We start from the raw sequence: 56541 nt of genomic DNA, 5'->3' as shown, positions 1-56541 counted from the left end.
GACACGCGCACCCGCATCAGCGCATCGTAGTAACTCGCCCGATTGCGCTCGAAGAAGTCTGACAAATAGAGCGAAGGCTTCGCCAGCACGCCATGGCTGACCAAATACAAGGGGATCAGCAGCCGCCCGATGCGACCGTTGCCGTCGAGAAAAGGATGGACAGTCTCGAACTGATAGTGGCTGATGGCCACCCGGATCAGGTGCGGCACCACGATAGCCTCGTTGTGCCAAAACGCCTCCAGGTCACTCATCAAATCCGGCACGCCGTCCGGATGGGGCGGGATGAACACGGCATCCGTCAGGCTGGAGCCACCGATCCAATTCTGGCTGGTGCGGAATTCCCCGGGCTGCTTATGCTCGCCGCGCACCCCGCGCATCAGGATTTCATGGGCCTGTTTCAGCAACCGGTTCGACAGCGGCAGCGTCTTCAACTCGGCAATCGCCGTGTTCACCGCGTCGATGTAGTTGCGCACCTCGCGCCAGTCATCGCGCTTTTCTGGCTGAATCTGCTCTTCCGACATCAGTGCTTCGTCGAAGCCGGTCTGGGTACCCTCGATGCGGCTGGAAGTCTGCGCCTCCTTGACCACGTGCATTTCAATGAACAGGTCGATGTCCGGCACGATCAGGGAAAAGGCATTCAGCTCGCCCAGCGCCCGGTTGGCCGCCTCCAGCAAGGCGTTGATGGTGGCGTCTTCCCACACCCACTCATGGTTTACCGGAACCGGCTCGAAGCTCTTGTACTGGTAGCGCTGCCGCAACACGCCCGCCTGGAAGGTTTCAAATTTCATGAACGGATCCTCCATGCAACTTGTTGAAGATCAGCCCGAGCAGGCCTTTCTGCTTGCCCAGTTCCTCCAGCGTGTGGCGGTAGTGGTCGAACAGCTCGTCGCCGTCCTTCTTCACCAGGCTGGGCCAGTCATAGCCGGCGAGCACAGGGCTGGCCTGGTTGTAGGGCGGCCGGCTGCGCTCGTCGGCCATCTTCAGGAACAGCAAATACGTCAATTGCTCGACGTAGTCGCCATATGACATGCCGTCGTCGCGCAGGACGTTGCAGTAGTTCCAGAGTTTTTGGACGATGGTGGCGGAGTTCATAATTTACAGACCGATTGAGTGCTTCTTGGTCACCAACTGATTGAAAAGGGCGACACCTTGGCTGACGATCTTGATGGTCAAGATTGGCACCAGCGAAATTCACGATAGAGAAGACCAAGCATGGCAATAGCGGATTCAGCATCATCTTCGATGAGCAACCGCCCTTCCCGCGTTAACTGTTCATTAGGTTTGCAACGGGCATGTAGCCGTGCGATCGCTTTGCCCACCGAAACAACGATTACTGGTAAATCTTCGGCCATCCGTTTTTCCAGTGCCTTAATCTGAGGGCCAAGGTCGATGCGACGAAGGCCATCATCACTGAATTTGTCAGCCATCCAGACACCCAAAGACGCCTGCGCTGCGTCGCGGCAGCGGTCGATGACTGACTCCGGGCCGGCGCGGTAAGCAGCTTCAACCACCTTCTCGATAGTCTGCATCACCTTCTCTCGGCCCTCGGTAGGAACCAAATCCATTTGGATTTCTGGCAGAACGCCCATTGCTGAACGGGCGCGCAAGGTGACCAAATCTTCACCCGTTACGATCCGCTCGATGCCGATGACTTTCCAAAGCGTAAATGCATCCGCTGTACCCAGGGCAACAAGGGGCGAAGTCTTCTCAGGATGTAATTCGGTGAACGCGGGCCAGCGCTGGAAGCCATAGAGTCGCTTGATGAGGTTTCCTTGGTGATCCCTATTCCCGACTTCCTCCTTGAAGGCTGGGTGGGTCTGGACGTGCCACTCCTGGGGTTGGAAGCCTAGATTGAAATAGAAGCGACCACGGCGAACGCGGGTCACCGGATCAAAAGTGTCTTCCCGGAAAATCAGTTTGGCGTGTCCGAGATCAGATGAGGACGTCGGCATGGCAGAAAGGTCCATTTCTAGTGGCAAAACGGTAGCTATGGAAACAAAGGGCGAAGGCCATATGCCGTGCCCATAGTTACTTGAACCTTCGTAAAAAAGACGACGGTCGGTATCGATCGCAATCATGCCGACAGCCCCATCACATACTCGGTTTGTCGTGCCGAGAAGGCTTTACCAAGAATTGCTTGGCGCATATGCTCGGCACGTTGAAGGTTGGCGTCCACCTGAACCTCTGTTTTGCTGATGATTGAAAGATGGCGGTCGACTTCGGAGACGATGCGGTGTTGTTCAGCGATTGGCGGTAACGGGAACGCGATTGAACCAAACCGACCAAGGCTGACCTTCAACTGAGCAACACCCTTTGTGATACCGAGTATCTGTTTGTGCACTAAGTCAGATTCGATTGCATACGCGAAAAACTGCGTCAGCGCAAAGTCGCCGAGCCGCAGCTTGATGCAATCCGCTGTAACAACTGCAGGTGGCCTATGCGCGGGATAGATACAAACATCACCTGGTGGATCACCCATTTTTGTGACAAGTAGATCGCCCGTTGCGACCCAATGCGCTCGTAACTCCCCGGCCTTCACCTCGCTAACGTAAACCGTGTCAGGTCCACCGAACATAGCTGCGCGGATGTTCCTCACAAACACCAATGGCACCCCGGAAGTGGCGTAGTCGCTCACCTTAAGACTGCTACCAAATGGCCCAATTGCTAGTGAATACGGCTCACCAGCTGACAATTGCGCAGGCGATGCCCACACCCACCCCTCCGGCAATTCGAGCAGGTCAGTGATGTCGGGTGCGGCGGGTTCTTTGTATTTGCCCTTGCCTTGCCACTGGCTGCGACGGGTTTCGAGGATGCGTTGCAGGAGTTGGGCGCCGGTTACGTAGCTGCGGCCTTCGCGGCGGGCGAGTTCGGCTTCGGTTTCGACGAGGCGGCCTTCGACGGCGGCTTTGAGGACGGCGGCTTTGTAGCGCTTGAAGTTGGCCTTGACGCGCTTGAGGTTGGCGACGGCTTCGTCGAGGCGGGAGAATTGTTTTTCGATTTCCGCGACGATGCGTTTTTGTTGGTCGAGGGGTGCAACTTGAATTGGCGTCTGCCCAAGCGTCTTAAGATAAACCCCCTTCTGTGCGGTACCTCGGGCCTTGGCCTCAAAGTAACGCTGAATCACAGGCGACTGAAGTTGGTAAACAAGATACTTCGGCAGAAGTTCTGGCCCCGGTGTAAGGACAGCCACACTTCTTTGCAAGGCAAAGGGCCCCGCAGCTTCTGGAACGACAGCAGCTCGGCCAATAGTGCCTACGATGGTCAATAGAACATCGCCAGCAGCAATTCGTGTCCTTGCATTTTCAGTTTTAAAAGCGCCCTCAGAGATCAGGCGAAACACATCAAAAACGATTTCGTTGTTTTCAATATTGCGTGCGCTAAGCATCGGCAGCCCAGTGTCTTGTTTAGGCGGCGGATTGTGCGAGCCATCGACGAGCTTGGTTACCAGTTCACGAAGCGGCTTTTCGCACCATCCATCAGATGCTGTTTGTACGAAGTAGGCCGCAGACTGCTCTTGGACCTTCATGCCGCCAAGCTTTCGTTCAATTGCTCAATCAGCGTGTTCAGCTCATCGCCGAAGAGCTGATACACCCTACCCAACCCACCCTCCTGGGCGAAGGGCGCGTATTCGAAGTCGTCCGGCTCGATGCCGCGATTCACCCGTACACCTCGTCATGGCTGCCGATGTCGAGCAGCAGGATTTCGTGCTCTGTGATTTGCAGGGTGAGTGTGATGCGGTAGCTGTAGGTGAGGCTGACGGCCTGCATGCCCTGGAGTTTGCCGGTCAGGGGATGCAAGCGCAGGCTGGACTGGAAAGGGTCGGCACTCAGTTGCTCCATCGTCTCGATGAAACGGGGCCGGAGGTCGGGGTGCTTGGCCAGGAACTTGCGCACACGACGGTCGAAGAAGGCCGTGGTGGCCAGGGTCCAGCTCATGTGGCCGGTTCGCTGTCCAAGTGCTGCATCAGGGCTTCGACGCTGTCGTGCCGGGTAACGCGGCCAGCCTTGGCATCCTCCAGCGAGGCCTTGATGCGGGCCAGTGCGGCTTCTTCCTGGGACTCGATCAGTTCGCTGTAGCGCTCTTCAGTCAGCACGACATATTGGGGGCGATTGTTCTTGATGATGTGCACCGGGCCTTGCGCCAGGGCTTCATCCACGGCGGCGATGCCACGACGCTTGATTTCCTGTGCTGGGACGATGTTCATGTTTAACTCCAATACTCAAAGCAGTACTTATTAAAGCACTATATAAGGTATCCGTAAAGCCAAAGATTATCCCGCGGGACGCGCGGCAGAACTTGTAAGCGGTGCTTACAGGCTGGCAAGCTCACGTTGCGTTATGCCGCCAGGCTTTCGTTCAGTTGTTCGATGAGGGTGCTCAGCTCATCGCCGAAGAGTTGATGCACCCTGCCTAATCCGCCCGCCTGGGCGAAAGGTGCGTATTCGAAATCATCCGGCTCGATGCCGAGGTTGGCGGCGATGTGGTCGCGGATCATTTCCAGCCATTTCATTTGTTCAGTAGTGAAGCCCGTAGAAGCGGCATCTTGCCGCTTTGTTTCAGCCAAGCGGCGGGACGCCGCTTCCACCCACGCCTTGAAGTTGGCGTTGACCCGCTCGGGGAACGGGATCAGTTCGTTGTCCTGATGGATGGCGAAGCGCACCAGCGAAACCAGGTCGGTGAGGATGCGGCGGCCACTGGCGCCTTTGACCTTGCTGGCTTCCAACGCGGCGTAGGCCTGCCAGAGCTGGGATTCGTTCCACAGGTAGGGCGGTTTTTCGATGGCGTCGGCGAGTTCTTTTACGGCCTCGAAGGTGAGGCGCTGTTTGTAGGGCTTGCTATAGAGGATTTGCAGGGCGGTGATTTCGTCTTTGTGGTCGGCGATGAATTGCTCGAAGGATTGCACCAGGCCTTTGGCGCGGTCGCGGGCGGCCTGGCTGAAGGCGGCTTCGAGAACCTGGTCCTGGCTGACGTGGTCGATGGTGAGTTCGTTTTTGGCTTTGATGTCGAGGATAAGCTGGCGTAGCGCGGGGTCGCAGAGGGGTTTGGCGGCGAGTGTCCGCGCCTGCTGCATCGCCGTGGAAGCGGCGTCTCGCCGCTTGTCCGCCGCGCTCAATTCGTATTCGGAATGCCGCTGTATATATTGCTCAATGCGAAACAGTTCTTCGGGCGAGCGTACGATACGGTCGTAGGACTCTTTTTGCCAGACTGAGATCGTGCCTTCCGACAAGCGGCTGGACGCCGCTTCTAACTGCAATATCTGTTTGGCCGTGTAGCTTTTCCAGCTATGCAGGATTTCAGAGAGTTCGTGCCCCGGCAGTGGCGTGACGATCACGTGGACATGGTTGGCGGCCACCACATATTTTCCGAGCCGGTAGCGTTCTCCGTCGAAATACCTCAATGCCGTCTCCATCAGCTCGCGTGCTTGAGGGTTTGCCAGAGCGCAGCTTCCCACACCGGCGTCCAGCCAGGACTCGATGCGGGCGGAAAAGCGCTCTGTATAGTCGGTTTCCTGTGCGGCTGACCAGGGGCGGGGGTTGCGCGTCAGCCAGCCGGCACGCGCTTCCCGCCAGGCGATGAGACGTTGTTTGGGTAGCGAATCCGCCAGACGGAAGGTGACGAAATAGCTGGCCTCATCCTGCCGCCAGTGTGGAAGGTTGGCGCGCTGCATCTCGATAGGAGCATTGGGGTCGAGGAAGCCGTATCCCGCGTAATCGTCAGCGGTTTCCATTGGTAAGTGTGGCAAGCGGCGGGACGCCGCTTCTACGGGATCGGGCGAAAGTGCAGCTACCAACTGGTGGGCGAGGTCTTTAAGGCCGAGGCCGCCGCTTGCGGTGCGAATCTTCGCATCGTCTTCGGCGCTGATGCGGTGTTCCATTCTTGACAGGCGGCCGGCGATGCTGGTGATGACGTCGTCTTCGGTGTTGCCGAAGGCGACGGCTTGCAGCAGGCGCTCGAAGCTGACGCTGGGCTTTTTCTCCATGGGGCGAGCGTCGGTTTTGTCCTGCTCGCACACGCCGACGGCGTCGATGATGACGAAGTGGTCCTTGGCCGTGGCGTCGGGGGTGACGGCCTTGAGGTCGTCGGGATTGATGACGCGCACACCGCGACCTTTCATCTGCTCGAAGAAGCCGCGCGATTTGACGGCGCGCATGAAGAAGACGATTTCGACCGGTTTGATGTCGGTGCCGGTGGCGATCATATCGACGGTGACGGCGACGCGCGGCATGGGACTGTTGCGGAAAGCCTTGATGAGCTCCTTGGGCGTGGCGCCGGTGGTTCTATAGGTGATCTTCTGGGCGAAGTCGTTGCCCTTGCCGAATTCCTCGCGCAGGATTTCGACGATGTTTTCGGCGTGGTTGTCGTCCTTGGCGAAGATGAGGGTCTTAGGCACCCAATCGCCGCTGCGGCCGGGGAAGATTTCGCTGAACAGCTTGTCGCGGAAGGTGCGCACGATGGTGCGGATCTGGTCGGGGGTGACGACGTCGCGGTCGAGCTGGTTGGGGTCGTAGGCGAAGTCGTCGTCGAGCTCTTCCCAGCGGGTTTTGCGGGTGTCGCGTTCCTGCTTTTCGACGTAGTAGCCGGCTTCGACCTTGGAGCCGGCCTCGGTGATGGCAGTCTTGATGCGGTAGACGTCGTAGTTGACGTTGACGCCGTCTGCCACGGCCATTTCGTGGTTGTATTCCATCACCAGGTTCTGGTGGAAGAAGCCGAAGGTCTGCTTGCCGGGCGTGGCGGTGAGGCCGACGAGGTAGGCGTCGAAGTATTCCAGCACCTGCGCCCACAGGTTGTAGATGGAGCGGTGGGCCTCGTCGGTGACGATGATGTCGAAGGTCTCGATGGGAATATTCGGGTTGTACTCGATGGGCTCGGGTTCCTTGAACAACTTGCCCAATTGGTCCACGGATTCTTCTTCCAGGTCGGCTGGCAAGTCGCGGCCCTTGAGCATGGAATACATGCGCTGGATGGTGCAGATGCAGACTCGGGCGGTGGTGTCGATCTGGTTGCCCTGCAGGCGCTGGACGATGTATTCCTCGCTGAACTTGAAGTTGTTGTAGGGCGAGACGTATTGCTGGAATTCCTTGAGGGTCTGGTCGGCGAGGTTGCCGCGGTCGACCAGGAACAGGATGCGCCGCGCCCCTGCGAACTTGATCAGGCGGTAGATGAAGGAAATCGAGGTGAAGGTCTTGCCCGAGCCGGTAGCCATCTGGATCAAGGCGCGCGGGCGGTTTTCCTTCAGAGATTTTTCCAGGTTGTGGATCGCCGTGATCTGGGCGGGCCACAGGCCTTCTTCTTTCAGCGGCGGCATGGCTTGCAGGCGGGCGAGGAAGGTGGCGGCGGTTTCGCCTGCGCTGCCCTCCCCCGGCTGCGCGGTGGGCGCATAGCCCAGCCACTCAGCAAACAGTTCAGGTTTGTGGAACGCGAAAACCGGGCGCGAGCGCGGCGTGGGGTCGAGGCCGTTGGTGAAGCGGGTTTCGATTCCGGTGGACTGGTAGGAAAACGGCAGCGGGTTGCGCCAGCGCGGCAATCCGGCAGGCAAACCCTTGGTGTATTTGTCGGACTGGGTTTCGACGCCGGTGAGGGTGACACCTTCCTTCTTGGCCTCGATCACCCCCGCGGCCTTGCCGTCCACATACAACAGATAGTCGGCAAAGCCGTAACCGGGCAGCGGGAATTCGCGGATGGCAACGCCGCGCGCTGCATGGATGTTGGCAGCGGCAGCATCGCAGACGTGCCAGCCTGCCGCATGCAGCAACTGATCTATTTTTTCCCTGGCTTGTTGTTCGGGCTGCGGCATTGGTAGGGTTGGTGTTGTTATTGCGCAATCATCGCACAATCGGTTAATCGGGGCATTAGGTTGTCACCCCCTGCGCCTGTTGATCTGCATGATAGCTGCTGCGCACCATCGGCCCGCAGGCGGCGTGTTTGAAGCCCATTTCGGCGGCGGCGGCCTCGAACACGGCGAACTGTTCCGGGGTGACATAACGTGTGAGCGGGATGTGGTGACTGGAGGGTTGCAGGTACTGGCCGATGGTGAGCATGTCGACGTCGTGGGCGCGCAGGTCGCGCATGACTTCGAGCACTTCGGCGTCGGTTTCGCCGAGGCCAACCATGATGCCGGATTTGGTGGGGATGTCGGGGTGCTGCGCCTTGAAGTCCTTGAGCAGTTGCAGGGAATGGGCGTAGTCGGAACCGGGGCGGGCGGCCTTGTACAGGCGCGGCACGGTTTCCAGGTTGTGGTTCATCACGTCGGGCGGGGCGCTGCCTAAAATATCCAGCGCAATATCCAGCCGCCCACGAAAATCCGGGGTGAGGATTTCGATGCGGGTGTTCGGCGCGGCGCTGCGCACGGCGCGGATACATTCGGCAAAATGCCCGGCGCCGCCGTCGCGCAAGTCATCGCGGTCGACGCTGGTGATGACGACGTATTTGAGCTTCATCGCGGCGATGGTGTGGGCGAGGTGCGCGGGTTCGTCAACATCGGGCGCCAGCGGTTTGCCGTGGCCGACGTCGCAGAACGGGCAGCGCCGGGTGCACAGGTCGCCCAGGATCATGAAGGTGGCGGTGCCGTGGCGGAAGCATTCGCCGATGTTGGGGCAGGAGGCTTCCTCGCATACGGTATGCAGCTTTTGTTCGCGCAGGATGGCTTTGAGCTCGGCCACTTCGGGCGAGTTGGGCGATTTGGCGCGAATCCAGGACGGCATTTTGAGGCGCTCCTGCGGCACGATCTTGATCGGGATGCGCGCGGTTTTGGCTTCGCCTTTGTGGAGTTTGATGTCGGCCATGTTCAGGTTCCTTTGCTGTGCTTCACAGCGTGATATGTCGGGTCAGGTGCGCGGCCAGCGTTTCGGCCAGTTCGGCCGGGGTCGCGGCGATGCCGGTATCGCGGGTTTGCGTCACCGCCATGGCCGGGTAGCCGCACGGGTTGATGTGGCTGAATGGGGTTAAATCCATGTCCGCATTCAGCGCCAGACCATGGTAGCTGCAGCCGTGTTTGATGCGCAGCCCGAGCGCGGCGATCTTGGCGCCCGCCACATACACACCCGGAGCATCGGCGCGGCGTTCGGCGCGGACGTCGTGCTCGGCCAGCAGATCGATGACGGCCTGTTCCATGCGGCTGACCAGTTCGCGCACGCCGAACCCGCGCCGCTTCAAATCCACCAGCAAATAGGCCACCACCTGGCCGGGGCCGTGGTAGGTAATCTGGCCGCCGCGGTCGATTCTGACCAGCGGGATGTCAATATCATCCAGCAGATGTTCGGGCTTGCCGGCCTGCCCCAGGGTATACACAGGCGGGTGTTGCAGCAGCCAGATTTCATCCGTCGTCGCGGCATCGCGCCGGGCAGTGAAATCCTGCATGGCCTGCCAGGTGGGCAGGTAGTCCACCTGGCCGAGATGGCGAATCAGCACGTCTGCCAATGCTTACAGCACCATCTTGACCATGGCATGGCTGGTCAGCGCCCGATACAGGTTATCCAGTTGTTCACGCGAGGTGGCGCGCACGGTGCAGGTCACGCTGAGGTAATTGCCAGCACTGCTGGGGCGCATTTCCATCGTGGCGGCGTCAAAATCCGGCGCGTGCTGCAGCACCACTTCGAGGATGGTCTGGGCAAACTCGGGGTGTGCCGCGCCCATGATCTTGATGGGAAAATCGCTCGGGTATTCAATCAGGCTGTCTTCACTCATCCGACCTCCACCTCACTTGAAAATAAGGCGCAGACTATCCCAGGCGCGTCCGAACATATTGGCAACGCCGACGCTTTCCAGCGCCAGCAATGGATATTGCGCCAGCGGTTTGTTATTCAGCGTCAGGGTGACGGTGCCCACCTGCTGCCCCGCCACCAGCGGCGCCAGCAATGGCTGACGCGTGGTCATGGTGGCTTTGATGTCTTTGGCCTGACCGCGCGGCAGGCTGAGGTAGATATCGCGCCTGAAACCGGTTTTGATGGTGTTGGATGTACCTTTCCAGACTTTCAGGTTGGCCACGGTCTGGTTTTTGGCGTACAGCCTCACGCTGTCGAAAAACTGGAAGCCGTAATTGAGCAGGCGCTGGCTTTCCATCGCACGGGATGAATCGGAACCGGCGCCGAGCACGACCGACAGCAGGCGGCGCGTGCCGCGATGCGATGAGGCAATCAGGCAGTAACCGGCGCTCTGCGTGTGGCCGGTTTTCATGCCGTCCACTGTGGGGTCGGTCCATAGCAGGCGGTTGCGATTGGCCTGGGTGATGCCGTTGTAGGTGTATTCCTTGATCGAGTAGAGCGGATAGTAATCGGGAAAATCGCGCACGATGGCGGCCGCCAAGCGCGCCAGATCACGCGCCGTGGTGTAGTGCTGCGGATCCGGCAGGCCGGTGGCATTGACGAAGTGCGTGTTGCTCATGCCCAGACGCTGGGCTTCTTTGTTCATCATTGAGACAAATCCGGTCTCGCTGCCGCCGACGGCCTCGGCCAGGGCAATCGTGGCATCGTTACCGGATTGCACGATCATGCCGCGCAACAGGTCGGCCACGATGACCGGCTTGTTGGGCTCGATGAACATGCGCGAGCCTTCCGCCTTCCAGGCTTTTTCCGATACCGGCACGGTATCGGTCAGCTTGATGCGGCCCTGACGCAGAGCGGAGAAGGTCAGGTAAGCGCTCATCAGTTTGGTCAGCGATGCCGGTTCAATGCGCTGGTCGGCATTGTGTTCAACCAATGACTGCCCGCTTTGCATATCCAGCAACAACCAGGCTTTGGCAGCCAGTTGGGGCGGCGGCGCCATGGGCAGGTCGGACGGTGCGGCCATGGCGGTGAAGGAAATAGCCAGCAGGAAGAGGGTAAAAAGTTTTTTCATCAGGTAATCAATGAGCATTCAGGAGGAATTTAGTTCAGCGGACGACGCGAACCGGCTTCAGATTCATGCGCTGCTGCACTTCGCGTGCAGCCTGGTTGGCGCTGTCAGGGTCGGTATAAGGTCCGAGCGCGACCCGATAGCGTTCGTCGTGGTTGAGAATGACCAGCTCGTTGCTGCGGATGTCGAGCTGGGTGGCGGCGCGCGCCAGCAGTTTTTCGGCATGGGCGCGGCTGGTGAAACTGCCCAACTGCAAATAAGTGCCGGTATCGCTGCCCGCTTCATGGTCCTGCGCGATGTCGCCCGGGGTGATGCTCTCCACCTCTACGCGGCCGCTGCCGCCCTGCACGATGCCGAGTTTATGGGCCGCCGTATAGGACAGATCAATAATCCGCCCCTTGTGAAACGGGCCGCGGTCATTGATGCGTACCACGACGGATTTTCCCGTCGCCAGCGAGGTCACGCGCGCGTAACTAGGCAGCGGCAAAGTGGGGTGTGCGGCGGTCATCGCATACATATTGTAGGTTTCGCCGGAAGCGGTACGTTTGCCATTAAACCGGCGCCCATACCAGGATGCCAATCCTTCCTCCTTATAGTCCTTGCCGGTGGCCAGCGGCGTATATTCACGGCCCAGCGCCATATACGGTTTATTGGCGGTTTTGCGCAGCGGCTCTGCCTTGGGCACGGCATCGGGTATCGCATCCAGGTCGGGCGGCGGATTGTCACCCGGCCCATCGTCCAGATAATAGCCGCCCGGCTTGACGGATTTGGCTGCATTTTCGCTGGCCATTGGCTGGCCGGGCTTAGTGGCTGCCCCGGTTGGCCTCGCGGGAGTTTCCGGTACGCTGCGCAGCGGCTGGCCAGCACAGCCTGCCAGCACCAGGACGATTATGTAGAGTGCAAATTGTGGTTTCATGATTTGAGTAACTTTCTATGGGTTTTTACGCTCATCAATATGCCGAAGCCCAACATCACCGTGACCATCGCTGTGCCGCCATAACTCACCAGCGGAAGCGGCACGCCGACTACCGGCAGGATGCCGCTGACCATGCCCATGTTGACGAATGCGTAAGTAAAAAATGCCAGTGTCAAACTGCCCGCCATCAAGCGGGCGAACAGTGTGGGCGCACTGGCGGCGATCATCAGGCCTCGCACAATGATGGCGAGGAACAGTATAAGAAGCAGCGCGTTACCAAGCAGCCCGAACTCTTCGCCGAATACCGCGAAGACAAAGTCCGTGGTGCGTTCCGGCAAAAAACCCATATGGGTTTGGGTGCCCTGCAACCAGCCCTTGCCAAAGCTGCCCCCCGAGCCCATGGCGATGGTGGACTGGATAATGTGGTAACCCGCGCCCAATGGATCCTGGGTGGGATCAATCAGGGTCAGCACGCGCTTCTGCTGGTAATCATGCATAAAATGCCACGCCACCGGCAGGCTGGCGCCCAGCGCCACCAGCATACCCAGCATGATGCGCCAGGGCAGGCCGGCAAAAAACAGCACATAAAAACCCGATGCGGAAATCAGCAGCGCAGTACCCAGATCGGGCTGTTTGACGACCAGCGCCACCGGTATCGCCAGCAACAGCGCAGCGATGCCGTAATCCTTGAGGCGCAGGGTGGCTTCGTGATGGTGAAAATACCAGGCCAGCATCAGCGGCATGGCAATTTTCATAATCTCGGAGGGCTGGATGCGCGTCACCCCCAGATTGAGCCAGCGCCGCGAGCCATTAACGACCTCGCCCACTGTGGCTACACCGAGCAGCAGCAACACGCCCACCACATACAGCGGCAATGCCATGCTCAGCAAATATTGCGGCGGGATATTGGCCACCAGTACCATCACCCCCAACGCCACCAGCATATTGAGGCCATGCGACAGGAGTCGCGCATCGCTCTGACTGGCTGCACTGTATTGCACGAACAGGCTCATCACCATCAGCGTCAACAGCAATAGCAACAAAGGCGCATCAATGTGCGACAGCACCCTGAGCAGCAAACGCCTAATCCGCATGGACACCTCCTTCTGCGGCGGCCGGGGCCTTAATAACTTCACCTTTGGGCAGCTTGCCCAGCAGATAATAATCCATCACCGCCCGCGCAATCGGTGCCGCAGTGGTACCGCCGTGCATGCCGTTTTCCACCAATACGGCTATCGCGATGCGCGGGGCATCCGCCGGCGCAAATGCGATATAGACCGCATGATCGCGGTGGATGGCCAATATATGTTTGGCATCGTATTTCTCGCCCTGCTTGATGCCGACAACCTGGGCGGTGCCGGTCTTGGCGGCAATCAGGTAGGGCGCTCCAACGTTCGCAGCAACTGCGGTGCCACCGGGGCGGGTGACATCCACCATCGCGGACACCACAACCTGCAGATCCGCCGGACTGATCTTGATCTGGTTCATTACTTGCGGTGGTATGACACGACGCTGACCGGTACGGCTATCGATAATTGCCTGGACCAGTTCCGGCCGATAAACAGTACCTCCATTGGCCAGCGCAGCCGTAGCAACCGCCAGTTGCAGCGGGGTGACCAGATTATACCCCTGACCGATACCGGCGATGACCGTTTCGCCCGGGTACCAGGGCTGTTTCGAGTGCTTGGCCTTCCATTCGCGCGACGGCAAGACCCCCGCTACCTCGCCCTCCAGGTCGATGCCGGTTTTCTTGCCGAAGCCAAACTGGGACAAAAAGGCGTGCATGCGGTCTATGCCCAGGTCATTGGCCAGACGGTAATAATAGGTGTCGCACGATTGCACGATGGATTTGTGCATGTCCACGGTGCCGTGACCGCCTGCCTTCCAGTCGCGATAGCGGTGGCTACTGTTGGGCAGCGAGAAATAACCGGGATCGAAGATGGTATCGCCGGGCTTGCGCACCCCGTAACTCAAACCTGCCAGTGCCATGAACGGCTTGATGGTGGAACCTTCCGGATAGGCACTGCGCAGTGCGCGATTCAGCAGAGGTTTGTCGGGTGAGTCGTTGAGCGCATTCCAGTTCGCCGTATCGATACCATCGACGAACAGATTGGGATCGAAACCGGGGGTGCTGACAAAGGCCAGTACGCCGCCGGTTTTGGGGTCGATGGCCACCAGCGCGCCGCGATAACTGCCAAAGGCTTTTTCCGCTATCGTCTCCAGCTTGCTATCCAGATTCAGCACCAGATTGTTACCGGATATCGGACTGGTACGCGACAAGGTGCGAATCGCATGGCCACCCGCATCGGTTTCGACCTGCTCGGAACCCGTGATGCCATGCAGTTCGGTTTCGTAGCTCTGCTCGAGGCCGACCTTGCCGATGTGATCCGAACCGCGATAGTTGGCCATTACGCCTTCATCATCGAGACGCTTCAGGTCGGCGTCATTGATGCGTCCGATGTAACCAAGCACGTGCGAGGCAGTGGTCCCCAGCGGGTATTGCCGGAACAGGCGCGCTTTGACATCGACGCCGGGGAATCGATAACGGTTGGCAGCCAGCTTCGCCACCTCTTCATCGGTGAGCCGGGTGCGCAGCGGCAGCGTTTCAAAATTGCGGCTCTCGGTCATCAGCTTGGCAAACCGTTTGCGCTGTGCGGGAGTAATCTCAACCAGCTGTGCCAGCTTATTGATGGTGTCCTCCAGATTGCCGGTTTTGCTTGGCGTCAGTTCCAGCGTGTAGGCAGAGTAATTGTGCGCCATCACCACACCGTGGCGGTCGAGAATCAATCCCCGATTGGGTGGCGTAGGTACGATCGTGATGCGATTGTTTTCGGCCAGGGTATGGTAGCGCTGGTATTCCAGCACCTGCACATAAAAAAATCGCGCCAGCAGCAGCAGGAACAACAACACCACCATCCACGCCGCGATGGTCACTCGTTTGCGAAATCCGGCTAATTCAAGCTGGTAATTCCTGAGCTGCGCAGGCCGGATCATGAGGCATCTGCAGCACGCGGTGCCTGACGCGGCCACTGCAGCAACAGGGAAACCGGCAGCCATAACAACATACCACTGGGGACTGCCAGAAAATATTCAGCACCGCTGAATGCATGCCCGGCAAAAGTGGCGGCGACAATGCTGGTTAGTTGCTCGACCAATAGCAGAGGAAGTATTTGCAATGCCTGCTGCCACAGATTGAAATTGAGGATGCGGCGCTGCAGCAGCAATGTGCCGAATGCCGCCACGGTATAGGCCATGGCATGTTGACCGAGCACGCCGCCATTCGCCATATCGGTGAGCAGCCCCAGACCCCACGCCACGCCCATGCCCACACTGCGCGGTTGCCGCACTACCCAGTAGAGCGTGATGACCAATAAAAAATCCGGGCGCCACCACAACGCCGTACCCATCCAGGGCAGCAGGTTGAGCGCCAGTCCTGCCAGCAGACTGATCACAATCAGCAGGGTGCTGGCCGCGACTGGCATGGTCGGCCCCTTGGGCGTGGCAAAGGTCATTTCGGCTTGCCTTGAGGAGCATGCTGCGCCGGCAGCTTTGCGCCGGCGGGTACGCTATCCACGATCAACACCTGCCGATAGCTGTTTATCGCCGCTTTCGGGGTGCATTCAACCCGCAGAAACGCACGGTTCGCGCTATGGTCAATACGCGCAACCGTGGCTACCAGCAGACCGGCCGGATAGATCCCGTCAATTCCGGAAGTCACCAGCACGTCGCCAATGCGTATATCTGCGCTTTGCGGCAGATAACGTACATCAATCTCATTTTCCACACCCTGGCCGAAGGCAACCGCGCGCAAACCATTGCGCTGGATCTGCACCGGCACCGGCTGGCCGGCATCGGTGAGCAGCGTAATTTCACTGGTGTAGGGATAGACACGGGTAACCTGACCCAGCAGACCGATTTCATCCATCACCGGCTGGCCGGCGTGTACGCCATCCTGGCTGCCGCGGTCGACAATGATCTTGCGGCTGTATGGGTCACGCGGCACCGAAATGATTTCCGCCAGACGGGTATGCAGCGCAGTGCGCTGATGGGCTCCCAGCAGGGTACGCAGACGACTGTTTTCCTGCTCCAGATCATGGTAACGCAGTACGGCACCCGCATAATCCAGATTGCGCTGGCGCAGCACGGCATTATCCCGTTGCAAATCGGCGTGATTGACGAAAAATCCGCTGACCCGGTCATAGATGCCCAACGGCGCCTGTACCGCCTCCTGAACCGGGAAGAGCAGTGTCGACAAGGCGCTGCGCACGCCTCCCAGTACTTTGAAGCGCGTATCCGCGACGATTACCGCGATACTGATCAGCACATAAATCAGCAGCCGCGCGCCCGCGCCGGGGCCGCGCGGAAAAAGTTGCAGCTGATCGTCCCGGTTAGACATGCGCTAGCGAGGTATTCCGATGATTGGGAACGGCGATGAAATACAGCAGTACAACATTACAAATCAGGAATCCTGGGCGAATACCGCACCGAGCCGGTCCATTTCCTCCAGCGCGCGGCCTGAGCCCCGCACCACGCAGGTAAGCGGATCCTCGGCGACGATCACCGGCAGGCCGGTTTCTTCCATCAACAGGCGATCCAGGTCGCGCAGCAACGCGCCGCCACCGGTCAGCACCATGCCCTTTTCGGCGATGTCGGCGCCCAGCTCGGGCGGGGTCTGTTCCAGTGCCGATTTCACTGCACTCACGATATTGTTGAGCGGATCGGTAAGCGCCTCGAGGATTTCATTGCTGGAGATGGTGAAGCTGCGCGGAATGCCTTCCGCCAGATTGCGTCCCTTGACTTCCATTTCGCGCACTTCGGAGCCGGGAAAGGCCGAGCCGATGCCCTTTTTGATGTTTTCTGCGGTGGCTTCGCCGATCAGCATGCCGTAATTGCGACGGATGTAATTGATGATGGCTTCGTCGAACTTGTCGCCACCCACCCGCACCGATGAGGCATAGACGATGCCGCCGAGCGAAATCACGCCGACTTCAGTAGTGCCGCCGCCGACGTCCACCACCAGGGAACCGGTCGCTTCCGCCACCGGCAAACCGGCGCCAATTGCTGCCGCCATCGGCTCCTCGATCAGATAAACCTGACGCGCCCCGGCGCCGATCGCCGATTCGCGAATGGCACGCCGCTCCACCTGGGTAGAGCCGCACGGCACGCAAATGATGATGCGCGGGCTGGGATGGAACATGCGCGTATCGTGGATTTTCTTGATGAAATACTTGAGCATCTGCTCGGTGATGGTGAAATCGGCGATCACGCCGTCTTTCATCGGGCGAATGGCGGTGATATTGCCCGGGGTACGCCCGAGCATCTGTTTGGCTTCCAGACCTACCGCCTGGATGGTTTTCTTGGCGCTGCCCCCGTCCTGACGTATCGCCACGACCGACGGCTCGTCCAGCACGATACCCTTGCCGCGCACATAAATCAGCGTATTGGCGGTGCCGAGGTCAATGGCCAGGTCAGTAGAAAAATAACCGCGTAAAAATCCGAACATGTGTGTGTTTCCGCTAAAGTAGAACCGGAGGTTTAAGGCCAAGGCCGCGGGCTCGAAGACTGTTGAGTCCGGCACACCCAGGATTAGCCTTGCATAATCTGTATATGTTACCCTAACAGGCTTGTTTCCTGTGAAGATTTAAGCTGTATGTCACTCACCCTGCAAGACGTAAAACGCGTCGCCATGCTCGCCCGCATTGCCGTTACCGATGAGGAAGCGGCGGCCTATCAACAACAGCTCAACGGCATTTTCGGCCTGATCGAAGCCATGCAGGCGGTGGACACCGCCGGTGTCGCACCCATGTCGCATGCCCAGGATGTGTGTCAGCGATTACGCGACGACACCGTGACAGAGACCGATCAGCACGAAAAGTTCCAGGCCATTGCGCCGCAAGTCGAAGCCGGGTTGTACCTGGTACCCAGAGTCATTGAATAGTCCTCTCCCATGATCAACGCAAGCCTGAAACAACTCGCCGCGCTGCTGGCCGGGAAAAAAACCTCCAGCCAGGAGCTGACGCAAAGCTACCTGGAACGCATCCAGGCGCACAATCCGGCACTCAACGCCTTTGTCACGCTCAACGCGGAAATCTCGCTGGCGGAAGCGCGCGCTGCCGACGCCCGCATCGCCGCCGGCAGCGCCGCGCCGCTCACCGGCATCCCCATCGCGCACAAGGACATCTTCTGCGCCGACGGCTGGCGCACCACCTGCGGCTCGAAGATGCTGGATAATTTCATCGCGCCCTATGACGCACATGTTGTCAGCCAGTTCAAGGCAGCGGGCATGGTCAGCCTGGGTAAAACCAACATGGACGAGTTCGCCATGGGCTCTTCCAACGAAACCTCGTATTTCGGCGCGGTGAAAAACCCGTGGGACGCGAATGCTGTTCCCGGCGGTTCCAGCGGCGGCTCGGCAGCGGCCGTGGCGGCGCGTCTGGCACCCGCCGCCACCGGCACCGACACCGGCGGGTCGATCCGCCAACCCGCCGCCCTGACCGGCATTACCGGCCTGAAACCCACCTACGGCGTGGTGTCGCGCTACGGCATGATTGCTTTTGCCTCCAGCCTCGACCAGGCCGGGCCGATGGCCAAGTCCGCCGAAGACTGCGCGCTGCTGATGAACGTGATGGCGGGCTTCGACGAGCGCGATTCGACCAGCCTGGAACGCCCGAGCGAGGACTACACACGCGATCTGGAGCAACCGCTGGCCGGGCTGAAAATCGGCCTGCCACGCGAATATTTCGCCGAAGGATTGAGCGCCGACGTCGGTGCTGCGGTGGAAGCCGCGCTGGCCGAATACCGCAAGCTCGGCGCCACCACGGTGGACATTTCGCTGCCCAACACACGACTGTCGATCCCGGTGTACTACGTGCTCGCTCCTGCTGAAGCATCCACCAACCTGTCGCGCTTCGACGGCGTACGTTATGGCTACCGTGCGCCGGATTACACCGACCTCACCGACATGTACCAGAAAACCCGCGCGCAAGGTTTCGGCAGTGAAGTCAAACGCCGCATCATGATCGGTACTTACGTATTGAGCCACGGTTATTACGACGCCTATTACCTGCAGGCGCAGAAAATCCGCCGTTTGATTGCGCAGGACTTCGACGCCGCGTTCCAGCAATGCGACGTCATCATGGGTCCGACCACACCCGACACCGCGTTCAACTTCGGCGAAAAAGCCGACGACCCGGTGGCGATGTATCTGTCCGACATTTACACCATCGCCGTCAATCTCGCCGGGCTGCCGGGCATGTCGGTGCCGTGCGGCTTCGGCGCCAATGGCCGTCCGGTGGGCCTGCAGATCATCGGCAACTACTTTGCCGAGGCGAAAATGCTCGGCGTCGCCCATCAATACCAGCTGGCGACAGACTGGCATACGCGTATGCCGAATACAATTTAGATCTCAGCCACAGAGATCACAGAGAACACAGAGTCGGGATTTCGATTCCTCTGTGGCCTCTGTGCCCTCTGTGGCAAAAAGGGCTGAAACTATGCAATGGGAAATCGTTATCGGGCTTGAGGTTCACACGCAACTCTCCACAAGTTCAAAAATCTTCTCCGGGGCCAGCACCGCATTTGGCGCGGCGCCCAATACCCAGGCATGCGCGGTGGATATCGCCCTGCCCGGTGTGCTGCCGGTGCTGAACAAGGGCGCGGTAGAACGTGCGGTCCAACTCGGCCTGGCAATCGGCGGGCATATCAGCCGCCGCTCGGTGTTCGCGCGCAAAAACTACTTTTACCCGGACTTGCCCAAGGGCTACCAGATCAGCCAGATGGAGCTGCCGGTGGTGGAAGGCGGCAGCCTCACGATCCAGGTCGGCGAGACTGAAAAAACCGTCCGCATCACCCGCGCCCACCTCGAAGAAGACGCCGGCAAGTCGCTGCACGAAGACTTTCACGGCATGACCGGCATCGACCTGAACCGCGCCGGCACGCCGTTGCTGGAGATCGTTTCCGAGCCAGACATGCGCGGTTCGGCCGAAGCCGTGGCCTACGCCAAAACGCTGCACAGTCTGGTGGTATGGCTGGGAATCTGCGACGGCAACATGCAGGAAGGCAGCTTCCGTTGCGACGCCAACGTCTCGGTACGCCGCATGGGCGAGACCGAACTCGGCAAGCGCTGCGAAATCAAGAACCTCAACTCGTTCCGCTTCCTGGAACACGCCATCGACTACGAGGCGCGACGCCAGATCGAGATCATCGAGGATGGTGGCGTCGTCCGCCAGGAAACCCGCCTGTACGACCCGGATCGCAACGAAACCCGCACCATGCGCAGCAAGGAAGACGCGCACGACTACCGCTATTTCCCCGACCCGGATCTGCTGCCGCTGGTGATTTCCGAGGAATGGATAGAACGCACGCGCGCCGCCATGCCGGAATTGCCGGAAGCGATGCGCAGCCGTTTTGTGACGCAGTATGGCCTGCCCGTTTACGATGCCGGCCTGCTCACTGCCAGCAAGGCGCTCGCCGCCTATTACGAAGCGCTGGTGGCGGCAGTGGGTGGCGAGGCCAAAACCTGCGCCAACTGGGTGATGGGCGACCTGTCGGCCGCACTCAACCGCAACGAACTCGACATCGCCGACAGCCCGGTATCCAGCCGCCAGCTCGCTGCACTGATACAACGCATCACCGATGGCACGCTGTCCGGCAAGCTGGCCAAGGAAGTATTCGAAGCGCTCTGGCAGGGTGAGGGCGAAGTGGATGTGGTTATCGAGGCGCGCGGCTTGAAACAGGTGTCCGACAGCGGCGCGATCGAAGCCATTGTTGATGCCATTCTCGCCGCCAATCCCAATCAGGTCGCCGAATACCGCAGCGGCAAGGACAAGATGTTCGGCTTTTTTGTCGGCCAGGCGATGAAAGCCATGAAGGGCAAAGCCAATCCGCAGCAGTTGAACGACATCCTCAAGCGCAAGCTGGGTTAATTCGCCCGGCACAGCAATTGGGTATACTTGCGCGGAATCCTGATCCCGTGAGAACACCATGACCGCTCCATTCAATATTGTCGTGCTGGCCGCCGGGCGCGGCACGCGCATGGCATCCACCCTGCCCAAGGTGCTGCATCCACTGGCCGGCAAACCACTGCTCGCCCACGTGCTGGACACCGCGCGCCGCCTCGACCCGATACAGACCTGCGTGGTGTATGGCTACGGCGGCGATGCGGTGCCGCAGGCCATCGCCGACCCCAACATCGCCTGGGCGCTGCAGGCCGAACAGCACGGCACCGGCCATGCAGTCATGCAGGCGTTGCCGCATCTGGGCGGCTCCGGCGTGACGCTGATTCTGTACGGCGACGTGCCGCTCACCACGCTGGAAACCATGCGCGAGCTGTCTGCGCTCGCCGCACAGGACAGCCTGGCGCTGCTCACCATCGAGCTGCCCGACCCCAGCGGTTATGGCCGCATCGTGCGCGACAGCAGCGGTGCCGTCGCACGCATAGTCGAGCACAAGGACGCCGATGCGGACGTGCGCGCCATTCACGAAGTCAACACCGGCCTGATGGCCCTGCCCACGCAGTTGCTCGCCGGCTGGCTGGCACGGCTGACCAACCACAACGCGCAGGGCGAGTACTATCTCACCGACATCATCGGCATGGCGGTGGCCGACGGGGTGCCGGTACGTACCTGCAGCCCGCGCCATGAATGGGAAATCCTCGGCGTGAACAGCAAAGTACAACTGGCGCAACTGGAGCGCCTGCATCAGGCCAATGTGGCACACGTCTTGCTGGAACAAGGCGTGACGCTGCTTGATCCGGCGCGCCTGGACGTGCGCGGCACGCTGCTGTGCGGGCGCGATGTGAGCATCGATGTGAACTGCGTATTCGAAGGCCGGGTCGAGCTGGAAAATGGCGTGAATGTAGGCGCCAACTGTGTTTTGCGCGATGTGCGCGTGGGCCAGGGCACGCAAATTGCGCCGTTCTCGCATATCGTCGAAGCCACACTGGGCAGCCATAACCACATCGGCCCGTACGCGCGCATTCGACCCGGCACGGTGCTGGCCAGTGATGTACATGTCGGCAACTTTGTCGAGATCAAGAACAGCCAGGTGGACGACGGCTCCAAGATCAACCACCTGTCTTATGTCGGCGACAGCACGGTAGGCAAAAAAGTAAACATCGGTGCAGGTACCATTACCTGCAACTATGATGGTGCCAACAAGCACCGCACCGTGATCGAGGACGATGTTTTTATCGGCTCGGATACGCAACTGATCGCACCGGTAACCGTAGCCCGTGGCGCAACCATCGGCGCGGGCTCGACGATTACCCGGGATGCGCCGGCAGGCGAACTCACCCTGTCGCGCAGCAAGCAATTGAGCATTACCGGCTGGCAACGGCCGGTCAAAAAACCGAAAGCATAAGCAAGAGGAAACCGTTATGTGTGGAATCGTCGGCGCCGTGGCGCAACGCAATGTAGTCCCCATCCTGCTCGAAGGCCTGCGCCGCCTGGAATATCGCGGCTATGATTCGGCCGGGCTGGTGACTGTCGATGGCGGCCTGAACCGGGTACGCAGCATCGGGCGTGTCGCCTCGCTGGCCGAGGCTGCGCTGGCGCAAAAAACCCACGGCCACCTCGGCATCGCGCATACGCGCTGGGCCACTCACGGCGCGCCCACCGAGCTCAATGCCCACCCCCATATCAGCCGCGACGACCTGGCGGTGGTGCACAACGGAATCATCGAAAATCACGAGGCGTTGCGCAGCCGCCTGCGCGAATTGGGCTATGCGTTCACCTCGGAAACCGATACCGAAGTCATCGCCCATCTCATCCACCATTACTATCATACCGACAAGGACCTGCTCAGCGCAGTGCGCCGCGCCGTTGCCGAACTGCACGGCGCCTATGCCATCGGCGTGGTGGCGCATGATGCACCGCACCAGCTGGTGTGCGCGCGACGCGGCAGCCCGCTGCTGATCGGCCTGGGCATCGAAGAAAACTTCATCGCCTCGGACATCTCCGCGCTGCTGCCGGTCACCCAGAAAGTGATTTATCTGGAGGAAGGCGACGTGGCCGACATCGGCCTGCTCAGCATCCGCATATACAATGCCGGCGGCAACCTGGTGGAACGTGCCGCACACATTTCCGAGCAGTCTTCTGAGATGGCCGAACTGGGCAATTACCGCCACTTCATGCAGAAGGAAATCCACGAGCAGCCGCGCGCGCTGGCCGACACGCTGCACGACGCCGTGGCCGGAGAAAGCCTGATGCCCGAGCTGTTCGGCTTTGAAGCCGCCGAAGTATTCAGCCGCATCAATGCCGTCACCATCCTCGCCTGCGGCACCAGCTTCCACGCCGGCAAGGTCGCCAGCTACTGGATCGAAGCGCTGGCCGGTATCCCGTGCCGCGCCGAAATCGCCAGCGAATACCGTTACCGCGACAGCGTTCCCAATCCCGATGCGCTGGTCATCACCCTGTCGCAATCGGGCGAGACCGCCGACACCCTGGCGGCGCTCAACCACGCCAAAGCACTCGGCCATCAATACACCCTGTCGATCTGCAACGTGCCGGAATCGGCGCTGGTGCGTCAATCCAAATTGCGCTTTCTCACCCGCGCCGGCCCCGAAATCGGCGTGGCTTCCACCAAAGCCTTTACCACCCAGCTCGCCGCACTGTTTCTGCTCACGTTGCTACTCGCCAAACAGCGCGGGCGCTTGACGCCAGCTGCCGAGGCCGCGCACATCCAGTCGCTACGCGAGCTGCCCGGCAAAGTGCAGCATGTACTGGCGCTGGAACCCGAGGTGGAGCGCTGGGCGGAACGCTTCGCCGACAAGCAGCATGCGCTGTTTCTGGGACGCGGCATGCACTATCCGATCGCCATGGAAGGCGCGCTGAAGCTCAAGGAAATCTCCTACATCCACGCCGAAGCCTACCCGGCGGGCGAACTCAAGCACGGCCCGCTGGCGCTGGTGGACAAGGACATGCCGGTGGTGGCGATCGCCCCCAACGACACTCTGCTGGAAAAGCTCAAATCCAACCTGCAGGAAGTCCGTGCGCGCGGCGGCGAGCTGTACGTGTTTGCCGATGCCGACACCCACATCGCTCCCAGCGAAGGCATCCACGTGCTGCAACTGGCCGACCACGCCGGGCCGCTGTCGCCCATCCTGCATACCATCCCACTGCAAATGCTGTCTTACCACGCCGCCCTGCAAAAAGGCACCGATGTGGACAAGCCGAGGAATCTGGCGAAATCGGTGACGGTGGAATAATCGGCTGGATCCGTGGCCAATATTCCGCCCAGGCAGACCGAAAACCAACACGGGGGATGCCAACCCGATTCCAAATGCACGTTCGTCGTAACATGCGACTTCATGGCAAATTTGCGAATAGATAGTTGGGGTGAACGAACCATGAATCTATCCATTACCTTGTATCCCGGATGATGCATAACAGCCAGGAGAGAACAAAAATGCGATCCCTTTTGCGTATATTCCGATTCATTCATGGGCTGATGGCTATTCTTTTTGCCTGCGCTGCGCTCATGCTTATCGCAATTGCCACTCGCGTAGGCTGGCTGGCCTTCATTGATGGATTAAATCGAGTTGCCGCCCAGGGAATTATTGAAGCCGTTGGCCTATTGGCCGCTGCTGTCGTTGCTTTACAGATTGCCGAGACGATTTTTGAAGAAGAGGTCATACGCGATGCCGACATCAGCGCACCGACTCGGGTACGACGTTTTCTGTCTCGATTCTTCGTGGTTGTCATTGTCGCGCTGGCGATCGAGGGACTTGTCGCAACATTCAAGGCCCTGCACGAAAATCCCGCGCAACTCCCTTATGCGGCAAGTCTTTTGGTGGCAGTCGGCGTGCTTCTCGCCGCCTGGGGTCTATTCGTGCATCTCAATCGCTCTGCCGAGGAATTGGAGCCGGAGGCAATGGCCGAGGCAAAACGGGAAGACCACAAGCTCAAATAGTCTTTACCGACGTATGCCCTTATCTCTAAGAGAGGAGACACATCCACCGCGCTGCATGCACGCCAAACACCACTCATCTCAAACGGCATGAAAAAGGCGCTTCGCTTTCTGCGTCCAAAAAAATTGCGCACACTGATTGAATTCAATTTAACAAAAGGGGTTTATATGAAAGCTATACATGGATTGTTTGTGGTGGCCTTGGGCTGTCTCGCTGCAGCATCTGCTCAAGCCGAGGACGTTGTGCAAGTGTCTTCACTCATTCCTTATCAAAGCGATGAGGTTGCGAATGAAACCGTTCGCAAGGAATGCAACTGGAATACCACCATGCCGCTCAATTTGGCCAAGGAGTCCGATGGGCGCGTTAAAGTCGCGGAGCAGAACCTTGATACGATAACCGGTAAAAAGCTGGTGCTGGTTGCCACTCATCTCCACACACTCGGTGGTGGGGGCTGGACAGGGCCTAAGTGGCTGGTGCTGGAAGGGAAGCTAATGCAAGGTAACAAACTGCTGGGGAATTTCGAAGTCAGGCGCCAGACGATTCACGGTTCATTTCGGGCTTGCGGGACACTGGAGTCGCTCAGTGAGGAAATTACGGAAGATATTCTGAAATGGCTTAAAAAGCCAGGTTTGAATGCCAAACTGGGCGACGCGGGCTAGCAGGACAGACCATTGCGAAGCCATCGTGGGGTCATGGCACCAATTCTTTTCCTTTGTGTCTGATCAGGGTGGCTGATGTGCTTCACAGTCACCTCAACCCTTATTTTTTTACGGATTTCACGATCATGAACAGACCATTTGGAATCAGGCTTGCATTGCTGGCCGTCTTATTCTGCTACGGCGTTGCTGCCGGCGCGGAAGAGTCATCGCCTGTTGTCGTAAAGGTGGAGAAGGCCATTGAACGTGGCGCAAAGGCCACCGTCAAGGGTGTCAAAATCGGTGTGGCTGCGGGCGAACGCGGAGTCAAGCGGGGCGCGCACGCGGCAGCCCACGGGGTTGAACGCGGTATGGAGGCGACATCGAAAGGCATCAAGCGCGGCGCTACCGCAACAGCCCACGCGGCCAAGACTGTGGAAAGAAAAGTGGACCCATCATCCACTTCTTCCTCGACGGCTAACCACTGAGATCGCCCGGTTTTCGGTTGGCCGATACTGTAATTACAAATAATCTTGAAACAACCTGTCATGGATGAGGCCGCCCGGCGCGAGTTTCTGAACATGGTCAAAGCGCACCAGGATCGTGGTGATCCCAGCGGATGGTGCGATCAGGTGTACCGCGATGTCGGCGGTGATTTTACGGCGGTTTTCTGGGCTGATCTGGTCCCCAACCCCTATCTGATTTCATGGCTTGAAGATCACCCGATAACCGGTAGCAGGCTACGCGCGATCACCATCGGCTGCGGCGTGGGCGACGATGCTGAAGCCCTGTCTGCACATGGCTACCAGGTTACCGCCTTCGATATTTCTCCTGCTGCGATTGATCTGTGTCGCCAGCGTTATCCGGACAGTCGCGTCGAGTATGTCGTGGCGGACCTGTTCGATCACCCCAGGGATTGGACGCACGGATTCGATCTGGTGTTCGAGTGCAACACGATTCAGGTCTTGCCTGGCGCATACCGTGTGCGCGCCCTGAACGCGATCGCCGCCATGGTCGCCCCCGGCGGCGTCGCCCTGGTCTCGTGCCGCAGTCGCAATACCGGAGAAAAGGAGGACGCATTTCCGCTGCCCCTCGACCGGTCGGAAATAGACGGGTTCGTCCATGCCGGACTGCAGGAGGAAGGCTTCGTGGCTTACGATGACGATCAAGACCCGCCGGTACCGCACTTCTTTGCCTGGTACAGCAGACCGATGGGATGAGGGCATGAGGTGCGCTGACCATCCCTTCCCGCATAATTTTCAACTCCCTTCATGATCCGGGGGAAAGGCCGTTACAATCTTTCGGAGAGCATACCCCCTGGCCCGACCGGATACTGGCTACAACAATTGATCTAGATCAAACAATGTTCGGCACATCAGTTGTAATATGGAACCACGTACCTACCAAGGGGAAGAAGCGATGCTGCGCCAATTACTGATACTGGTTTTACTTGCCGGGTTGGGGATATCCCAAGCCATTGCAGCACCTGACGGCGCGGCGCTTTTTGCGCGCAACTGCGCCGTCTGTCACGGTGAAAACGGCACTGGCGGGATCGGTGTTCCGCTCGCGTTGCCGTCATTTCAGGCCAGCATCAGCGACGACTACCTGCGACAGACTATCCGTCTGGGACGGCCCGGCAGAGTGATGCCGTCATTCAGCAATTTGAAACCGGATGAGATCAATGCCATCGTCGGCTACGTGCGCGCCTGGAACAAGGGGCCAGCCGTCACTTATTCCACCCGGCCGATTCAGGGCAATGTGGTACATGGCAAACAACTGTTCGCGCAATACTGTGCGGCTTGTCACGGCGCCAACGGAGAAGGTAGCGAAGGTACCGGCGTCACGTTTTCCCGCCCGCGCGATTTACCAATCATGGCGCCCGCCCTGCACAATCCCGGTTTTCTTGCCTCGGCCACTGATGCCATGATCAAAGCCACGCTGATGAAAGGCCGGGAAGGTACACCGATGGTCTCGTTCATCAAACGCGGACTGAAGGAGGACGACATCAACGATATCGTCAGCTATGTACGCAGCTTCGAAAAACAGCCGTTGGCAGAAAGCGCGAAGCTATTGCAAGTGGAGAATCCGGTCATTGTGCGCGACTCGCCTTATGACCTGAAAACCACGGTGGAAAATGTAAAGCAGGCGGTGAGCAACAACAATTTTTTCTATGGGCGGGTGCAAACGCTGGAATATGGGCTGACCACACCGGACAAGGAAAACCCCAAGCAGGTCATCGTGTATTTTTGCAACATCAGCCTGCTCAATCAGGCGCTGGGCATTGACCCGCGCGTGGGCATGTTCCTGCCCTGCCGCATCACCATTGTTGAGCACAACGGCAAGGTACAGGTGATGTCGGTAAATCCTGAAGTACTCAGCAAACTGTTCAACAATTCCGAACTGAATCTCCTGTGTGAACAGATGAAGAAAAACTACACCACCATCATGGAAGAGGCGACACTATGAACAAACTGATGCAGTGGATAAGCATAGTCAGTCTGACGCTATTCTTAAGCGCGCCGGCCATGGCGGAGGGTCTGCTCATGGCGCGCACGGATAACCAGTTCCCGGAAGCGATGACCTTACTGCAAAGCGCCATTTCATCGCATGGTTACAAGATCACGCGCTTGCAGGAAGTGAATGAAAATCTGGCGAGGCGTCATTTCAAAAGTGACATGTACCGCGTGGTGTATTTCGGCAAATACGACGAAATCAAACAGGTAACGGCTAAATACCCTGATCTAATCCCTTTCCTGCCACTGAGCATCACTATTTTCGCGGAAGGCGATCAGGCCATAGTGGTAGCGAGCCATCCACGGATGCTGGAAGCGTTTTTTCCTGATCCGAGCCTAAAACCCATATTCGAGCACTGGGAAAATGACATGGTGTCGATCATTGACGAAGTGCGCGAATCGAAATAAATCTAGCACTCCGCAGGTGCGTTCATGGGTAGCCACAGCGTAAAACATGCGCCACCCTGCGGCTGGTTACTCGCCTGGACATGTCCCCGGTGCAACTCTGCCACACGCTTGACGATGGCCAGCCCCAGACCCGCGTGACCCCGACCTTCGCGTTGCTGGCTGCCCTGGAAAAAACGCTCGAACACCCTGGCAATGTCGGCGGGGGGAATCCCTGCTCCGGTGTCGCTCACTATTACAGCAATACCGCCACCATGATGCTTGGCAGCAAGGCGGATGGTGCCCCCCGCAGGCGTATAGCGCAGCGCGTTTTCCATCAGATTGGCAATGGCGCGCTCAATTAGCGCAGCATCCACTTGCGCTAGCGGCAGCGCATCCGGATAGTTGCTATCAATGTGCACGCCGCGCGCTTCAGCGGCGGGGGCAAAGCGCTGGGCAATGTCGTCAATCAACTCGCCCAGATGGGTGGGCGCTTTTTCAAGGCGCACGGCGTCACTGTCGAGACGAGCAAAATCAAATAGCGACGCGGACAAACGATCCAGGTGCTGGGCATTTTTCAATGCAACCTGAAGAAAGCGTTCGCGCTCTGCTTCACCCAGACGTTCGCCGCGCAGGATAACGGTTTCCAGATGTCCGGTCAGCGAGGTAAGCGGCGTGCGCAGGTCATGCGAAATGCTGGCCACCCAGTCGCGCCGGGTGGCATCCATGCGCCGTACCCGCTGCACCTGTTCATGCAGGCGCTGCACCATGTCGCGGAAGGCGCGCGACAGATGGCCGATTTCATCGCGCCGATCCTGATGCGGAAAACTGGCGGGGTCGGGAATATCCTCGATACCGGCCGCACGCACCTGGTCGGCTGCGCTGGCCAGACGGCGCAGTGGACGCGTGATCTGCCCCATCACAATCAATACAAACAGGGCGCTGAGTATGCTCGCACCGAAAGCGACCAGCAGTGCGGTGCGGTTGGCATAGCTGGAAGCCAGTAGCTGGCCCGGATTGGTCTCCGGCGGCCGCATCAGCATGTAGAGGTAACCGGATTGCACCTTGCCATCATAGATCGGCGCGGCGGCAAACAGGCATTTCATGTCCGGGAAATCCGGGTCGCTGCCGTATATGATTTTTCCGCCGGGCTGACCCAGCAACTGCCGGATGGGTGCCAGATCAACATGGCTGCTGCCGCCTATCGAACGTTGTTTGGAATAGCCGACGCGCACCCGGCCCTGGTCGTCGATCAGATACAACGCGCTGGATGGCTCCAGCAACAACATCTGCTCAAACTGGGTTTCAATCTGTTCACGTTGAATGTGTTTTAATTTTCCCAGTTCCGGGTACATCAATGCCACGTTATGAGTGAACAGCAGGCCCTGTTGCTGACGTAACTCGTCGTTGTAAGCGCTGTGGGCAAAATGCACGGCTAAAGTAAAAATCGCCGCGATGAGTATGCAAAATCCAATTACCAGCGCGGTGATGCGGGCACGCAGGCTGTCTGCCAGCAGCCGCATCAGCTGTCAGCAAAGCGGTAACCGACTCCGCGCACGGTCAGCACGTATTGCGGATTGGCCGGATCGGCTTCGACCTTGGCACGTAACCGGTTGATATGGGTATTCACATTGTGCTCGTAAGATTCCAGCGTAGTGCCCCAAACTGCATCCAGCAGTTGCGCGCGCGAATAGACCCGGCCAGGGTTGTGCGCCATGAACAACAGCAGATCGAACTCCTTGGCGGTCAATGGGATGGGTCTGCCGGACAATCGGACTTCGTGGCGCATCGTATCGATCTCCAGACTGCCTGCGCGCACCATGGATTGATCATCCGGCGCTGCGACTCCCCGCATTTTTTCGGAGCGGCGCAGCAGCGCCTTGGCGCGTGCCTGCAATTCAGGAATGCTGAACGGCTTGCCCAGATAATCATCCGCGCCCAGTTCCAGCCCCACCACGCGATCGATTTCACTGGCCTTGGCGGTCAGCATCAAAATCGGCGTGTAATAACGGGGATCGGAACGCAACGCGCGACATACTTCCAGACCGTTCAACCCTGGCAACATCAAATCCAGCACGATCAGATCGAACATGCCGTTTCGTGCGAGTTCCAAGCCCGAAATTCCATCCGCTGCACACGTCACCTGCAGGCCCAAATCCTCCAGATGCAGGCGAATCAGATCGGCAATTTCAGCAGTGTCCTCCACCACCAGGGTGCGGCAATCATTGAGCATATCCATACCCTTTAGTCTGAGAAGAGCGCCCAACCTGACATCGAATACGCAAAATTTGTTATCAAAACGATATGTTCGCGCAACGCAGACGAGATTATCAGCCAGCAAACTGGGGTTGTCACTCAAAGCCAGCGGAGATGTATCATGCAACACAGCCAAGACACCATTGCGCACCCCGCCGCCGAACATCGCGCCTATCTTTATAACTTCGCCCTCAAACACGTAAGGGACTCACATCTGGCCGATGATCTGGTGCAGGAAACCTTGCTCGCCGCACTACAAAGCGCTAATGATTATGCGGGCCGTTCGACCTATCGGGTATGGCTAACCGGCATACTCAAACACAAAATGCTGGATGCATTTCGGGAGCGCGGGCGCCACCTGTGCCTGGAAGATGAAGCCGGCGACAACCTGCTGGAACACGATCCCGGCTCATTCAGCCTGCATCAGATAGCCGACAGCTTGCTGCCCAATCCACAAAAGGCCATGGAGATGCAGCAGTTGCTCCAGGGTGTGGACCAGGCGCTGCAAACCATGCCAAAAAGTATCTCGACAGTATTTTATGCCAGAGAAATCGAGGGTGAATCTGCGCAAACCGTATCGCGGCGCTTTGCGATCAGCGAAGCCAATGTCTGGGTACGCGTACATCGCGCACGCAAGGCAATGCAAACGTTTTTGACTGCGGTCGGCCTGGATGAACGCCGCCCGGTATCGGTTATGGCGCGCGGGCAATCGCAACCAGCGTTAGCAACTGTTTGAATGTTACATAGTCTTTTAGAGATTAGGCATTCAAGCGTTAGGCAACAAAAAACCCCCGACCGGCGGGGGTTTTTTGTTGGCGGGTGAAACTTAGCCCGCTTGGATATTAGAGGCTTGTTTGCCTTTAGGTCCGGTTGTTACTTCGAAGCTGACACGCTGATTTTCTTGCAGCGTTTTGAAGCCGTCTGCATTAATCGCCGAGAAGTGGGCGAATAAATCATCACCGCCATCATCGGGGGTAATGAATCCAAAACCTTTAGCGTCGTTAAACCATTTAACAGTACCTAATGCCATTTTCTTTTCCTAACTCATAAGTCGTTTGGGCGGTCGCCCGAGGTCTATCGAATCAAGAAAAAACAGGGCCAACTTAAAGTACCGCAATTTGGTGCTTGAATTCCATAGAACTCCGGTAAGACTACAGCATTTTCGACAGATGTGGGTTTATTTTTTTGTGCGCACCCGGAATTGCAGTCAAGTATAGAAAAAATTCTTTGAACTACCAGAATCGCCGCACTGGTTCAGCACCACCTGCAGACTAGATAGTGTCGTCACGAGATATGTTAAAGTGGTTTTTTACATAAACTGCGGTGGACGCGAATGGCTGAGGCCTATCAAAGACATGACATCTCCGATGCGGCGTGGGCTCTACTTGAGCCGCGATTGCTGGGGCGTAAAGGCGTGTGGGGCGGCATCGCACACGACAACCGACGATTTATCAATGCGGTATGTTGGATTTTGAGAACGGGTGCGCCATGGCGGGATTTACCGCCCTCGTACGGGGACTGGAAGAACACGCACCGAAGGTTCTGCCGATGGCGTGACAACGGAGCCTGGGAGGCATTGCTGGAGCAATTGATCGATGATCCTGATTACGAATGGCTGATGATTGATGCCAGCCATATCAAGGTTCATCCGCACGCCGCAGGTGCCCGTGGCGGCAATCAAGCCATGAGCCTTACAAAAGGGGGCTCAACACCAAGCTACATCTGGCCGTGGATGCGTTTGGTATGCCGATCCGAGTCATTGTTACGCAAGGTACCACAGCAGATTGCACGCAGGCTGCGCAATTGATTGAAGGACTCAGTGCCGGGCATCTGTTGGCTGACAAGGGCTACGACAGCGATGCCATCGTTGAGCAAGCCACCGCTCAAGGCATGAGCATCGTGATCCCGCCTCGCAAAAACAGAAAGGAGCAACGAAGCTATGACAAGCATCTTTACCGACACCGCCACCTCGTTGAGAACGCATTTCTGCATCTCAAACGCTGGCGAGGGATCGCTACGCGCTACGCCAAAAACGCCGCATCATTCCTGGCTGCAGTCCGCATACGCTGCCTTGCGCTTTGGCTCGCTATCTCGTGACGACACTATCTAGCGATTAACGAAAAATCTTCGTGTAGAATTCATGTTCGAAGTGGGGACGTAGCTCAGCTGGGAGAGCGTCGCGTTCGCAATGCGAAGGTCGGGAGTTCGATCCTCCTCGTCTCCACCACATACCCCATCCGCAATAATAATTTGTACCGTCTGATACCGGCACTCTAGCCCGTTGGACTAAAGAACCTGGATCAGTACACCGTTTAACCGCCGAGCAGAACGGCCAATAGCAAAGACAGATTTGGCCGGCCCTTCGCTGCTTAACAAATTGGCGTTGGTGTACTGACCCGTTGAAGCCAAGCAGAAAACTCAGGCTTTTGGTGCGTAGGCAAGACAATAGCCTTGTGGGCTGATTGCGCCTTCCACTACCTTGCAAGTACCTTTTGCCTTGGCAGTTTTACCGGGAATGTACTGAATGCAATTACTGCATTCCAGTTTTCCTTTGGGATGATCCTGATATTGCATGGCTGCCTGTGTTGCTTTGGCTGCTGCCGATGCGTCTTTGCTGGTAATGGCTGCAGGTACGACAGCGATACTTGCCAACAGAGCAGCACCTTTCAGGAAAGAACGGCGTGTGACTTTTTTGCTGTTTAACGTGTCCAACTTGACCTCCAGTAAGAAAGAAAAGCAAACCCATAAAATAGAATCCGACGTGGCATTCTATCGACAAAACCAGTAGCCAATAGACAATCCTGATATCGGCTACAGATCTATTCTAGTTCAGTTTAGAGGATCTCCAAAAATTGGACCGGTCTTCATCAATATGGTTGCACTTGGTAACCTGGCATTGCGCGTCAGTCTCAGCGAAGTGTCACGCGGTAACCTACGCGGGGAAAGTGCACGGCAACGCGTCCGCAATCCGGATGTTCACGAGATATCGCAATCGTGTCACGATCGACGGCAAGGACCTTACCCTCAACGGGTTGGTCGCCGCCATGCGTGATGGGTACAACGGTGACTTTCATGCCAGGACTCAGGCCTTGCGGATCATGTGGGTCGGATTTTTCCTGTGTTGCGGGTTCTGCCGCCTTCGCAATAGCCAGCGCCTCAACCGGTGTCATGGGTGTTGATTTGCCATGGCCGATCGCCTGCATGCGCTGCACCCAGGCGTTGAGCAGCGGGAATTCGGCCATAAACTCCGGTGCAGCTGCATAGCGTTCGCGCACGAACCAGACGAAGTACCAGGCGAGCAGGTCGGACATGCCCGGCTCACCACCCAGCATGAAATGCTGTCCGCTGGTCAGGCAGGCTTCCAGCCAGCCGAGTTGAGGACGCAGTTGGGCCAGCGTGTGCGGCAGATCAGCGGCTTCGTTTTTGAGATCGCCCTGTTCGCCCAGATAGAGCCGCGTTCGATCCGCAATCAGTGCCGCAGGCAGCTTGTCAGCAACCGGTGCGAAAGCCACACGGAACGCCAGCTCGAACATCGCGCCATCGGACCAGCGCGAGAGCGCGAAAGGCAGACCTGCGCCATTGTTTGGAAAAAAAGTCGGGGTCGGGACCCGGCGTTCCATCTCACGCAGAATGCATTGCGTATCGCAATAGATGTCGGCGCCAATTTGCATGACGGGAATGCGCCGGTAGCCGCCGGTCATGGCGAACAGTTCGGGCCGGTCCGGCAGGCGGTTTTGTTCGACAGAGCGCCAGGAGAGCTGCTTGAGCCCCATTCCGGTGCGAATTTTCTCGGAAACGGGGGAAGCGGGATAATGATGAATAATGATTTCAGTCACAGCGTTCATTCCTCAATTTGTATAGATTGCATGGCTATCGTCAAAATCATTCAGGCGGAATCACTCATTTCACGACGCCGGCTGTCTGTCCAAACAATATCGAGCGCGATGCGTCGGATACCACTGGCCGCTCGTTGATCTCTTGCGCCACCTGATAGGCGCGTTGCACAGCGGGGCGCGCCTGGATGGTCTCGAACCAGCGTTTGAGGTGCGGGAAATCTTCCAGCTTTTGGCCCTGGCGCTCGTATGGCACGACCCAGGGATAAATCGCCATATCTGCGATCGAATAGGCGTCAGCGACGAATTCTCGGTCGGCCAGGCGCTTGTCCAGTACGCCGTAGAGACGATTGGTTTCTTTAACGTAGCGCTCGATTGCATATGGGATTTTTTCCGGTGCGTATTGCACGAAATGGTGATTCTGCCCCGCCATCGGTCCGAGTCCGGCCATTTGCCAGTACAGCCATTGCATGACTTCGGTGCGGCCGCGAAGATCGGCAGGCAGGAATTTGCCGGTTTTCTCGGCCAGATATTGCAGAATGGCTCCAGACTCGAACACACTGATGGCGGCGCCGCCATCAGCAGGCGCATAGTCGATAATCGCCGGGATACGGTTATTCGGAGCGATGCTGAGAAAATCCGGCCGAAACTGATCACCTGCTCCAATGTTCACCGGCACGATACGGTAGGGTATTTCCGCTTCTTCCGCGTAGATCGTGATTTTGTGACCATTTGGCGTGGTCCAGTAATAAACGTCTATCATTTTCGCCTCCATTTCTGGTATCGCGTAAGCTATTTGGCTCTCGCAAAGACCAAATTCATGCCGGATAAATCCCTGCTGTTATTCGCCATCGGTTGCGCCAAGCTGTTTTTCGATGCGATGCGCAAATACAGCCATTTCCTTTGCGGCCTGCTTGTCACCTTTTGCTTCAGCTACGGCGATGCCGTCATGGTATGCAGCCAGGGCTTCGGCAGGATGTCCGGATTCGACCAGCGCACGGCCCAATAATTTCCAGGCTGCGGAATATTTTGGATCCTGTACTACCGCCTGCTTCAGGTGCGTTGCAGCATTGGCAGGATCGCCGATCTTGAGATATTCATTACCGAGAGAGAAGCGCAGCAGGGCATTGTCCTTGCCAGCGGCAAGCATTTTTTCGAAGTTCAGTATGATGGGTGTGATCATGGTTATTTGCGCCAATAAGCCGGTGTGAATAACACCAGCAGGGTGAATAGTTCGAGTCGGCCTAGCAGCATGGTAAAGCTGCACACCCAGGTCTGGAAGTCGGTGAGGATGGCGTAGGTGGTGGCGGGCCCGACTTTATTCAGGCCCGGACCGGCGTTGTTGATGCAGGCGATGATGGCGGAAAACGCCGAGACGAAATCCAGCCCGCTGGCAACCAGCACCAGGGTGAGCGCGATGATGCTGATGATGTATAGCATGACCAGCGCCTGCACCCCGAACACGATCTGATTGCTGATCACGCTCTGGCGGAGTTTGACCGGCAGCAGAGCGTTGGGGTGGATTTGTTTTTCCAGTTCGCGCTTGCCCTGCTTGAGCATCAGCAGCGTGCGGATCATCTTGATGCCGCCGCCGGTGGAGCCGGCGCTGGCGGTGACGCAGCTGAGCAGCAGCATGGTGAGCGGGACGAATATCGGCCACAGGTTGAAATCGGTATTGGCGAAGCCGCAGTCGGTGGCGAGCGAGACCAGGTTGAAGCTGACGTAGCGCAGCGCAGTCAAGTAGTTGGCATAGGTGCCAACGTACCAGAGATAACCTGCCAGGCTGACGCAGGCGACGAAAACAAGGCCGAGCATCGGCAGCACTTCCGGGTCGGTGAGGTAGACGCGCAGCGAACGCCCGCTCAAGGCGAGGAAATGGGTGGCGAAATTCATCGCCGCCAGCAGCATGAAGACGATCAGCACGGCTTCGATGGCGGGCGAATTGAAATAACCGACGCTGGCGTCGTGGGTGGAAAAGCCGCCCAGCCCCATGGTGGCGAAGGCATGGCAGACGGCGTCGAACCAGCTCATGCCAGCCAGTTTGAGCGACACGATGCAGGCCACGGTAATGCCGCTGTATGCCAGCCACAGCGCCTTGGCGGTCTGGGCGATGCGCGGCGTGAGCTTGCTGTCTTTCATCGGCCCCGGCGTTTCAGCCTTGAACAGCTGGCGTCCGCCGACACCCAACAGCGGCAGCACCGCCACTGCCAGCACGATGATCCCCATGCCGCCGAGCCAGTTGAGCAGCGTGCGCCACAGGTTGATTGATTTGGGCAACTGATCCAGCCCGCTCAACACCGTTGCACCGGTGGTGGACAGGCCGGACATGGTTTCGAAATAGGCGTCGGTGAACGACAGGTGCGGCAGGTAAATCAGCAGCGGCAAGGTGGCAAACGCGGGCAGCACCGCCCACACCAGCACCACCAGCAGGTAGCCGTCGCGGATTTTCAATTCGCGGCGCAGGTGACGGGTGGAGAGCCAGAGCAGCAATCCGGCGGCGAAAGTAATCAGAATGGCGTCGTCATACGCACCGCGCGCAGCGTCATGGTAATAAAACGCTACGCCCCACGGCACCAGCATGGTGAAGGCAAACAGCAGCACCACCAGGCCGATGACATTGAGGATGGGGAAAACGCGCAACACTTATATGAACCCGAAGCCGACCTGGAACAGCTTTTCCACCTTGGGAATCATGCGCTTGTTGGGAACAAACAGGATGATGTGGTCCTCGGCCGCGATTTTCGTGTCGTGGTGCGCGATGATGACTTCTTCGCCCCGGATAATCGCGCCGACGGTAACGCCTTCAGGCCATTTCACTTCCTCGATGCGGCGATTCACCAGCTTGGAGGTCTTGCTGTCGCCGTGCACCACCGCTTCGAGCGCTTCGGCGGCACCCCGGCGCAGGCTGTGTACCACCGCCATGTCGCCGCGCCGCACATGCGACAACAGCGGCCCGATGGTGGCTTGCGCGGGCGACACGGCGATGTCGATTTCGCCGCCCTGCACCAGATCGACATAGCTGGCGCGGTTGATCAGCGCGATCACCTTGTGCGCGCCCATGCGCTTGGCTTGCAGCGACGCCATGATGTTGTCTTCGTCGTCGTTGGTGAGCGCGCAGAACACGTCCATGTCGTCGACATTTTCATCCTCGAGCAGCGTCTCGTCGGTGGCGTCGCCCACCAGGATCAGGGTGTTGTGCAGTTCGGCGGCGAGCCGCGCACCGTTATTTTTGTTATGGTCGATGAGCTTGACCTGATAGTCGTTTTCCAGCGCAGCGGCGAGACGGCGGCCGATATTACCGCCGCCGGCAATCATTACCCGGCTTACTTTTTTGTCGAGGCGACGCATTTCCTTCATCACGCTGCGGATGTTTTCGGTGGCCGCGATAAAAAACACTTCGTCGCCGGACTCAATCACCGTGTGGCCTTCCGGAATGATGGCGCGGTTGCCCCGGAAAATCGCCGCCACGCGTGCATCCAGCTTCGGCAAGTGTTTGCGTATGTCGCGCAATTCGTGCCCGACCAGCGGGCCGCCGTGATAGGCGCGCACTGCAACCAGGCGCACTTTTCCGGCGGCGAAATCCAGTACCTGCAATGCATCCGGATAGTCGATCAGGCGGCGCAGATAATTGGTGATTTCCTGTTCCGGGCTGATGGTGTAATCCACACACAGGTTCTCTGCCGAGAAGATTTGCGGGTGCTTGAGATAATCGGCTGCACGGATGCGCGCAATCTTGGTGGGAATGTTAAATAGCGATTCAGCCAGTTTGCAGGCCAGCATGTTGGTTTCATCGCTCTGCGTCACCGCCACCAGCATGTCGGCGTCTTCTGCTCCCGCTGCGCGCAGCACCGAGGGGTGTGAAGCGGAGCCCACCACGGTGCGCAGGTCGAGGCGGTCCTGCAGCAGGGCCAGCTTGTCCGCGTCGAGATCAACGATGGTCAGGTCGTTGGCTTCCGAGACCAGATTTTCCGCCAGCGTGGCACCGACCTGTCCGGCACCGAGAATGATGATTTTCAAAGACCGACCTTTTTGCCGGGCTTGATGCCGAGTTGTTTTAACTTCCGGTACAGATGGGTACGCTCCACCCCGGCATGCTCCGCAACGCGGCTCATGTTGCCTTCTTCCTGCGCAATCAGACGCTCGAAATAACTGCGCTCAAAAGCATCGCGCGCCTCGCGCAGTGGCAGCTCTATCGCGACCTCCACCGCTGCCGGTGGCGAAGTGCGCGGCGCCAACGGGCGCAGCGCATGCTGTACGGCTTCGGCGCTGATTTCGTCAGCGTCAGCGGTCATCAGCAGGGTATGAACAATATTATCCAGTTGCGGCAGATTACCCGGCCAGTCGGCGTTGCGCAGTGCATTCAATGCGGCGGTGCCAAACCGGCGCGGCGGCAGCTGGTTGGCTTCCACCAGCTGTGCCAGCATGTAGGCAGCAATGTCGGGAATGTCTTCACGGTGCTCGTGCAGACTGGGCACGCGGATGGTGAGTGCACCCAGCGCGTAATACAGGCGGCTATCGAATTCACCCTCGGCAGCACAGCGCGACAGGTCGTCGCTGCTTACGCATATCACCCGTACGTTATGCTTTTCCGCGCGTTCCAGCGCCAGCGCCAGACCTTTTTGCGCGAGCTTGCCAAGGTTGGCGACTTCCGGAATGTACAGCACCCCATCGCGCGCCTGTTGCAGCAAATCCAGCGGCGCATCCACCAGGCGGCTGGTGTCGTCCAGCTCAACCCAGTTGCTGTTGGCAGGTTGCAAAAAACGCGCGCAGATACGCGCTCCGCTGCCCGGCTCGGCCAGCAGCAACACCGGAGTCTTCAGGTTGGCGATACGGCTAAGCTGTTCTTTCAGATGCTGGATCAGCGCACCCCGCCCCAGCCCCGCCAGGCTCATGCTGGGCTGGGCGCGCGCTTCGCCGGGCTTGAGCACACGCTTGATGGTGGACAGTAATTTATGCAGCGCAATGGGCTTTTCCAGAAAGTCCGCCGCGCCCAGGCGCGTGGCTTCGACAGCGGTATCAATGGTGCCGTGGCCGGACATCATCACCACCGGCATGGTGAGCTGACCGTTGCCTGCCCACTCCTTGAGCAGGGTAATGCCGTCGGTATCGGGCATCCAGATATCCAGCAGCACCAGATCGGGCCGCGCTTTGTGACGCAATGCGCGCGCGGCGCCGGCATTTTCCGCCAGACTGATGTCGTAGCCTTCGTCGGTAAGGATTTCCGAAAGCAGTTCACGAATCCCCGGCTCGTCGTCCACTACCAAAATTTGACCGCTCATACGCTGGTCTCCAGGATAGGCGCGACGGGCAAGCGAATACAGACGCTGGCGCCGTGCGGTTTGATGTTCTCAATACGGATCATGCCGTGATGTTCCTCGATGATTTTCTTGACGATGGCCAAGCCCAGGCCGGTTCCCTTGGGTTTGGTGGTGGCGTAGGGCTCAAACAGGCGCTCCATGAGAGCGGGCGGGAAACCCGGTCCATTATCCGCAATACTGAATTGGACGCCGCTTTCGCTCTGCGTAGTCGTCAACACAATGTGTGGATCGTGTGAATCGGCCAGCGCATCCTGGGCGTTCTGCAGCAAATTATGAATGACCTGGCGCAACAGCTTGCGATCCCCCAGCACTTGCGGCAAATCCGCGGCCAAATTAAGCACCATACCCGGGCCAGGCTCGTACATGCTCAGCACTTCACGCACCAGTGCATTGAGTTCAATTGCCTCCAGTTGCACGGTCGGGGTGCGCGCGTATTCAGCGAAAGCATTGACCATTTCTTTCATCGCCGATACCTGGTTGACGATGGTCTGGGTCGAGCGTGTCAGCGTTTCGGCATCAGCGGCATCAAGCTTGCTGGCAAACTTGTGCTGGATGCGCTCGGCCGAGAGCTGAATCGGTGTCAGCGGATTTTTGATCTCGTGCGCCAGGCGCCGCGCCACTTCGCCCCAGGCCGCATCACGCTGCGCTTTGATCAGGTGGGTAATGTCGTCGAATACCAGCACATAACCGTTATCCACCCCGCTTGGGAGATGGGTGCCATGAACCAGCAAAGTACGCTTGTTGCCATCTGCACCATATTCAATCTGCTGGCGCCAGCTGATGTCGCCATGCAGCTTGAACTGTGCGGCGATCTCCCCGGCGAATTCGGCCAGTGCGGGCGCCCGGCTGCCCCATTGATAAAGTTGCGCGCCCCGCAACGTGCCAGCCGTCACGTCAAGTATCTGCTCGGCCAGCGGGTTGATGCTGCGCACCTGCAATTGCTCGTCGAATGCAACCACGCCCGAGGTCAGGTTGGCGAGTATGTTTTCCAGATAGGCGTGCGATTTTTCGATCTGCTCGCGGCTAACTTCGGCGGCATTGCGGGCCTCGGCCAGTTGCCGCGTCATGCGATTAAACGACTGGGTCAGGATGCCCAGCTCGTCGCGGCTATGCACCGGATGCATCTGGGTAAAATCCCCTTTGGCAACAGCGCGCGTGCCCTTGGCCAAAGCGCGCAACGGTGCGGCCATCTGCTCGCTGATAAGAAATGCCAGCGCTATCATTACCAGCAGCGCCAGCAGCATGATGAGCGTCAGCGTCAAGCCATACAGGCGTTTCAAACCCAACCGCGACAGCGATAACTCCTGATAATCCTGATATGCCGTGCGCACGGCTTCGGCATCCTTGGCCAGTTTTGGTGGCACCGGCTGCATCAGCTGCAGCACGCGAATATTTTCGGTGAACGACAGCAAATTGACCGGCACCACCACGCGCACCAACAGGCCGCGATTGGGAATGGATTCGATGCGCGAGTAGGGCTGTTGCTGGCGCACCTGCCACAGGATGGTATTGCCGGGTATCATCGGCAACATTCCGGCGCGCTCGTTACCGGCAAAGGCGATGATTTTGCCCCGTTCGCTAAACAAGGTGGCCTCCTGTACCCCGGACTGCTCGCGCAGGGTATTCAGCAAATGGATATGCGCGGCGGGTGGCTGATCAGCCAGCGCCAGCGCCATGGATTCGGCTTTTTTGGTGAGTTCGCGCTGCAGGTTGTCGAGCACCGCCTGCCCCAGATTGAGACCGCTGCCCAGGGCATTATCCACGCGCACATCGAACCAGGATTCGATGCTCTTGGACAGAAACTGCACCGATACGCCATACACGACGGCGCCCGGCAACAGCGCCATCAAGCCAAATACCAGCATCAAGCGCACGGTGAGCTTGGCACCAAACACGCCGTGTTTGATCTTGTGGCGCAGCTGGATGATCTGATAGCCCACCAGCACCAGCAACGCCGTTACCAGCGCACCGGTTACCGCCAGCAGATAGGGGAAATTGCGTGCGAACAGTTCGGTATTCGCGCTTGCGCTGGACAGCAGATAAACCAGTACGGCACCAATGCCGAACCCAAGCAGTACCAGATACTTCATCTACTTCTGCTCACGGCGACATACCCCATTCAAACGGAGCAGATTCAAGATCCCATTTACGCGAACTGATGGCATTGATTTGCAGCGGTTTGGGCAGTTGCGACACATCCATGCGCATGCTCAGAGTGGCCACATAACTGTAGCGCTTGTAGAGCAAACGCCGATCCAGCACGGGCCAGGCGCTGATTTCCCCCAATGCTGCGAGCGCATCTTCGAGCGTATCAAAACTAAGCTGCTGCGAACCCTCGCTCAGCAAGTACTGGCGCAACAGCGGATTATAGGTGAGCCGGGTATTGCGAGTGACTTTGGCGATTTCTTCGTTGAACCAGTACCAGCGTTGACGATGCAATTGGAATTCGGTAATGAAGTTAAGCGCAAGGCCTTTTTTGACAGCCTCCTCCAGGGTGGGGCCCAGCATGATGGTCAAATGTGCATTAAGTTGATATACCTCATCCATCAGCTTGAGTTCTGCGGATTTGATATGGATACCCTCGCTCGCCGCGCGTCCGGCAGGAGCGAACAGTATGAGTTGCATGAATAGCGCCAGCATCAGCAGCGCCAACCAGCTAGTTCTTGGCAAGCAGCGCATAAAAAAAACCATCGTGTTGTTCATCGGGTAGCAGCTGACCGGGGTTGATCCATTCACCTTCCAGATCCAGCTGGCTTGCATCATCATGCCGGTCAAGAAAGGCGTCCACCTGGCGCTGATTTTCTTCAGGGAAAATGGAACAGGTTGCGTACAGCAATTTACCACCGTGCGCCAGGCACCGCCAGAGCGCAGGCAGCATGGCGGCTTGCTGTGCCGCAAAATGCGCAATATCGTCCGGGCGCCGCAGCCATTTGATGTCCGGGTGACGGCGCACCACGCCCGATGCCGAGCAGGGTACGTCGGCGAGGATACGGTCGAACGGTTGACCATCCCACCAGGTGTCGGGCTGAGCGGCATCGCCACAGGCAAGCGTGGCCTTGAGCTGCAGGCGATCGAGATTTTCGCGCACGCGCTCCAGGCGAGCCATGTCGGAATCCAGCGCGGTGAGCGCCACATCGGCAGTTTCCAGAATATGTCCGGTCTTGCCCCCCGGTGCAGCACAGGCATCCAGCACGCGCAGGCCGTCGTGCAAATCCAGCAGCGGCGCAGCCAGCTGCGCGCCGGCATCCTGTACCGACACCCGTCCGGACGCAAAGCCTGGCAGTTGCGCCACCGCAACCGGCTGCACCAGTTGCAATGCAAATGCGCCGGTTTGCGTGGCTTCCACCCCCGCATCGCGCAGCAATTCCAGGTACGTCGCGGCACTGCCATGGTGCTGATTCACCCGCAGCGTCATCGGCGCATGCTGGTTGCCCGCTGTGAGTGCCGCTTGCCAGTGTTCCGGGTAGGCGACGCGCAGCTTGTCTATCCACCACTGCGGGTAATTCCAGCGCACGCTTTCCTTCCGGATCACCGCGGCACTCAACGCATCGGCCTGGCGCAGGTAATTGCGCAAAACGCCATTGACCAGCCCGCGCGCCCACGGCTGGATCGCGGCGGCGGCTTCCACGGCTTCGTTGACCACGGTATGCGTCGCATCCGGGCGGACGCGCAGCTGACGCAACCCCACCACCAGCAGCGCGGCGATCAGGCTGTCCTTGAGCGGATTACTCAGCAGCGCATCGCGCAGCGCCGCCAGCAACGCATACTCGCGCAAACTGCCGTAGCAGATGTCCTGTACGGTGGCGCGTCCCTCAACAGGCTGCTGCGCCAACACGCGATTGAGGTTCTGGCCTTTGTGCACCACGGCGTCCACAGCATAGGCGGCGCGTTTCAATAACTGGCGCAACGGTGGTTGATGGATAGGTTCAGACATATAAAATCAACCGGGTTAATCCCCACACGCCAAAGGCCGCTACCAGCAGTCCGGCTGCCAGCCGCACGCCCGGCTTGCGGGTGAGTGTTTGCAGACGCTGGGCGAACAACCCCATCGCCAAGAGATTGGGCAAGGTCCCCGCGCCAAACGCCAGCATCAACAGCGCGCCGTGTGCGGCACTGGCGGTGGCCAGCGCCGAGATCAGCACCGAATACACCAATCCGCACGGCAACCAGCCCCACACGGCGCCGGTAAAAAATGCCTGCGGCAGGGTACGCACCGGGATGAAGCGTTTCATCAGCGGTTGCAGCCGTGCCCACACCACGCTGCCCACCCGTTCCAGCGCCAGCACTGCGCGCGACAACCCCGCCAGATACAGTCCCAGCAGGATCAGCATGATATTGGCAACGCCATACAGTACGCGCTCGGCGGGCACGAATCTCTCCAGCAACAGAGTGCTTGCCCCGATTGCTCCGACAATCGCTCCGGCCAGCGCATAGCTGGTGATGCGCCCGAAATTGTAAGCCAGCAGCATGGGCAGTGCGGGGCGGCGCGTGGTCGAAGACAGCGACAGCGCGGTGACAATGCCGCCGCACATGCCCACGCAGTGCACCCCGCCCAGCAGGCCGACCAGGAATACCGAGACGTAGGAAATCTCAGGCACTGGCTGGCTCCGTCCATCCTTTAAAGCGGCGCAACAACCACAAACCCGGTAGTGCCATGAGCGTGCAGGTCAGGAAAAACAGCGTCCAGCCCATGGTTTCCGCCATCCACCCGGTCGGAGCGGACAGGATCACCCGCGGCACGCCCATCAGGCTGGACAGCAGCGCGTACTGGGTGGCAGTGAACCGTTTGTCGGTCATCGCCCCCATGAAACCGACAAACGCCGCCGTACCCAGCCCGCCGGTGAAATTCTCCACCGCGACCACCGCCGCCAGCCCGGAAAGGTGAGGGCCCAGGTGTGCCAGCAGGACAAAGCCGAAAGTGGACAGCATTTGCAGGATGCCGAACGTCCACAATGCCCGGTACATACCCATACGCAATATCCAGATGCCGCCCAACGTGCCGCCGAGGATGGTGGCCCAGAAGCCGAACAGTTTGACCACCGCGCCGATCTCGGTTTTGGTGAAGCCGAGATCCAGATAAAACGGCGTGGAAATGGCGGTAGCGAGGGTGTCGCCGAGCTTGTAGAACAGGATAAAGGCGAGGATCAGCCACGCTTCCTCGCGCTTGAAAAATTCCACGAAGGGTTCGATAACTGCACTTTTCAGCGTGCGCGGCGCGCCGGGAGCCAGCGCCGGTTCGCGCGCCAGTAGCGTGGTGATGATGCCCACCCCCATGAACGCCGCCATGAGTTGGTACATCACCGGGAAGCTCAGCAGGTCGGCCAGAATCAGTCCGCCGCCGCCCGCCAGCAGCATACCGATGCGATAACCGTTGACGAACAGCGCCGATCCGAAACCCAGTTCCGCGTCCTGCAGGCTTTCGCGCCGGTAGGCGTCGACAACGATGTCCTGCGAGGCGGAAAAGAACGTCACCAGCAGCGCTGCCAGAGCGACGCCCCACAGATTAGTCGCCGGATTGGACCAGCTCAATCCCACCAGTGCCGCCGCCAGAATTATCTGCATCAGCAGCAACCAGCCGCGCCGCCGCCCGAATAGCGGCAGGGTGAAACGATCGAACAGCGGCGCCCACAGGAATTTCAGCGTATACGGCAGCCCGATCAGCGACGCCGCGCCGATCGCAGCCAAACTCACTCCGGAATCCTTCAGCCACGCCTGCAATACCGAACCGGTGAGCAACAGCGGCAGCCCCGAGGTAAACCCCATCACCAGCGCCACCAGCATGCGGCCGCTAAAAATGGATTTGAGCGTTTCCTGCCAACTGGGCTTCGCTACCTGCTGAGTCATTGCGAGGATGCGTAGTCGATGATGAGGGGAGCGTGGTCGGAAAAACGCGCGCCCTTATACACGCTCGCGGCGCGCGCCTGCGCCGCAATGCCGGGCGTGGCAATCTGGTAATCAATGCGCCAGCCGACGTTGTTGGCCCAGGCCTGGCCGCGGTTGCTCCACCAGGTGTAGGCGTCACCGGTGGCATCCGGGCAGAGCATACGATGCACATCCACAAAACCGAGTTCATCCTGAACCTTGCTCATCCAGGCGCGCTCTTCAGGCAAAAATCCGGAATTTTTCTGGTTGGATTTCCAGTTTTTCAGGTCGATTTCCTTGTGGGCGATGTTCCAGTCACCGCACAGAATCACTTCGCGCCCGCAATTTTTAAGTTCAGCCAGGCGCGGGTAGAACCGCTCCAGGAAGCTGAATTTGACCTGTTGACGCTCATCTGAGCTGGAGCCGGACGGCAGGTACAGCGAAATCACGCTCAGATTGCCGAATTGCGCTTCAATGTAGCGCCCTTCCGCGTCGATGTCGGCAATGCCCAATCCTTCGATTACCGCATCCGGCTGCTTTTTGGCGTAGATGCCTACACCGCTATAGCCCTTTTTTTCCGCATAATGGAAGTAACCGAAGAAGCCGTCTGGCTGGAGCATTTCACGACGCATGTCGGTCATCTGTGCTTTCAGTTCCTGCACGCACACCACGTCGGCGTTTTGCGTGGCAAGCCAGTCGAAGAAGCCCTTGCTGCTGGCAGAGCGAATCCCGTTGAGGTTGGCGGTTATAATGCGCACGTGTTTATTTTCCAGAATTAACGAGCCCTAATCATGTCCGATTTCAGACAAGCGTTCCTATCTTTCGCCATTGAACAAAACGTATTGTGCTTCGGCGAATTCAAGACCAAGGCCGGGCGCATCAGTCCCTATTTCTTTAATGCCGGGCTATTTGCCGATGGCATGGCCTTGAAACAGCTTGGCGAATTTTACGCGAAAGCGATACGCGTTGCCGGAATCAAATTCGATGTGCTGTTCGGGCCCGCATATAAAGGCATTCCGCTGGCAGCGACCACGGTCGTCGCACTGGCCGCACAGGGGCAGAAAGTGCCGTACAGTTTCAACCGCAAAGAAGCCAAGGACCATGGAGAGGGCGGTACCATCGTCGGTGCGCCGCTGCACGGACGGGTGCTGATTATTGACGACGTGATCTCGGCAGGCACTTCGGTGCGCGAGTCGGTGGAGCTGATTCGCAGTCATGGCGCCACCCCGGCTGGTGTAGTCATCGCGCTGGATCGCATGGAACGCGGTCAAGGGACTTTGTCGGCGGTGCAGGAAGTGCAAGCGCAATACGGCATCCCGGTATTCGCCATTGCCAGCCTCGGCGACCTGCTGGCGTATTTGCATGATCACCCGAACATGGAACAGAATTTGCAGGCAGTGGCCCGTTACCGGGAAGTTTACGGTGTGACTTAAGAGAATAAAAAATGCGCGCTTTGCTTTGCATGATGATTTTTGGGTTGGCACTCCCCGCACAGGCTGCCATGTATAAATGGGTGGATGCGCAAGGCCGTACGCATTACGGCGATACCTTGCCGCAACAGGCCACCGGGCGTGCCAATGTAGAACTGGATAAACAGGGTCTGACGATCAAACAGAATGCCGGTGCGATGACACCGGAGCAACAACAATTGCGCGCCGCCGAGCAAGTGCGCCAGCAACAGGAATTGCAAGCCAAAACCGAACAGAAACGGCGTGACACTGCGCTGTTGAATACCTATACCTCTGCCGCGGATATCGATCTGGCGCGTGACCGCAGCCTGGAGTTGGTCAAGCTGTCCATCCAGAACAGCCAAAATCAATTAAGCCAACTGCGTGCCCAGCAAGCCCAGATCGATCAGCAAATCACGTTAAAAACGCAGGGCAAGCACCGCATCCCGGTACGCATCACAGAAGGCCATGATGCCAACGCGCGGGAAATTGCTCTGCTGGAAAGCGCGATTGCGCAAAAAAACAAGGAAATGGCCGATACCCGGGCCAGATTTGCTACAGACAAAGCGCGCTTTATCGAGCTGACTGGACCCCGCCGCTAATGGCGTAATGGCGCTGGAAAAACGCAGCTAAACGGTCAGCCATTCCGCCTCGCGCCAGTTATGGGTAACGTTCATACGCAGCAAGGGTCAGCGTTTCGAATCTGCGCCGCGCTCCAGCCTGTCATCATGCTCTCGCCGGTATTCGCCTTCGATCACGCCTGGCTCACTCTCCGCTGACTGTGGTGAGCCGCTTCCCGGCAATGGCAAGAACAACACCAGCACGGCTAACACGTCGCTGATTACTCCCGGGAAAATAAACAATGCGCCCGCAATCATGGTGCGACCACTATCTATCAGCGCGCGCAACGGAGAGCCTCCTGACTGCAGGGTCATGCTCATGCGCGCAAAAAATGCCATGCGCTCACCCACGATCAGCAACCATCCTGCCAACATGCCGGCTGCCAGCAAAACAATAATCCACCAGCCAATATAATGGTATATCTGGACCAGGGTATAAATCTCCAGCGCCGGGAAACTCAGCACTATAATCATGCCCAACAAGACGCGCATCGCTGAAACCTTCTAAATCCAAATATGGAAGCAATCGTTATCTTAACCAACCTGCCTACTGAAGACAGCGCTCAACGCCTGGCAAAACAGCTGGTGACAACAAAAATTGCCGCGTGTGTGAACATTATGCCACCCTGCCTGTCCACCTACCGGTGGCACGACACAATAGAAACCACAACCGAGGTGCCTGTACTGATTAAAACTCAGCGATGTCATTACGATGCAGTGGAACGAAGCATCCGCGCATGCCATCCCTATACGGTACCTGAAATCATCGCTCTACCCATCGTGGCTGGTCTGGCCGAATATCTGGGCTGGATCGCCACAGAAACTACCGGCAACCCATGATTGTCCAGATTAGGACATTCATGAAAATTTAAAGCGTGTATGCAGTAAGAATTTCGTGGATCTAAAAGACTTATTAATATTGCGTATATAAATACGCAACGCCTGGAGATTGAATAGATGCGCATTTTTGGTTTTTTGTTTTTGTTGTTTCTCGGTCTGGCCCAGGCAAACGCTGCAGACTTGCTGGAACCCGAGCAAGCGTTCCGATTCTCGGCGCAGCAGGCCGATGCCAACCATCTGGAAGTCCGCTACCAGATTGCGGATGGCTACTACATGTACCGCGAACGTTTCAAGTTCAGCCTGGATGGCGGCACACTCGGTACGCCTCAGTTCCCCGCCGGAAAAATGCACACGGATCCGACATTCGGCCAAGTGGAAACCTATCGCAACGAAATACGCGTCAAGTTGCCATTTACCCGTACCGGCAACGCGCAGAGCGTGAAGCTCAAGGCCGTGTCGCAAGGCTGTGCAGATGCGGGAGTGTGCTATACGCCGATGGATAGCGTGGCAACCATCAAACTCGCCGCTGCCGATCCCGCTTCTTCCCAGCCATCCACTACCGCACAGTCCGCTGGCATATTGTCCGGCCTGCGCAATCTGGGCGACCGGATCACCGGTAACGCGCAGCCTCAATTTCTGCCGCCGGACGAAGCCTTTAAATTGAGCCTGAATGCTGTCGACGCCCAGACCCTGAAAGCCAGCTTCACTCTGGCTCCCGATTATTATTTATACAAGGACAAGATCCACTTCACGGTAAAGTCACCCGCCGGGGTTAGTGTGGCCAATATCGCATTGCCTGCCGGTGACATTGAACAGGACCCCAACTTTGGTCGCCTTGAGGTTTATCATCATAATTTTAATGGCAACATCATCCTCAATCGCCCCGTCGGCAGTGCCGACAAGGTCGTGGTAGAAGCGAGTTATCAGGGATGCAGTGAAAAAGGCGTGTGCTATCCGCCGATCAGCAAAACCTTCACCCTGACCCTGCCTGCGGCTACCGCAGTTGGATCGGCCAACCCGGCGACGAATCTGGAACCCATCATGCCGCCGGCTGCGGCACCCTTGCCACCCGCAACGGCGACCACCTCGGTTGCGGCGGCGCCTGCAGCAGCCCCGCTATCAGAATCGTCGCAAATCGAACGCGTCCTCAAAGGCGGTCATTTCTGGACCATCATCGCCACGTTTTTCGGTGCCGGACTGTTGCTGTCGCTCACTCCATGCGTATTCCCGATGATCCCGATTCTGTCGGGCATTATCGCCGGACAGAAACGGGTCACGCGGCTTTCCGGGTTCATGCTGTCCCTCGCCTATGTACTGGGCATGGCCATTACCTATGCGCTGGCCGGAGTGGCGGCGGCCTTGTCCGGCACCTTGATCTCCAACGCGCTGCAGAACCCGATTGCGCTATCCATCGGCGCCAGCGTGTTCGTATTGCTGGCATTGTCCATGTTCGGGTTCTTTGAACTGCAGTTGCCCAGTTTCATCCAGAGCAAATTTTCCGATGCCAGCAATAAAGTCAAGGGCGGCAATTTCATTGGCGTGTTTGTCATGGGCGCGCTGTCGGCGCTGATTGTCGGTCCTTGCGTCGCACCGCCGCTGGCCGCTGCGCTGGCGTTCATCGCCCAGACCGGCAGCACGGTACTTGGCGGCTGGGCGTTGTTCTCGCTGGCAATCGGCATGGGCGTGCCGTTATTGCTGGTGGGTATTTCCGCCGGCACGTTATTGCCGCGCGCCGGCAGCTGGATGAACGCCGTGAAAAACTTCTTCGGCGTACTCATGCTGGCAATCGCCATCTGGTTGATTACCCCGCTGATACCGGCCTGGATTCAAATGTTGCTGTGGGCCACGCTGCTCATTGCTTCTGCCATGCACCTCAAGGCCATTGAACCCCTTGCTGTCAACGCCTCCGGCTGGCTACGCCTGTGGAAGGGCCTGGGCGTCATCACGCTGCTGGCTGGCGTAGCCCTCATTGTCGGCGTACTGGCTGGCGGACGCGATGTGTTGCAACCCCTGTCAGTATTCAGGGGCGGTGCGGCAAGCGCTGCACAGGCGACCGAATTGAAATTCACCCGGGTCAAAAACCTGGCTGAACTGGACAGCAAGATCAGTCAATCAAACGGAAAATTTGTCGTGCTGGATTTTTACGCCGACTGGTGCGTGTCATGTAAAGAAATGGAACATGGCACTTTTACCGATCCTAAAGTACAGGCCGCGCTCAAGGATGCGGTGTTGCTGCAGGCAGACGTCACCAACAATACCAGTGACGACAAGGCGTTGCTTAAACGCTTTGGCCTGTTCGGCCCACCCGGGCTGATCTTCTTTGATCGTAACGGCAAAGAAGTCGCTTACCGGGTAATCGGCTATCAGCCGCCCGCACAATTCCTGAATAGCCTGGACGCCGCTTTGCGCTGATCCCCATGAAAAAAAATCTCTCTCTTGTTTTATTCGTATTGATCGGCTTGCTGGCGCTGGGCGGTGGCTACTATGCGTACCAGCACAATCGGGCACAATCTGCGCCCGTGTCGACCGCTGTTGACAGCGGTGATGCTGCCGCCACGCTGTTCAAGGCCGGATTCAAGGATTTGGCCGGTATCCGTCAACCGCTGTCGCAATGGCGCGGCAAGGTGCTGGTGGTGAATTTCTGGGCCACCTGGTGCCCCCCGTGCCGCACGGAGATTCCGGAATTCATCAAGCTGCAAACCAAATACGGCGCACAGGGTGTGCAGTTTGTCGGTATCGCCATTGACGAGACGGCCAAGGTTCAGGCCTTCTCCGACCAAATGGGCATGAATTATCCGGTTTTGGTGGGCGACCTGGACGCGGTGGCCTTGTCTCAGGCGACCGGCAACCGCTTGGGCGGGCTGCCCTATACGCTCATTCTGGATCGCACCGGCAAGATCGTCGCCACCGAACTGGGCGGATTAAGTACTGCCAAACTCGAAGCCATACTGAAACCACTGCTGGCAACTCACTGAGCAGAAATACCTCGCCGCGTTAAAACATGCATTTGGCGGCATTTTCGTTAAACGTCTGGACAACTTCACCCAACTTGCGGCAAACTTGCGCCCATGAATTCCCAGCGCACACCCTCTGCCAAGCCCGCAAGCAAGGTTGAAACACCGCATATTCTGGTGCTGCACGGCCCGAATCTGAACCTGTTGGGGACGCGCGAACCCGAGCATTACGGCAGCACGACGCTCGCTGACATCGACGCACGTCTGGCTGCGCGTGCCAAGGCGGCCAAGGTTGCACTTGAATGCTGGCAAAGCAACAGCGAAGCGGCATTGATTGACCGCATTCACTCGGCCCGGCAGCACACCCGCTATATCATCATCAATCCGGCAGCTTTCACCCATACCAGCGTTGCACTACGCGATGCACTGGCCGCCGTGGCCATTCCTTTCATTGAAGTCCACCTGTCGAATGTATTTGCCCGTGAACCCTTCCGCCATCATTCGTATTTCAGCGATCTGGCGGTGGGCATCATCAGCGGACTCGGCGCGCAGGGATACGAACTGGCGCTCGACCATGCGCTCACCCAACTGACTATCAAGGCCTGAATATGGATCTGAGAAAACTTAAAAAACTGATCGACCTCGTGGAAGAGTCCGGCATTGCTGAGCTCGAAATCACCGAGGGCGAAGAAAAAGTCCGCATTACCCGTACCGCACAAAACACTCAGCCCATATACATGAGCAATATGCCGAGCTATGCACCTGCTCCGGCTGCACCTGTGGCACCCGCGGCAGCACCTCCTGTAGTAGCGGAGGCAGCCGCACCCGAGGGGCATATCGTCAAATCACCCATGGTCGGCACGTTCTACCGTTCGTCCAGTCCGGGAGCCAAATCTTTTGTGGAGGTTGGGCAAACAGTCTCCGCCGGCGAAACACTGTGCATCATCGAGGCGATGAAGCTGCTGAATGAAATCGAGGCCGACCAGGGCGGCATTATCAAGGCGATTCTGGTCGAGAACGGTCAGCCGGTGGAATACGGCGAGCCGATGTTTATTATTGGCTGACAAACCGGGCGGGATCAGCAGGATTTTAAGCAGCGCCGATAAACTCAATATCATTTGGCAGGATTAATTCGAAGGCGCTCCCTGCTCATCCTGCAACTATCCTGGTTATACGGCCCCATCATTTAACAGGCACTCCATGTTTGAAAAAATCCTCATCGCCAACCGTGGCGAAATCGCTCTGCGTATCCAGCGCGCCTGTCGCGAAATGGGTATCAAGACAGTCGCCGTTCACTCCGAAGCTGATGCCGACGCCAAATACGTCAAGCTTGCCGACGAATCGGTGTGTATCGGCCCTGCCGCCTCGGCGCTGAGCTATCTGAACGTGCCGGCAATTATCAGTGCAGCAGAACTCACCGATGCCGAAGCGATTCACCCCGGCTATGGTTTTCTGTCGGAAAATGCCGACTTTGCCGAACGCGTGGAATCTTCCGGCTTCGTGTTTATTGGCCCGCGCCCGGAAACCATCCGCCTGATGGGCGACAAGGTTTCTGCCAAAGACGCCATGAAAGCCTCCGGCGTGCCGTGCGTACCCGGCTCTGACGGCGCATTGCCGGACAATCCGGAAGAAATCATGCGCATCGCCAACCAGGTGGGTTACCCGATCATCATCAAGGCCGCCGGCGGCGGCGGCGGACGCGGGATGCGCGTGGTGCATAGCGATGGCGCGCTGCTCAACGCGGTCGCCATGACCCAGGCCGAAGCGCAAAGCGCTTTCGGCAATCCGGTGGTGTACATGGAACGCTACCTGCAAAAACCGCGGCACATTGAAATTCAGGTGCTGGCCGACGAGCACGGCCATGCCATCCACCTTGGCGAGCGCGACTGCTCGATGCAGCGCCGCCATCAGAAAATCCTCGAGGAAGCCCCGGCACCCGGCCTGGACCGCAAACTGCGCGACAAGATCGGCGAGCGCTGTGCAGCTGCCTGCCGCAAGATTGGCTACCGTGGCGCAGGCACGTTCGAGTTCCTGTACGAGGATGGCGAATTTTTCTTCATCGAGATGAACACCCGCGTGCAGGTCGAGCACCCGGTCACGGAGCTGATTACCGGCGTGGACATCGTGCAGGAGCAAATCCGAATTGCCGCTGGCGAAGAGCTGCGCTTCAAGCAAAAAGATATCGAGTTCCGCGGCCACGCCATCGAATGCCGCATCAATGCCGAGCACCCTTATACCTTCGTACCGTCACCCGGGCGTTTGACCGCCTATCACGTGCCCGGCGGACCAGGCATCCGGGTAGATTCGCATGTGTACCAGAACTACGTCGTGCCGCCGTATTACGACTCCATGATCGGCAAACTGCTGGCGCACGGCGCCACGCGCGAGCAAGCCATCGCACGAATGCGCACTGCATTGTTGGAAATGATAGTGGAAGGCATCAATACCAACATTCCGCTGCACCAGGATTTGATGTACGACGCCGCTTTTGTGGAAGGCGGCACCAGCATCCATTATCTTGAGCAAAAGCTCGCCAAACCATCCAGTACCTAGCCACCATGTCCTGGCAATCTGTCACCCTGGCCGCTACCGCAGACGAGGCAGAACGTTTGTCCGATGCGTTGATGGAAGCAGGAGCCCTGTCGGTGAGCATCGAAGACGCCGCGGCCGGTACTGCTACTGAAGCCCCCATTTTCGGCGAGCCGGGTATGCCCGTAGATGAACTATGGCGCGACAACAATGTGCTCGCGCTGTTTGCGCAAACTGCCGACGTGGCAGCGATCCTGGCGGAGGCCGCGCAAACCGCAGGCTTTACCATCCCCGCATACCGTATTGAGCAAGTCGCCGAACAGGACTGGGTACGACTTACCCAGGCTGAATTCGATCCGATCCGCATTTCCGAACGCCTGTGGATCATCCCCAGTTGGCACGCAGCCCCCGATAGCGCCGCCATTAACTTGAAACTCGATCCCGGCCTGGCTTTTGGCACCGGCTCGCACCCCACCACGCGCCTGTGCCTGCAATGGCTGGACAACCATATCGCGGGCGGTGAGCGCGTGCTGGATTACGGCTGCGGCTCCGGCATTCTGGCCATCGCCGCGCTGAAATTCGGCGCCGGCTACGCGTGCGGTGTGGACATCGATGCGCAGGCGGTTGCCACCGCACAGGACAATGCGTGCAACAACGCCGTGCAGGCGGATTTTTACCTGCCCGATGCCACCCCGACCACGCATGCCGATATTGTGGTCGCGAACATCCTCACCAACCCGTTGCTGGCACTTGCCCCGCTGCTCGCCAATGCCTGCCGAAATGGAGGGCGCATCGTATTGTCCGGCATTCTGGTCGAGCAGGTGGACAAGGTCATCGCCGCCTATACCGACTGGTTCGATATCCACCTGTGGCGCGCCGAAGATGGCTGGGCGTGTCTGGCCGGCACAAAACGAGCGTGAACATACTCACTACCTGCCCCGACTGCCATACCGTGTTTCGCGTCTCCGCGGAAGTCCTGGCGGCGCGCGACGGGCAGGTGCGTTGCGGGGTATGCAGCTGCGTATTTGATGCGCGCGAATATCTGACGCCGGAAGTCTACCCAAGCTTCCCGGCAGACATACCGCATGCCGAGACCAGCGTCTCACCCGAAGCTGAACTCTCGAACAGCCCGGATGAACAACCTGAAGCAGCGGAAATCAGCACTCCTGAAACAGACCTGCCGACCATATCGGCCGAAGAAATAACGCCTCCGGTTGAGGAGACTGCGAAATTTGAGGAACCTGAGTCTCTCGTCGAGGCACCGATTGAGGAAGCTGTTGAAACGCCCATCGTGGAGCCCGTTGTAGAGCCCGTTGTGGAACGGCAACAGGAATTTTCACAACCGTCCTTGGCCCCGGATTCCTCCACAGGCACCACCAACCTGGCGCGGCGCAAACGTATCCGCACCACGCTGCTCGGCACCGGCAGCATCCTGCTCGGCCTATTGCTGGCGGCGCAACTGGTCTATTTTTTGCGCACCCCGATCGCGGCCCGCCTACCCGCCGTCAAGCCCTGGCTGGTCACCGCATGTACGGCCCTTGATTGCAGCGTGCCGCTGCCGCGCGACACCGATGCCATCAAAATTTCCAGTTCCGACCTGCTGTCCGATCCCGCGCATCCGTCGCGTATCCAGGTCAGCTTGCTAATCGCCAATGAGGCGGGGTATGCCGAAGCCTATCCGCATATCGAACTCACCCTCACCGACACCCACGACGCCGCGCTGGCAAAGCGCATTTTTGCGCCGAACGAATACCTTCACGCCACCGCCAAAGAAACCGTCGGCATCAAGCCAGGTAGCGAGGCGAGCGTCGATTTATTGCTCGACATCGGCAATCTTCCCGCAACCGGTTACCGGGTACTGGTGTTTTATCCGTGATTGTCGCGTGGCCGTCGGTAGCGCACCGAACGAGATAACCCGCGTAGGGCGTCAATAAGCGAAGCGCATTGCGCCGGATGGTGACTTAAAAACATCCGGATGGATTAACGCAACTGGCGAACCCGTGTGAATGCGTAAATGCGGGAGTGGCTAGAAAAACAGAAGGCAGCATAATTTTGGTACACATCCGGCGCAATTCAATGATTGCGCCCTACGCGAGCTGCATGCCGGGTGGTGTGGAAGGTGCGGGTTAGAAGCCTGCCCTTACCTGATTAGGTTCAATCTTCATAGAACCACCCGTCCTCTTCCGACTGAGCCCACGCGTCTTGGTCACTTTCAAACTCCTCAATAAGCGGTTGCAGCACCTCTCTCTGATATTCATCATCGTAGGGGTCGCTATAGTCGCTAACGTCATCAATCGATTCCTCTTCCTGACGAACCAACATGGAGACAACACTAGGTGATGCGAGCACAGCCCAACTGTTTGAAGAGCGCTGAAGGCCCGTAGACTCATGGAGTCTGTATGGCAAGTTCCCTTGCTCTACGAGCAGCCGAAGCGAAATCGGTGTGCTCTTCGAGGACGCTTAGTTCTGCCATAAGAAACACCTCTTGCGCAGAGCACCAAACTTTCGTACCAGAGAAAGACCCATGAGCTCGCAAGAAAAACGCCAAAAGCTGGCGTCGTGCGGACGAGTACTGCTACTTTTTTCTTTTTCCACCATCATTTCGCGAGGGTGTAAATAATTTTGTGTAAACGGTCATTAGGCAGGAGACTGCCACCTCCAAAGGAAAACCATGACCAAACGCAAAGTAGTACAGCC

General features: G+C 58.3%; 58 protein-coding genes and 1 tRNA gene (1 of these 59 only partly in view). 24 read left to right on the top strand and 35 right to left on the bottom strand.

All coding sequences use genetic code 11. The features are described 5' to 3' along the window. The 18 genes from EI185_RS07525 to EI185_RS07435 form a co-directional block, all read right to left on the bottom strand. On the bottom strand, positions 1-788 hold the 5' portion of the coding sequence (locus EI185_RS07525) for a Fic family protein (RefSeq protein ID WP_124704517.1). 346 nt of this gene lie to the left of the window's left edge; the window shows 788 of its 1134 coding nt (coding positions 1-788); its start codon is at positions 786-788; its stop codon lies off the left edge, out of view. Next, positions 778-1092 (bottom strand): type I restriction-modification system subunit M N-terminal domain-containing protein, encoded by a 315-nt coding sequence (locus EI185_RS07520; RefSeq protein WP_223247733.1) that lies wholly within the window; start codon positions 1090-1092, stop codon positions 778-780. The genes EI185_RS07525 and EI185_RS07520 overlap by 11 nt, the downstream gene beginning before the upstream one ends. Before the next feature lie 77 nt (positions 1093-1169). Beyond that, positions 1170-2078 (bottom strand): hypothetical protein, encoded by a 909-nt coding sequence (locus EI185_RS07515; RefSeq protein WP_124704516.1) that lies wholly within the window; start codon positions 2076-2078, stop codon positions 1170-1172. Further along, a complete protein-coding gene (locus EI185_RS07510; protein WP_124704515.1) occupies positions 2075-3526 on the bottom strand; it encodes a restriction endonuclease subunit S in 1452 nt (483 codons plus the stop codon). Before EI185_RS07510 ends, EI185_RS07515 begins: the two co-directional genes overlap by 4 nt. Further along, positions 3523-3660 (bottom strand): type I restriction-modification enzyme R subunit C-terminal domain-containing protein, encoded by a 138-nt coding sequence (locus EI185_RS07505; protein WP_124704514.1) that lies wholly within the window; start codon positions 3658-3660, stop codon positions 3523-3525. Before EI185_RS07505 ends, EI185_RS07510 begins: the two co-directional genes overlap by 4 nt. Continuing rightward, complete coding sequence (locus EI185_RS07500) at positions 3657-3935, bottom strand: type II toxin-antitoxin system RelE/ParE family toxin (protein WP_124704513.1); 279 nt, start codon at positions 3933-3935, stop codon at positions 3657-3659. Before EI185_RS07500 ends, EI185_RS07505 begins: the two co-directional genes overlap by 4 nt. Continuing rightward, positions 3932-4204: a type II toxin-antitoxin system Phd/YefM family antitoxin gene (locus tag EI185_RS07495; protein WP_124704512.1), complete on the bottom strand. Its 273-nt coding sequence runs from the start codon at positions 4202-4204 to the stop codon at positions 3932-3934. Before EI185_RS07495 ends, EI185_RS07500 begins: the two co-directional genes overlap by 4 nt. Positions 4205-4335: 131 nt before the next feature. Then, positions 4336-7794, bottom strand: a complete 3459-nt coding sequence (locus tag EI185_RS18010; protein WP_189836328.1) for a type I restriction endonuclease subunit R — start codon at positions 7792-7794, stop codon at positions 4336-4338. A gap of 55 nt (positions 7795-7849) precedes the next feature. Beyond that, complete coding sequence (gene lipA / locus EI185_RS07480) at positions 7850-8782, bottom strand: lipoyl synthase (RefSeq protein ID WP_124704511.1); 933 nt, start codon at positions 8780-8782, stop codon at positions 7850-7852. Positions 8783-8804: 22 nt separating this feature from the next. Next, positions 8805-9407, bottom strand: coding sequence for a lipoyl(octanoyl) transferase LipB (gene lipB / locus EI185_RS07475; RefSeq protein ID WP_262982384.1), 603 nt, complete (start codon positions 9405-9407; stop codon positions 8805-8807). A 12-nt stretch (positions 9408-9419) separates the two neighbouring features. Beyond that, positions 9420-9683 carry an HP0495 family protein gene (locus tag EI185_RS07470; protein WP_124704509.1) on the bottom strand — a complete coding sequence of 88 codons (264 nt, stop codon included), beginning with the start codon at positions 9681-9683 and terminating at the stop codon, positions 9420-9422. Between the two features lie 12 nt (positions 9684-9695). After that, the gene (locus EI185_RS07465) at positions 9696-10832 is read right to left on the bottom strand and encodes a D-alanyl-D-alanine carboxypeptidase family protein (protein ID WP_124704508.1); all 1137 of its coding nucleotides are present in this window, start codon (positions 10830-10832) and stop codon (positions 9696-9698) included. A gap of 34 nt (positions 10833-10866) precedes the next feature. Next, positions 10867-11745, bottom strand: a complete 879-nt coding sequence (locus EI185_RS07460; protein WP_124704507.1) for a septal ring lytic transglycosylase RlpA family protein — start codon at positions 11743-11745, stop codon at positions 10867-10869. Continuing rightward, complete coding sequence (gene rodA, locus EI185_RS07455) at positions 11742-12839, bottom strand: rod shape-determining protein RodA (RefSeq protein ID WP_124704506.1); 1098 nt, start codon at positions 12837-12839, stop codon at positions 11742-11744. The genes EI185_RS07460 and rodA overlap by 4 nt, the downstream gene beginning before the upstream one ends. Further along, positions 12829-14739, bottom strand: a complete 1911-nt coding sequence (gene mrdA / locus EI185_RS07450) for a penicillin-binding protein 2 (RefSeq protein WP_124704505.1) — start codon at positions 14737-14739, stop codon at positions 12829-12831. Before mrdA ends, rodA begins: the two co-directional genes overlap by 11 nt. Then, positions 14736-15257 (bottom strand): rod shape-determining protein MreD, encoded by a 522-nt coding sequence (mreD, locus tag EI185_RS07445; protein ID WP_124704504.1) that lies wholly within the window; start codon positions 15255-15257, stop codon positions 14736-14738. The genes mrdA and mreD overlap by 4 nt, the downstream gene beginning before the upstream one ends. Then, positions 15254-16141, bottom strand: a complete 888-nt coding sequence (gene mreC, locus EI185_RS07440) for a rod shape-determining protein MreC (protein WP_124704503.1) — start codon at positions 16139-16141, stop codon at positions 15254-15256. Before mreC ends, mreD begins: the two co-directional genes overlap by 4 nt. A gap of 63 nt (positions 16142-16204) precedes the next feature. After that, the gene (locus EI185_RS07435; RefSeq protein WP_124704502.1) at positions 16205-17248 is read right to left on the bottom strand and encodes a rod shape-determining protein; all 1044 of its coding nucleotides are present in this window, start codon (positions 17246-17248) and stop codon (positions 16205-16207) included. Between the two features lie 147 nt (positions 17249-17395). Here EI185_RS07435 and gatC point away from each other — a divergent pair, with 147 nt between their 5' ends. From gatC to EI185_RS07380, 11 genes are all read left to right on the top strand, one after another. Then, positions 17396-17683 carry an Asp-tRNA(Asn)/Glu-tRNA(Gln) amidotransferase subunit GatC gene (gatC, locus tag EI185_RS07430; protein ID WP_124704501.1) on the top strand — a complete coding sequence of 96 codons (288 nt, stop codon included), beginning with the start codon at positions 17396-17398 and terminating at the stop codon, positions 17681-17683. Positions 17684-17692: 9 nt separating this feature from the next. After that, positions 17693-19147 (top strand): Asp-tRNA(Asn)/Glu-tRNA(Gln) amidotransferase subunit GatA, encoded by a 1455-nt coding sequence (gatA, locus tag EI185_RS07425; protein WP_124704500.1) that lies wholly within the window; start codon positions 17693-17695, stop codon positions 19145-19147. Positions 19148-19238: 91 nt separating this feature from the next. Next, positions 19239-20669 carry an Asp-tRNA(Asn)/Glu-tRNA(Gln) amidotransferase subunit GatB gene (gene gatB, locus EI185_RS07420; RefSeq protein ID WP_124704499.1) on the top strand — a complete coding sequence of 477 codons (1431 nt, stop codon included), beginning with the start codon at positions 19239-19241 and terminating at the stop codon, positions 20667-20669. Positions 20670-20727: 58 nt separating this feature from the next. After that, complete coding sequence (gene glmU, locus EI185_RS07415) at positions 20728-22104, top strand: bifunctional UDP-N-acetylglucosamine diphosphorylase/glucosamine-1-phosphate N-acetyltransferase GlmU (protein WP_124704498.1); 1377 nt, start codon at positions 20728-20730, stop codon at positions 22102-22104. A 16-nt stretch (positions 22105-22120) separates the two neighbouring features. Further along, positions 22121-23950 (top strand): glutamine--fructose-6-phosphate transaminase (isomerizing), encoded by a 1830-nt coding sequence (glmS, locus tag EI185_RS07410; RefSeq protein WP_124704497.1) that lies wholly within the window; start codon positions 22121-22123, stop codon positions 23948-23950. 200 nt (positions 23951-24150) lie between these two features. Continuing rightward, entirely contained in the window at positions 24151-24654 is a 504-nt protein-coding gene (locus tag EI185_RS07405) for a hypothetical protein (protein WP_124704496.1), read from the top strand. A gap of 87 nt (positions 24655-24741) precedes the next feature. Continuing rightward, complete coding sequence (locus tag EI185_RS07400) at positions 24742-25311, top strand: hypothetical protein (RefSeq protein WP_124704495.1); 570 nt, start codon at positions 24742-24744, stop codon at positions 25309-25311. Between the two features lie 125 nt (positions 25312-25436). Then, complete coding sequence (locus EI185_RS07395; protein WP_124704494.1) at positions 25437-25775, top strand: hypothetical protein; 339 nt, start codon at positions 25437-25439, stop codon at positions 25773-25775. 45 nt (positions 25776-25820) lie between these two features. Next, positions 25821-26507 carry a class I SAM-dependent methyltransferase gene (locus EI185_RS07390; RefSeq protein ID WP_223247732.1) on the top strand — a complete coding sequence of 229 codons (687 nt, stop codon included), beginning with the start codon at positions 25821-25823 and terminating at the stop codon, positions 26505-26507. A gap of 166 nt (positions 26508-26673) precedes the next feature. After that, the gene (locus EI185_RS07385) at positions 26674-27753 is read left to right on the top strand and encodes a c-type cytochrome (RefSeq protein WP_223247731.1); all 1080 of its coding nucleotides are present in this window, start codon (positions 26674-26676) and stop codon (positions 27751-27753) included. After that, complete coding sequence (locus tag EI185_RS07380) at positions 27750-28208, top strand: DUF302 domain-containing protein (RefSeq protein WP_124704493.1); 459 nt, start codon at positions 27750-27752, stop codon at positions 28206-28208. Before EI185_RS07385 ends, EI185_RS07380 begins: the two co-directional genes overlap by 4 nt. Positions 28209-28210: 2 nt before the next feature. Here the strand turns inward: EI185_RS07380 and EI185_RS07375 are convergent, their stop codons facing one another. Both EI185_RS07375 and EI185_RS07370 read right to left on the bottom strand, forming a co-directional pair. Beyond that, on the bottom strand, positions 28211-29707 hold the full coding sequence (locus tag EI185_RS07375; RefSeq protein WP_124704492.1) for a sensor histidine kinase: 1497 nt from the start codon (positions 29705-29707) through the stop codon (positions 28211-28213). Then, on the bottom strand, positions 29707-30423 hold the full coding sequence (locus EI185_RS07370; RefSeq protein WP_223247730.1) for a winged helix-turn-helix domain-containing protein: 717 nt from the start codon (positions 30421-30423) through the stop codon (positions 29707-29709). The genes EI185_RS07375 and EI185_RS07370 overlap by 1 nt, the downstream gene beginning before the upstream one ends. A 138-nt stretch (positions 30424-30561) precedes the next feature. On the opposite strand from EI185_RS07370, the gene EI185_RS07365 reads away from it, so the two are divergent. Beyond that, positions 30562-31176, top strand: a complete 615-nt coding sequence (locus EI185_RS07365) for an RNA polymerase sigma factor (protein WP_124704490.1) — start codon at positions 30562-30564, stop codon at positions 31174-31176. A gap of 90 nt (positions 31177-31266) precedes the next feature. Here EI185_RS07365 and EI185_RS07360 read toward each other — a convergent pair whose 3' ends face one another. Then, positions 31267-31470 carry a cold-shock protein gene (locus EI185_RS07360; protein WP_124704489.1) on the bottom strand — a complete coding sequence of 68 codons (204 nt, stop codon included), beginning with the start codon at positions 31468-31470 and terminating at the stop codon, positions 31267-31269. A 303-nt stretch (positions 31471-31773) separates the two neighbouring features. Here EI185_RS07360 and EI185_RS07355 point away from each other — a divergent pair. After that, positions 31774-32537 (top strand): IS5 family transposase gene (locus EI185_RS07355; protein ID WP_370685760.1). Its coding sequence is split into 2 segments (ribosomal slippage): positions 31774-32146 and positions 32146-32537, totalling 765 coding nucleotides; the frame shifts between segments, so codons are not numbered across the junction. Between the two features lie 54 nt (positions 32538-32591). After that, positions 32592-32667, top strand: a tRNA-Ala gene (locus tag EI185_RS07350). A 191-nt stretch (positions 32668-32858) separates the two neighbouring features. Here EI185_RS07350 and EI185_RS07345 read toward each other — a convergent pair. From EI185_RS07345 to EI185_RS07285, 13 genes are all read right to left on the bottom strand, one after another. Next, a complete protein-coding gene (locus tag EI185_RS07345) occupies positions 32859-33152 on the bottom strand; it encodes a high-potential iron-sulfur protein (RefSeq protein ID WP_124704487.1) in 294 nt (97 codons plus the stop codon). A 197-nt stretch (positions 33153-33349) separates the two neighbouring features. Further along, positions 33350-34276, bottom strand: a complete 927-nt coding sequence (locus tag EI185_RS07340) for a glutathione S-transferase family protein (protein WP_223247729.1) — start codon at positions 34274-34276, stop codon at positions 33350-33352. A 64-nt stretch (positions 34277-34340) separates the two neighbouring features. Further along, positions 34341-35036, bottom strand: coding sequence for a glutathione binding-like protein (locus tag EI185_RS07335; protein ID WP_124704485.1), 696 nt, complete (start codon positions 35034-35036; stop codon positions 34341-34343). Between the two features lie 78 nt (positions 35037-35114). Further along, positions 35115-35456 carry a tetratricopeptide repeat protein gene (locus tag EI185_RS07330; protein WP_124704484.1) on the bottom strand — a complete coding sequence of 114 codons (342 nt, stop codon included), beginning with the start codon at positions 35454-35456 and terminating at the stop codon, positions 35115-35117. A gap of 2 nt (positions 35457-35458) precedes the next feature. Then, a complete protein-coding gene (locus tag EI185_RS07325) occupies positions 35459-36916 on the bottom strand; it encodes a TrkH family potassium uptake protein (RefSeq protein ID WP_223247728.1) in 1458 nt (485 codons plus the stop codon). Next, on the bottom strand, positions 36917-38290 hold the full coding sequence (gene trkA / locus EI185_RS07320; protein ID WP_124704483.1) for a Trk system potassium transporter TrkA: 1374 nt from the start codon (positions 38288-38290) through the stop codon (positions 36917-36919). Beyond that, entirely contained in the window at positions 38287-39552 is a 1266-nt protein-coding gene (locus tag EI185_RS07315) for a sigma-54-dependent transcriptional regulator (RefSeq protein WP_124704482.1), read from the bottom strand. Before EI185_RS07315 ends, trkA begins: the two co-directional genes overlap by 4 nt. Further along, positions 39549-41681 (bottom strand): sensor histidine kinase, encoded by a 2133-nt coding sequence (locus EI185_RS07310; RefSeq protein WP_124704481.1) that lies wholly within the window; start codon positions 41679-41681, stop codon positions 39549-39551. Before EI185_RS07310 ends, EI185_RS07315 begins: the two co-directional genes overlap by 4 nt. Positions 41682-41691: 10 nt before the next feature. Beyond that, a complete protein-coding gene (locus tag EI185_RS07305) occupies positions 41692-42216 on the bottom strand; it encodes a DUF4390 domain-containing protein (protein ID WP_189836327.1) in 525 nt (174 codons plus the stop codon). A gap of 31 nt (positions 42217-42247) precedes the next feature. Beyond that, positions 42248-43525: a 16S rRNA (cytosine(967)-C(5))-methyltransferase RsmB gene (gene rsmB, locus EI185_RS07300; RefSeq protein WP_189836326.1), complete on the bottom strand. Its 1278-nt coding sequence runs from the start codon at positions 43523-43525 to the stop codon at positions 42248-42250. After that, positions 43518-44189: a sulfite exporter TauE/SafE family protein gene (locus EI185_RS07295; RefSeq protein WP_124704479.1), complete on the bottom strand. Its 672-nt coding sequence runs from the start codon at positions 44187-44189 to the stop codon at positions 43518-43520. Before EI185_RS07295 ends, rsmB begins: the two co-directional genes overlap by 8 nt. After that, positions 44182-45435 (bottom strand): AmpG family muropeptide MFS transporter, encoded by a 1254-nt coding sequence (locus EI185_RS07290; RefSeq protein WP_124704478.1) that lies wholly within the window; start codon positions 45433-45435, stop codon positions 44182-44184. The genes EI185_RS07295 and EI185_RS07290 overlap by 8 nt, the downstream gene beginning before the upstream one ends. Continuing rightward, a complete protein-coding gene (locus tag EI185_RS07285) occupies positions 45432-46211 on the bottom strand; it encodes an exodeoxyribonuclease III (protein ID WP_124704477.1) in 780 nt (259 codons plus the stop codon). The genes EI185_RS07290 and EI185_RS07285 overlap by 4 nt, the downstream gene beginning before the upstream one ends. A gap of 33 nt (positions 46212-46244) precedes the next feature. Between EI185_RS07285 and pyrE the strand changes: the two genes are divergently transcribed. Continuing rightward, positions 46245-46886: an orotate phosphoribosyltransferase gene (pyrE, locus tag EI185_RS07280; protein ID WP_124704476.1), complete on the top strand. Its 642-nt coding sequence runs from the start codon at positions 46245-46247 to the stop codon at positions 46884-46886. An 11-nt stretch (positions 46887-46897) separates the two neighbouring features. Continuing rightward, positions 46898-47503 carry a DUF4124 domain-containing protein gene (locus EI185_RS07275; protein ID WP_124704475.1) on the top strand — a complete coding sequence of 202 codons (606 nt, stop codon included), beginning with the start codon at positions 46898-46900 and terminating at the stop codon, positions 47501-47503. A gap of 87 nt (positions 47504-47590) precedes the next feature. Here EI185_RS07275 and EI185_RS07270 read toward each other — a convergent pair whose 3' ends face one another. Beyond that, on the bottom strand, positions 47591-48013 hold the full coding sequence (locus EI185_RS07270) for an FxsA family protein (protein ID WP_124704474.1): 423 nt from the start codon (positions 48011-48013) through the stop codon (positions 47591-47593). 24 nt (positions 48014-48037) lie between these two features. Between EI185_RS07270 and cutA the strand changes: the two genes are divergently transcribed. The 8 genes from cutA (at position 48038) to EI185_RS07230 (ending at position 55720) form a co-directional block, all read left to right on the top strand. Further along, a complete protein-coding gene (gene cutA / locus EI185_RS07265; RefSeq protein ID WP_124704473.1) occupies positions 48038-48361 on the top strand; it encodes a divalent-cation tolerance protein CutA in 324 nt (107 codons plus the stop codon). Between the two features lie 117 nt (positions 48362-48478). Continuing rightward, positions 48479-50773: a protein-disulfide reductase DsbD gene (locus EI185_RS07260; RefSeq protein WP_124704472.1), complete on the top strand. Its 2295-nt coding sequence runs from the start codon at positions 48479-48481 to the stop codon at positions 50771-50773. 5 nt (positions 50774-50778) lie between these two features. Continuing rightward, the gene (locus EI185_RS07255; protein ID WP_124704471.1) at positions 50779-51336 is read left to right on the top strand and encodes a TlpA family protein disulfide reductase; all 558 of its coding nucleotides are present in this window, start codon (positions 50779-50781) and stop codon (positions 51334-51336) included. A gap of 93 nt (positions 51337-51429) precedes the next feature. Next, complete coding sequence (gene aroQ / locus EI185_RS07250; protein WP_124704470.1) at positions 51430-51921, top strand: type II 3-dehydroquinate dehydratase; 492 nt, start codon at positions 51430-51432, stop codon at positions 51919-51921. Between the two features lie 2 nt (positions 51922-51923). Then, positions 51924-52379, top strand: coding sequence for an acetyl-CoA carboxylase biotin carboxyl carrier protein (gene accB, locus EI185_RS07245; protein WP_124704469.1), 456 nt, complete (start codon positions 51924-51926; stop codon positions 52377-52379). Between the two features lie 136 nt (positions 52380-52515). After that, positions 52516-53868, top strand: coding sequence for an acetyl-CoA carboxylase biotin carboxylase subunit (gene accC, locus EI185_RS07240; RefSeq protein WP_124704468.1), 1353 nt, complete (start codon positions 52516-52518; stop codon positions 53866-53868). Between the two features lie 5 nt (positions 53869-53873). Continuing rightward, positions 53874-54764, top strand: a complete 891-nt coding sequence (gene prmA / locus EI185_RS07235) for a 50S ribosomal protein L11 methyltransferase (protein ID WP_124704467.1) — start codon at positions 53874-53876, stop codon at positions 54762-54764. After that, positions 54761-55720 (top strand): zinc-ribbon and DUF3426 domain-containing protein, encoded by a 960-nt coding sequence (locus EI185_RS07230; RefSeq protein WP_189836337.1) that lies wholly within the window; start codon positions 54761-54763, stop codon positions 55718-55720. The genes prmA and EI185_RS07230 overlap by 4 nt, the downstream gene beginning before the upstream one ends. Positions 55721-56541 lie beyond the last annotated feature (821 nt).

The sequence above is a fragment of the Sulfuriferula multivorans genome, assembly GCF_003851125.1.
Taxonomy (GTDB): Bacteria; Pseudomonadota; Gammaproteobacteria; order Burkholderiales; family Sulfuriferulaceae; genus Sulfuriferula; species Sulfuriferula multivorans.
The sequence above is the reverse complement of the archived record's forward strand: the minus strand, read 5'-3'. Positions and strand labels throughout refer to the sequence as shown.

What these genes read in the sequence shown, in the direction of transcription:
- EI185_RS07520 (WP_223247733.1), bottom strand. Translation starts at nt 1,092, where the DNA reads ATGAACTCCGCCACCATCGTCCAAAAACTCTGGAACTACTGCAACGTC.
- EI185_RS07515 (WP_124704516.1), bottom strand. Translation starts at nt 2,078, where the DNA reads ATGATTGCGATCGATACCGACCGTCGTCTTTTTTACGAAGGTTCAAGT.
- EI185_RS07510 (WP_124704515.1), bottom strand. Translation starts at nt 3,526, where the DNA reads ATGAAGGTCCAAGAGCAGTCTGCGGCCTACTTCGTACAAACAGCATCT.
- EI185_RS07500 (WP_124704513.1), bottom strand. Translation starts at nt 3,935, where the DNA reads ATGAGCTGGACCCTGGCCACCACGGCCTTCTTCGACCGTCGTGTGCGC.
- EI185_RS07495 (WP_124704512.1), bottom strand. Translation starts at nt 4,204, where the DNA reads ATGAACATCGTCCCAGCACAGGAAATCAAGCGTCGTGGCATCGCCGCC.
- EI185_RS18010 (WP_189836328.1), bottom strand. Translation starts at nt 7,794, where the DNA reads ATGCCGCAGCCCGAACAACAAGCCAGGGAAAAAATAGATCAGTTGCTG.
- lipA (WP_124704511.1), bottom strand. Translation starts at nt 8,782, where the DNA reads ATGGCCGACATCAAACTCCACAAAGGCGAAGCCAAAACCGCGCGCATC.
- EI185_RS07470 (WP_124704509.1), bottom strand. Translation starts at nt 9,683, where the DNA reads ATGAGTGAAGACAGCCTGATTGAATACCCGAGCGATTTTCCCATCAAG.
- EI185_RS07465 (WP_124704508.1), bottom strand. Translation starts at nt 10,832, where the DNA reads ATGAAAAAACTTTTTACCCTCTTCCTGCTGGCTATTTCCTTCACCGCC.
- EI185_RS07460 (WP_124704507.1), bottom strand. Translation starts at nt 11,745, where the DNA reads ATGAAACCACAATTTGCACTCTACATAATCGTCCTGGTGCTGGCAGGC.
- rodA (WP_124704506.1), bottom strand. Translation starts at nt 12,839, where the DNA reads ATGCGGATTAGGCGTTTGCTGCTCAGGGTGCTGTCGCACATTGATGCG.
- mrdA (WP_124704505.1), bottom strand. Translation starts at nt 14,739, where the DNA reads ATGATCCGGCCTGCGCAGCTCAGGAATTACCAGCTTGAATTAGCCGGA.
- mreD (WP_124704504.1), bottom strand. Translation starts at nt 15,257, where the DNA reads ATGACCTTTGCCACGCCCAAGGGGCCGACCATGCCAGTCGCGGCCAGC.
- mreC (WP_124704503.1), bottom strand. Translation starts at nt 16,141, where the DNA reads ATGTCTAACCGGGACGATCAGCTGCAACTTTTTCCGCGCGGCCCCGGC.
- EI185_RS07435 (WP_124704502.1), bottom strand. Translation starts at nt 17,248, where the DNA reads ATGTTCGGATTTTTACGCGGTTATTTTTCTACTGACCTGGCCATTGAC.
- gatC (WP_124704501.1), top strand. Translation starts at nt 17,396, where the DNA reads ATGTCACTCACCCTGCAAGACGTAAAACGCGTCGCCATGCTCGCCCGC.
- gatA (WP_124704500.1), top strand. Translation starts at nt 17,693, where the DNA reads ATGATCAACGCAAGCCTGAAACAACTCGCCGCGCTGCTGGCCGGGAAA.
- gatB (WP_124704499.1), top strand. Translation starts at nt 19,239, where the DNA reads ATGCAATGGGAAATCGTTATCGGGCTTGAGGTTCACACGCAACTCTCC.
- glmU (WP_124704498.1), top strand. Translation starts at nt 20,728, where the DNA reads ATGACCGCTCCATTCAATATTGTCGTGCTGGCCGCCGGGCGCGGCACG.
- glmS (WP_124704497.1), top strand. Translation starts at nt 22,121, where the DNA reads ATGTGTGGAATCGTCGGCGCCGTGGCGCAACGCAATGTAGTCCCCATC.
- EI185_RS07405 (WP_124704496.1), top strand. Translation starts at nt 24,151, where the DNA reads ATGCGATCCCTTTTGCGTATATTCCGATTCATTCATGGGCTGATGGCT.
- EI185_RS07400 (WP_124704495.1), top strand. Translation starts at nt 24,742, where the DNA reads ATGAAAAAGGCGCTTCGCTTTCTGCGTCCAAAAAAATTGCGCACACTG.
- EI185_RS07395 (WP_124704494.1), top strand. Translation starts at nt 25,437, where the DNA reads ATGAACAGACCATTTGGAATCAGGCTTGCATTGCTGGCCGTCTTATTC.
- EI185_RS07385 (WP_223247731.1), top strand. Translation starts at nt 26,674, where the DNA reads ATGGAACCACGTACCTACCAAGGGGAAGAAGCGATGCTGCGCCAATTA.
- EI185_RS07380 (WP_124704493.1), top strand. Translation starts at nt 27,750, where the DNA reads ATGAACAAACTGATGCAGTGGATAAGCATAGTCAGTCTGACGCTATTC.
- EI185_RS07375 (WP_124704492.1), bottom strand. Translation starts at nt 29,707, where the DNA reads ATGCGGCTGCTGGCAGACAGCCTGCGTGCCCGCATCACCGCGCTGGTA.
- EI185_RS07370 (WP_223247730.1), bottom strand. Translation starts at nt 30,423, where the DNA reads ATGGATATGCTCAATGATTGCCGCACCCTGGTGGTGGAGGACACTGCT.
- EI185_RS07365 (WP_124704490.1), top strand. Translation starts at nt 30,562, where the DNA reads ATGCAACACAGCCAAGACACCATTGCGCACCCCGCCGCCGAACATCGC.
- EI185_RS07360 (WP_124704489.1), bottom strand. Translation starts at nt 31,470, where the DNA reads ATGGCATTAGGTACTGTTAAATGGTTTAACGACGCTAAAGGTTTTGGA.
- EI185_RS07335 (WP_124704485.1), bottom strand. Translation starts at nt 35,036, where the DNA reads ATGATAGACGTTTATTACTGGACCACGCCAAATGGTCACAAAATCACG.
- EI185_RS07330 (WP_124704484.1), bottom strand. Translation starts at nt 35,456, where the DNA reads ATGATCACACCCATCATACTGAACTTCGAAAAAATGCTTGCCGCTGGC.
- EI185_RS07315 (WP_124704482.1), bottom strand. Translation starts at nt 39,552, where the DNA reads ATGAGCGGTCAAATTTTGGTAGTGGACGACGAGCCGGGGATTCGTGAA.
- EI185_RS07310 (WP_124704481.1), bottom strand. Translation starts at nt 41,681, where the DNA reads ATGAAGTATCTGGTACTGCTTGGGTTCGGCATTGGTGCCGTACTGGTT.
- EI185_RS07305 (WP_189836327.1), bottom strand. Translation starts at nt 42,216, where the DNA reads ATGCAACTCATACTGTTCGCTCCTGCCGGACGCGCGGCGAGCGAGGGT.
- rsmB (WP_189836326.1), bottom strand. Translation starts at nt 43,525, where the DNA reads ATGTCTGAACCTATCCATCAACCACCGTTGCGCCAGTTATTGAAACGC.
- EI185_RS07290 (WP_124704478.1), bottom strand. Translation starts at nt 45,435, where the DNA reads ATGACTCAGCAGGTAGCGAAGCCCAGTTGGCAGGAAACGCTCAAATCC.
- pyrE (WP_124704476.1), top strand. Translation starts at nt 46,245, where the DNA reads ATGTCCGATTTCAGACAAGCGTTCCTATCTTTCGCCATTGAACAAAAC.
- EI185_RS07275 (WP_124704475.1), top strand. Translation starts at nt 46,898, where the DNA reads ATGCGCGCTTTGCTTTGCATGATGATTTTTGGGTTGGCACTCCCCGCA.
- EI185_RS07270 (WP_124704474.1), bottom strand. Translation starts at nt 48,013, where the DNA reads ATGCGCGTCTTGTTGGGCATGATTATAGTGCTGAGTTTCCCGGCGCTG.
- cutA (WP_124704473.1), top strand. Translation starts at nt 48,038, where the DNA reads ATGGAAGCAATCGTTATCTTAACCAACCTGCCTACTGAAGACAGCGCT.
- EI185_RS07260 (WP_124704472.1), top strand. Translation starts at nt 48,479, where the DNA reads ATGCGCATTTTTGGTTTTTTGTTTTTGTTGTTTCTCGGTCTGGCCCAG.
- EI185_RS07255 (WP_124704471.1), top strand. Translation starts at nt 50,779, where the DNA reads ATGAAAAAAAATCTCTCTCTTGTTTTATTCGTATTGATCGGCTTGCTG.
- aroQ (WP_124704470.1), top strand. Translation starts at nt 51,430, where the DNA reads ATGAATTCCCAGCGCACACCCTCTGCCAAGCCCGCAAGCAAGGTTGAA.
- accB (WP_124704469.1), top strand. Translation starts at nt 51,924, where the DNA reads ATGGATCTGAGAAAACTTAAAAAACTGATCGACCTCGTGGAAGAGTCC.
- accC (WP_124704468.1), top strand. Translation starts at nt 52,516, where the DNA reads ATGTTTGAAAAAATCCTCATCGCCAACCGTGGCGAAATCGCTCTGCGT.
- prmA (WP_124704467.1), top strand. Translation starts at nt 53,874, where the DNA reads ATGTCCTGGCAATCTGTCACCCTGGCCGCTACCGCAGACGAGGCAGAA.